52 protein-coding genes and 1 pseudogene (2 of these 53 running past the window's edge) are annotated in these 57,484 nt (G+C 69.5%); 22 read left to right on the top strand and 31 right to left on the bottom strand.

The window, feature by feature from the left end; genetic code table 11:
• Positions 1-1,129: the 5' portion of an MFS transporter gene (locus ABZ664_RS02835; RefSeq protein ID WP_362502004.1), read on the bottom strand. Its footprint begins 74 nt before the window's first position; the window shows 1,129 of its 1,203 coding nt (coding positions 1-1,129); the start codon lies at positions 1,127-1,129; its stop codon lies off the left edge, out of view.
• 329 nt (positions 1,130-1,458) lie between these two features.
• Here ABZ664_RS02835 and panB point away from each other — a divergent pair, with 329 nt between their 5' ends.
• Complete coding sequence (gene panB / locus ABZ664_RS02830) at positions 1,459-2,304, top strand: 3-methyl-2-oxobutanoate hydroxymethyltransferase (RefSeq protein WP_362502002.1); 846 nt, start codon at positions 1,459-1,461, stop codon at positions 2,302-2,304.
• Between the two features lie 244 nt (positions 2,305-2,548).
• Here the strand turns inward: panB and ABZ664_RS02825 are convergent, their stop codons facing one another.
• The 4 genes from ABZ664_RS02825 to ABZ664_RS02810 form a co-directional block, all read right to left on the bottom strand.
• A complete protein-coding gene (locus ABZ664_RS02825) occupies positions 2,549-3,460 on the bottom strand; it encodes a threonine/serine dehydratase (protein WP_362502000.1) in 912 nt (303 codons plus the stop codon).
• Between the two features lie 81 nt (positions 3,461-3,541).
• Positions 3,542-4,714 (bottom strand): aminotransferase class I/II-fold pyridoxal phosphate-dependent enzyme, encoded by a 1,173-nt coding sequence (locus ABZ664_RS02820; protein WP_362501998.1) that lies wholly within the window; start codon positions 4,712-4,714, stop codon positions 3,542-3,544.
• Between the two features lie 179 nt (positions 4,715-4,893).
• A complete protein-coding gene (npdG, locus tag ABZ664_RS02815; protein WP_362501996.1) occupies positions 4,894-5,571 on the bottom strand; it encodes an NADPH-dependent F420 reductase in 678 nt (225 codons plus the stop codon).
• Between the two features lie 159 nt (positions 5,572-5,730).
• Complete coding sequence (locus tag ABZ664_RS02810; protein WP_362501994.1) at positions 5,731-6,915, bottom strand: transposase; 1,185 nt, start codon at positions 6,913-6,915, stop codon at positions 5,731-5,733.
• A gap of 167 nt (positions 6,916-7,082) precedes the next feature.
• Here ABZ664_RS02810 and ABZ664_RS02805 point away from each other — a divergent pair, with 167 nt between their 5' ends.
• Positions 7,083-7,661, top strand: a complete 579-nt coding sequence (locus ABZ664_RS02805; protein WP_362501992.1) for a hypothetical protein — start codon at positions 7,083-7,085, stop codon at positions 7,659-7,661.
• Positions 7,662-7,722: 61 nt separating this feature from the next.
• Here the strand turns inward: ABZ664_RS02805 and ABZ664_RS02800 are convergent, their stop codons facing one another.
• A complete protein-coding gene (locus ABZ664_RS02800; protein WP_362501990.1) occupies positions 7,723-7,905 on the bottom strand; it encodes a hypothetical protein in 183 nt (60 codons plus the stop codon).
• A gap of 44 nt (positions 7,906-7,949) precedes the next feature.
• Here ABZ664_RS02800 and map point away from each other — a divergent pair, with 44 nt between their 5' ends.
• On the top strand, positions 7,950-8,798 hold the full coding sequence (map, locus tag ABZ664_RS02795) for a type I methionyl aminopeptidase (protein ID WP_362501988.1): 849 nt from the start codon (positions 7,950-7,952) through the stop codon (positions 8,796-8,798).
• A gap of 125 nt (positions 8,799-8,923) precedes the next feature.
• Here map and ABZ664_RS02790 read toward each other — a convergent pair whose 3' ends face one another.
• From ABZ664_RS02790 to ABZ664_RS02775, 4 genes are all read right to left on the bottom strand, one after another.
• The gene (locus ABZ664_RS02790; RefSeq protein WP_362501986.1) at positions 8,924-9,337 is read right to left on the bottom strand and encodes an ATP-binding protein; all 414 of its coding nucleotides are present in this window, start codon (positions 9,335-9,337) and stop codon (positions 8,924-8,926) included.
• A gap of 178 nt (positions 9,338-9,515) precedes the next feature.
• Positions 9,516-11,558 carry a cytochrome c oxidase assembly protein gene (locus ABZ664_RS02785; RefSeq protein WP_362501984.1) on the bottom strand — a complete coding sequence of 681 codons (2,043 nt, stop codon included), beginning with the start codon at positions 11,556-11,558 and terminating at the stop codon, positions 9,516-9,518.
• Positions 11,555-12,151, bottom strand: a complete 597-nt coding sequence (locus ABZ664_RS02780; protein WP_362501982.1) for a copper resistance CopC family protein — start codon at positions 12,149-12,151, stop codon at positions 11,555-11,557. The genes ABZ664_RS02785 and ABZ664_RS02780 overlap by 4 nt, the downstream gene beginning before the upstream one ends.
• Before the next feature lie 87 nt (positions 12,152-12,238).
• On the bottom strand, positions 12,239-13,531 hold the full coding sequence (locus tag ABZ664_RS02775) for a helix-turn-helix transcriptional regulator (protein ID WP_362501980.1): 1,293 nt from the start codon (positions 13,529-13,531) through the stop codon (positions 12,239-12,241).
• Positions 13,532-14,901: 1,370 nt separating this feature from the next.
• On the opposite strand from ABZ664_RS02775, the gene ABZ664_RS02770 reads away from it, so the two are divergent.
• The 3 genes from ABZ664_RS02770 (at position 14,902) to ABZ664_RS02760 (ending at position 21,771) form a co-directional block, all read left to right on the top strand.
• Positions 14,902-15,321, top strand: a complete 420-nt coding sequence (locus ABZ664_RS02770; protein WP_362501978.1) for a helix-turn-helix transcriptional regulator — start codon at positions 14,902-14,904, stop codon at positions 15,319-15,321.
• A 1,110-nt stretch (positions 15,322-16,431) separates the two neighbouring features.
• A complete protein-coding gene (locus ABZ664_RS02765) occupies positions 16,432-19,344 on the top strand; it encodes a BTAD domain-containing putative transcriptional regulator (RefSeq protein WP_362502253.1) in 2,913 nt (970 codons plus the stop codon).
• Between the two features lie 204 nt (positions 19,345-19,548).
• Positions 19,549-21,771: a molybdopterin cofactor-binding domain-containing protein gene (locus ABZ664_RS02760; protein ID WP_362501976.1), complete on the top strand. Its 2,223-nt coding sequence runs from the start codon at positions 19,549-19,551 to the stop codon at positions 21,769-21,771.
• 50 nt (positions 21,772-21,821) lie between these two features.
• Here the strand turns inward: ABZ664_RS02760 and ABZ664_RS02755 are convergent, their stop codons facing one another.
• Complete coding sequence (locus ABZ664_RS02755) at positions 21,822-22,883, bottom strand: excalibur calcium-binding domain-containing protein (RefSeq protein ID WP_362501974.1); 1,062 nt, start codon at positions 22,881-22,883, stop codon at positions 21,822-21,824.
• Between the two features lie 230 nt (positions 22,884-23,113).
• On the bottom strand, positions 23,114-23,461 hold the full coding sequence (locus tag ABZ664_RS02750; RefSeq protein WP_362501972.1) for a hypothetical protein: 348 nt from the start codon (positions 23,459-23,461) through the stop codon (positions 23,114-23,116).
• Positions 23,462-23,929: 468 nt separating this feature from the next.
• Between ABZ664_RS02750 and ald the strand changes: the two genes are divergently transcribed.
• Positions 23,930-25,048: an alanine dehydrogenase gene (gene ald, locus ABZ664_RS02745; RefSeq protein WP_362501970.1), complete on the top strand. Its 1,119-nt coding sequence runs from the start codon at positions 23,930-23,932 to the stop codon at positions 25,046-25,048.
• 65 nt (positions 25,049-25,113) lie between these two features.
• Here the strand turns inward: ald and ABZ664_RS02740 are convergent, their stop codons facing one another.
• Positions 25,114-25,869, bottom strand: a complete 756-nt coding sequence (locus ABZ664_RS02740) for a DUF3105 domain-containing protein (RefSeq protein WP_362501968.1) — start codon at positions 25,867-25,869, stop codon at positions 25,114-25,116.
• Between the two features lie 122 nt (positions 25,870-25,991).
• On the opposite strand from ABZ664_RS02740, the gene ABZ664_RS02735 reads away from it, so the two are divergent.
• Together ABZ664_RS02735 and ABZ664_RS02730 are read left to right on the top strand one after the other, a co-directional pair.
• Positions 25,992-26,648: a DUF305 domain-containing protein gene (locus ABZ664_RS02735; RefSeq protein ID WP_362501967.1), complete on the top strand. Its 657-nt coding sequence runs from the start codon at positions 25,992-25,994 to the stop codon at positions 26,646-26,648.
• A gap of 74 nt (positions 26,649-26,722) precedes the next feature.
• The gene (locus tag ABZ664_RS02730; RefSeq protein WP_329092600.1) at positions 26,723-27,022 is read left to right on the top strand and encodes a DUF3467 domain-containing protein; all 300 of its coding nucleotides are present in this window, start codon (positions 26,723-26,725) and stop codon (positions 27,020-27,022) included.
• Between the two features lie 61 nt (positions 27,023-27,083).
• On the opposite strand, the gene ABZ664_RS02725 is transcribed toward ABZ664_RS02730, so the two are convergent.
• Genes ABZ664_RS02725 through ABZ664_RS02715 form a run of 3 tightly spaced genes read right to left on the bottom strand, consistent with a single transcriptional unit; the run spans position 27,084 to position 30,957 of the window.
• The gene (locus tag ABZ664_RS02725) at positions 27,084-28,157 is read right to left on the bottom strand and encodes a low specificity L-threonine aldolase (protein WP_362501965.1); all 1,074 of its coding nucleotides are present in this window, start codon (positions 28,155-28,157) and stop codon (positions 27,084-27,086) included.
• A complete protein-coding gene (locus ABZ664_RS02720) occupies positions 28,154-28,819 on the bottom strand; it encodes an SDR family NAD(P)-dependent oxidoreductase (RefSeq protein ID WP_362501963.1) in 666 nt (221 codons plus the stop codon). Before ABZ664_RS02720 ends, ABZ664_RS02725 begins: the two co-directional genes overlap by 4 nt.
• Positions 28,816-30,957 carry a DUF6421 family protein gene (locus ABZ664_RS02715; RefSeq protein ID WP_362501961.1) on the bottom strand — a complete coding sequence of 714 codons (2,142 nt, stop codon included), beginning with the start codon at positions 30,955-30,957 and terminating at the stop codon, positions 28,816-28,818. The genes ABZ664_RS02720 and ABZ664_RS02715 overlap by 4 nt, the downstream gene beginning before the upstream one ends.
• A gap of 288 nt (positions 30,958-31,245) precedes the next feature.
• On the opposite strand from ABZ664_RS02715, the gene ABZ664_RS02710 reads away from it, so the two are divergent.
• The 8 genes and pseudogenes from ABZ664_RS02710 to ABZ664_RS02675 all read left to right on the top strand — a co-directional run bounded on the left by ABZ664_RS02710 (position 31,246) and on the right by ABZ664_RS02675 (position 38,022).
• Positions 31,246-31,434, top strand: a complete 189-nt coding sequence (locus tag ABZ664_RS02710; protein WP_362501959.1) for a TIR domain-containing protein — start codon at positions 31,246-31,248, stop codon at positions 31,432-31,434.
• A gap of 20 nt (positions 31,435-31,454) precedes the next feature.
• Positions 31,455-32,120, top strand: coding sequence for a hypothetical protein (locus ABZ664_RS02705; protein ID WP_362501957.1), 666 nt, complete (start codon positions 31,455-31,457; stop codon positions 32,118-32,120).
• Positions 32,120-32,965 (top strand): hypothetical protein, encoded by an 846-nt coding sequence (locus ABZ664_RS02700; RefSeq protein ID WP_362501955.1) that lies wholly within the window; start codon positions 32,120-32,122, stop codon positions 32,963-32,965. Before ABZ664_RS02705 ends, ABZ664_RS02700 begins: the two co-directional genes overlap by 1 nt.
• Positions 32,966-33,175: 210 nt before the next feature.
• Positions 33,176-33,805 carry a hypothetical protein gene (locus tag ABZ664_RS02695; protein WP_362501953.1) on the top strand — a complete coding sequence of 210 codons (630 nt, stop codon included), beginning with the start codon at positions 33,176-33,178 and terminating at the stop codon, positions 33,803-33,805.
• 868 nt (positions 33,806-34,673) lie between these two features.
• Entirely contained in the window at positions 34,674-36,053 is a 1,380-nt protein-coding gene (locus ABZ664_RS02690; RefSeq protein ID WP_362501951.1) for a hypothetical protein, read from the top strand.
• A 208-nt stretch (positions 36,054-36,261) separates the two neighbouring features.
• Positions 36,262-36,516: pseudogene (locus tag ABZ664_RS02685) on the top strand (MBL fold metallo-hydrolase); the annotation flags it as partial.
• 131 nt (positions 36,517-36,647) lie between these two features.
• Positions 36,648-36,974, top strand: a complete 327-nt coding sequence (locus ABZ664_RS02680; RefSeq protein ID WP_362501949.1) for an MBL fold metallo-hydrolase — start codon at positions 36,648-36,650, stop codon at positions 36,972-36,974.
• A 154-nt stretch (positions 36,975-37,128) separates the two neighbouring features.
• Positions 37,129-38,022: a phosphotransferase gene (locus ABZ664_RS02675; RefSeq protein WP_362501947.1), complete on the top strand. Its 894-nt coding sequence runs from the start codon at positions 37,129-37,131 to the stop codon at positions 38,020-38,022.
• Positions 38,023-38,196: 174 nt separating this feature from the next.
• Here ABZ664_RS02675 and gdhA read toward each other — a convergent pair whose 3' ends face one another.
• The gene (gdhA, locus tag ABZ664_RS02670; protein ID WP_362501945.1) at positions 38,197-39,537 is read right to left on the bottom strand and encodes an NADP-specific glutamate dehydrogenase; all 1,341 of its coding nucleotides are present in this window, start codon (positions 39,535-39,537) and stop codon (positions 38,197-38,199) included.
• Positions 39,538-39,748: 211 nt separating this feature from the next.
• Here gdhA and ABZ664_RS02665 point away from each other — a divergent pair, with 211 nt between their 5' ends.
• Positions 39,749-40,453 carry a hypothetical protein gene (locus ABZ664_RS02665; RefSeq protein WP_362501943.1) on the top strand — a complete coding sequence of 235 codons (705 nt, stop codon included), beginning with the start codon at positions 39,749-39,751 and terminating at the stop codon, positions 40,451-40,453.
• On the opposite strand, the gene ABZ664_RS02660 is transcribed toward ABZ664_RS02665, so the two are convergent.
• The 10 genes from ABZ664_RS02660 to ABZ664_RS02615 form a co-directional block, all read right to left on the bottom strand.
• Entirely contained in the window at positions 40,393-41,055 is a 663-nt protein-coding gene (locus ABZ664_RS02660) for a response regulator transcription factor (protein WP_362501941.1), read from the bottom strand. The two genes, ABZ664_RS02665 and ABZ664_RS02660, sit on opposite strands and share 61 nt — an antisense overlap.
• 182 nt (positions 41,056-41,237) lie before the next feature.
• On the bottom strand, positions 41,238-42,815 hold the full coding sequence (locus ABZ664_RS02655; RefSeq protein WP_362501939.1) for a serine/threonine-protein kinase: 1,578 nt from the start codon (positions 42,813-42,815) through the stop codon (positions 41,238-41,240).
• Positions 42,815-44,407, bottom strand: coding sequence for a hypothetical protein (locus tag ABZ664_RS02650; RefSeq protein WP_362501937.1), 1,593 nt, complete (start codon positions 44,405-44,407; stop codon positions 42,815-42,817). The genes ABZ664_RS02655 and ABZ664_RS02650 overlap by 1 nt, the downstream gene beginning before the upstream one ends.
• A gap of 297 nt (positions 44,408-44,704) precedes the next feature.
• A complete protein-coding gene (locus ABZ664_RS02645; RefSeq protein WP_362501935.1) occupies positions 44,705-45,346 on the bottom strand; it encodes a Uma2 family endonuclease in 642 nt (213 codons plus the stop codon).
• Between the two features lie 26 nt (positions 45,347-45,372).
• Positions 45,373-46,035 carry an adenosylcobinamide amidohydrolase gene (locus ABZ664_RS02640; protein ID WP_362501933.1) on the bottom strand — a complete coding sequence of 221 codons (663 nt, stop codon included), beginning with the start codon at positions 46,033-46,035 and terminating at the stop codon, positions 45,373-45,375.
• A gap of 116 nt (positions 46,036-46,151) precedes the next feature.
• On the bottom strand, positions 46,152-46,925 hold the full coding sequence (locus ABZ664_RS02635) for an ABC transporter ATP-binding protein (protein WP_362501931.1): 774 nt from the start codon (positions 46,923-46,925) through the stop codon (positions 46,152-46,154).
• The gene (locus ABZ664_RS02630; RefSeq protein ID WP_362501929.1) at positions 46,922-47,068 is read right to left on the bottom strand and encodes a hypothetical protein; all 147 of its coding nucleotides are present in this window, start codon (positions 47,066-47,068) and stop codon (positions 46,922-46,924) included. Before ABZ664_RS02630 ends, ABZ664_RS02635 begins: the two co-directional genes overlap by 4 nt.
• Positions 47,069-47,076: 8 nt before the next feature.
• The gene (locus tag ABZ664_RS02625; protein ID WP_362502250.1) at positions 47,077-48,063 is read right to left on the bottom strand and encodes an iron ABC transporter permease; all 987 of its coding nucleotides are present in this window, start codon (positions 48,061-48,063) and stop codon (positions 47,077-47,079) included.
• A 299-nt stretch (positions 48,064-48,362) separates the two neighbouring features.
• Positions 48,363-49,316, bottom strand: coding sequence for an ABC transporter substrate-binding protein (locus ABZ664_RS02620; protein ID WP_362501927.1), 954 nt, complete (start codon positions 49,314-49,316; stop codon positions 48,363-48,365).
• A 364-nt stretch (positions 49,317-49,680) separates the two neighbouring features.
• Complete coding sequence (locus ABZ664_RS02615; protein ID WP_350947378.1) at positions 49,681-50,535, bottom strand: Gfo/Idh/MocA family oxidoreductase; 855 nt, start codon at positions 50,533-50,535, stop codon at positions 49,681-49,683.
• A gap of 159 nt (positions 50,536-50,694) precedes the next feature.
• On the opposite strand from ABZ664_RS02615, the gene ABZ664_RS02610 reads away from it, so the two are divergent.
• Entirely contained in the window at positions 50,695-51,276 is a 582-nt protein-coding gene (locus tag ABZ664_RS02610) for a histidine phosphatase family protein (RefSeq protein ID WP_362501924.1), read from the top strand.
• A 55-nt stretch (positions 51,277-51,331) separates the two neighbouring features.
• On the opposite strand, the gene ABZ664_RS02605 is transcribed toward ABZ664_RS02610, so the two are convergent.
• The 3 genes from ABZ664_RS02605 to ABZ664_RS02595 all read right to left on the bottom strand — a co-directional run bounded on the left by ABZ664_RS02605 (position 51,332) and on the right by ABZ664_RS02595 (position 52,771).
• Positions 51,332-51,574 (bottom strand): hypothetical protein, encoded by a 243-nt coding sequence (locus tag ABZ664_RS02605; protein WP_362501922.1) that lies wholly within the window; start codon positions 51,572-51,574, stop codon positions 51,332-51,334.
• Positions 51,575-51,712: 138 nt separating this feature from the next.
• Positions 51,713-51,949 (bottom strand): DUF397 domain-containing protein, encoded by a 237-nt coding sequence (locus tag ABZ664_RS02600; protein WP_350947375.1) that lies wholly within the window; start codon positions 51,947-51,949, stop codon positions 51,713-51,715.
• Entirely contained in the window at positions 51,950-52,771 is an 822-nt protein-coding gene (locus ABZ664_RS02595) for a helix-turn-helix transcriptional regulator (RefSeq protein ID WP_362502247.1), read from the bottom strand.
• A 355-nt stretch (positions 52,772-53,126) separates the two neighbouring features.
• On the opposite strand from ABZ664_RS02595, the gene ABZ664_RS02590 reads away from it, so the two are divergent.
• Positions 53,127-53,558: an ATP-binding protein gene (locus ABZ664_RS02590; RefSeq protein ID WP_362501920.1), complete on the top strand. Its 432-nt coding sequence runs from the start codon at positions 53,127-53,129 to the stop codon at positions 53,556-53,558.
• Between the two features lie 344 nt (positions 53,559-53,902).
• The gene (locus ABZ664_RS02585; protein WP_362501918.1) at positions 53,903-56,299 is read left to right on the top strand and encodes a helicase-associated domain-containing protein; all 2,397 of its coding nucleotides are present in this window, start codon (positions 53,903-53,905) and stop codon (positions 56,297-56,299) included.
• Between the two features lie 32 nt (positions 56,300-56,331).
• Here the strand turns inward: ABZ664_RS02585 and ABZ664_RS02580 are convergent, their stop codons facing one another.
• Entirely contained in the window at positions 56,332-57,354 is a 1,023-nt protein-coding gene (locus tag ABZ664_RS02580) for an ABC transporter substrate-binding protein (RefSeq protein WP_362501916.1), read from the bottom strand.
• An 87-nt stretch (positions 57,355-57,441) separates the two neighbouring features.
• On the opposite strand from ABZ664_RS02580, the gene ABZ664_RS02575 reads away from it, so the two are divergent.
• Positions 57,442-57,484, top strand: the 5' portion of a protein-coding gene (locus ABZ664_RS02575; RefSeq protein WP_362501914.1) for an iron chelate uptake ABC transporter family permease subunit. Its footprint extends 1,043 nt past the window's final position; only the first 43 of its 1,086 coding nucleotides appear in the window; the start codon lies at positions 57,442-57,444; its stop codon lies beyond the right edge, outside the window.

Genomic DNA, 57,484 nt, shown 5'->3' with positions numbered 1-57,484 from the left:
TCACCACACCGACCAGCCCGGCGGCGGCGAAGGCCCAGCCGGGACCGGAACCGTCGATGATCACGCCCGCGATGGGCGCCGCGGCGCCCCCGCCGAGCAGCAGCGCCGTGCCGTGCAGGCCCATCGCCTCACCCCGGGCCCCGACGGGCACCCAGCGGCTCACGGCCTCGATCGTGGAGGAGAGCGCGGGGGCGCACAGCACCCCGGCGGGCAGCAGGGCGAGGACCAGCCAGTGCCAGTCGCCGCCGACCAGCCCGACGGGGATGGTGAGGGCGCCCATGGCACCGATCAGGACCAGTGGCGACACCCCTCGGGGCAGCATGCCGTACACGAAGCCGCCTATCAGCGAGTAGGCGCACCACAGGCCGATCGCCAGCCCGATCCACGCGGTGTCGCCGCCCCGCTGCATCGTCGCGACCAGGGAGAGCTCGGTGGCGGCGAGCACGAAGGTCGCCGCGGCGACCGTGCCGAGCAGCCCGAGCATGCCCGGGGTGAGCCACCGGCGCCGAGGGATCCTCCCCTGCGGCTTCCGGAGCTCCTCGTCCGAGCGGACGGGCGGGTTCAGCACGATCAGCGTCGCCCCCGAGACGACCAGACCCGCCGCGACGATGCCCATGGTGGGCATGCTGCCGAGGAGGGTCACCCCCGCGACCGCCAGAGCCGGACCTGTCATGTAGGAGACTTCAACGATCATGGAGTCGAGAGAGAAACCCATCCTGCGCTGGTCGACCGGGACCAGCGCCGCGAGACACTGCCTGATCACGCTGAACACCGGGAGGCTGAGCAGGCCCGCGGGCACCGAGGCCGCGAGCAGCAGGGGGAACGGCATCGCCCACGCGGTGGACCAGAAGGCGAGCTGGGCGAGTGTGGTCACCACCAGCACCGGGCGCAGACCATGACTGTCGACGAACCTTCCGGCCAGCGGAGAGCCGACCGCCATCCCCACCGTGCTCGCCATCGTCACCAGACCCGCCGCGGCGAACCCGAGGCCGAGCCCACTGGGATCGACGACGTGCATCGTCAGCGTGATGGCGATCGCGGTCGAGGGGATGCGGGCGACCATCCCGACCAGCAGCAACGACCGCACGCCCGGAATCGCCAGCAGGCGACGGTAAGGTTCGAAAGCCATTGTGATTACTTACCTCCGCGAGCATTGTGCCGCACACCCCCGACACTTCCGCCACCGGATTACCGCGCCCACACCCTCGAAGGGCGCGGCGTATCACCCCGGTCTCCCTCACGTACGCCGCACATCACCCCGACAACCCCAAAAAAACACAATCCGTCACGGCAAATAACAATATGTCACAGGATCAACCGTACGAACGTGTTGTACTCCACCCATATCTCTCCGGATTACCAGGCCGATCGGGGCTGTTGCACCTGTCGTACGCGTGCAATCATCGGAACCGTCCGGGGACGCCACAGGGGCGCCTCGAGACTTCATTGGAGGGTCCCATGTCCTCTTCCGTCCCCAACCGGCCGACCTCCCTCTACGGCGGCCAGGCTGGACGAAGGATCACCGTGCGCGACGTCGCCGCCGCCAAGGAGCGCGGCGAGCGATGGCCGATGGTCACCGCGTACGACGCCATGACCGCCAGGGTCTTCGACGAGGCCGGCATCCCCGTCCTGCTCGTCGGCGACTCGGCCGCCATGGTCGTGTACGGGTACGACTCGACGCTGCCCGTCTCGGTGGACGACCTCATGCCCCTGACGGCGGCCGTGGTCCGCGGCTCCTCCCGGGCGATGGTCGTGGCCGACCTGCCGTTCGGCTCCTACCAGTCCTCCCCCCAGCAGGCCCTGGAGACGGCCGCCCGCTTCATGAAGGAGGCGGGAGCCCACGCCGTCAAGCTTGAGGGCGGGCGGCGGGTGCTCCCTCAGGTCGAGGCCCTGGTCTCGGCCGGCATCCCGGTGATGGCCCACCTGGGTCTGACCCCCCAGTCGGTGAACGCCCTCGGCGGTTACCGCGTACAGGGCCGCGGCCAGTCGGGCGACGAGCTGATGGCCGACGCCAAGGACCTGGAGTACGCCGGCGCGTTCTCCGTGGTCCTGGAATGCGTGCCCACGGACCTGGCCGAGCGGGTCACCGCGTCCCTGTCGATCCCCACGATCGGCATCGGTGCCGGGCCCGGCACCGACGCGCAGGTCCTCGTCTGGCAGGACCTGATGGGCCTGACCCCGAGCCCCGCCAAGTTCGTCAAGAAGTACTTCGACCTCGCCCACGAGATGGACAGGGCGGTGCGCAGCTTCGCCGACGAGGTGTCGACCGGCGCCTTCCCCACCGCCGAGCACAGCTACCGCTGACGGTCCCCGGACACCGCGCGGCCCGGTGACCGTGTCACCGGGGTCACCGGGGTTACCGAGCCGCCTCGGCCATCCCGAGGCGGCTCCCCCGCGTGGTCCACGCGCCGCGTCCGGTGAGTGCGGACGAACGCCTCCCGGCCGAGGTCGGCAGATCCCGCCGAAAACACCGAAGACACCGAGGACACCACGGTCGGTCAGACGACGAGCCAGACCTCACCGGGAGGCGTCCACCTCATCCTCACTGTCAGACGAGCGTGGCGGGATCGGTGTTGGCGCCGCACACGATGACGGCCACCCGCTCGCCGGGGGCCGGGGTGTGGACGCCGGACAGCAGGGCCGCGTACGCCGCGGCTCCCGCGTGCTCGGCGGCGATCCGGTGGCTCCGCCACAGCTCGCGCCGCGCCTCGACGATGGCCTCGTCGGAGACGAGGAGGCTCCGCACTCCCGCCGCGCTCGTGACCTCGTAGGCGATCTCGCCCGCCCGGCTCGCGCCCAGGGCGTCGGCCCCCACCCCGGAGACCTCGACGCCGACCGGCCCGCCCGCCTCCAGCGCCCGGTGCAGGGTCGGGATGAGCTCGGGCTCGACGGTGATCACGCGGGCGCGGCCACCGAGTGCGACGGTGACACCGGCGACGAGCCCGCCGCCTCCGACCGCGACGATCACCGTGTCGACTCCCCCGGTCTGTTCCAGGACCTCCAGGCCCACCGTGCCCTGCCCCGCGACCACCTCGGCCTGGTCGTAGGCGTGGATGTCCAGGGCACCTGTCTCGGCCGCGCGCTTGACCGACGCCTCGTACGCCTCGGCGTAGACATCGCCGATCTGGGTCACCCGCGCGCCGAGCGCGCGCAGCCCGGCGACCTTCACCGGACTGGAGACCGTCGGCACGAACACCTCCGCCCGGACGCCGAGGCTGCGTGCCACGTACGCCACCGCCAGGCCGTGGTTGCCCCCGCTCGCCGCGATCAGCCCGGCCTCGGGGATCCCTCCGCAGGCCAGAGCGCGGTTGAAGCCTCCCCGCGTCTTGAACGACCCCGAATGCTGCAACCCCTCCAGCTTCAGGAACAACCCCGGTGACACCTCGACCACCGGCGTGCGCAGGACATGTCCCGCGATGCGCTCGGCGGCCCGTTCCACATCCTCGATCGACACCCTCATGCGTGCTCCCTCCCGGAAACGATCAGGAAGCGGCCCCGTGCCGCAGTGCGGGAGTCACCGATGATCGGGTTTCCCGCGGTTTCAGGCAAGAGCCTGCTCGAAGTCGGCCCACAGGTCCTCGACGTGCTCGATGCCGACCGCCACCCGCACGGTACCCTCTCCGATCCCGTGTCTGGCGAGTTCCTCTGCCGTGAGGGAGAGGTGGGAGGTCGTCGCGGGATGCAGGATGAGCGTCTCGACGCCGCCGAGGGACGGGGCGAGCAGGGCCAGCTTCACCGAACTCATGAACCGCTCCCCCGCCTCCCGCCCGCCGGCCAGGTCGAAGGAGAAGACTCCCCCGAAGTCCGGCAGGAGCTTGGCCGCCAGCTCGTAGGAGGGGTGGGAGGGCAGTCCCGGCCAGTGCACGACGGAGACGGCGGGGTGGGCGTTCAGGCGGGTGGCCAGCTCGCGGGCGTTGGAGCAGTGGCGCTCCATCCGCAGCGGCAGTGTCTGGATGCCGCGCAGGGTGAGCCAGGCGGCGAACGGGTCCGCGCTGGCGCCCAGCTTGACGTTGAAGGCCCACACCTTGCGGTACAGCTCGTCGGAGGCGAAGACGGCGATCCCGCCGAGCACGTCGGTATGGCCGCTCAGGTACTTCGTCGTGGAGTGCACCACGATGTCGGCGCCGTGCTCTATCGGCCTGCACAGGATCGGGGAGGCGAAGGTGTTGTCGACCACGGAGATCAGTCCGGCCTCGCGGGCCGCGGCGCACATGCCCGGCAGGTCGGCGACCTGGGTCACCGGGTTGGCGATGGTCTCCAGATAGACGAGCCTCGTCTCGGGCCTCACGGCCGCGCGCAGCGCCGCCGGGTCGTCCTCGGGCACGTAGGAGACCTCGATCTGGAACCGCCCCACCAGGTCGTTGATCATCCCGGCGGTGCCGCCGTAGAGCGGCTTCTGCGCGATCAGGTGGTCGCCGGGCTTCAGCAACCCGAGCAGTACGGAGTTGATCGCGCCCATCCCGGAGCCGGTGGCCACGGCGCCGACGCCGCCCTCCAGTCCGGCGACGGCCTCCTCAAGGGAGCGGACCGTCGGGTTCGACAGTCGCCCGTAGACGAAGGCTCCGTCCGGGCGGCCCATCCCGTCGGCGAAAACGGCCGGATCGTCGAAGACGAACCCGGAGGTCTGGTAGAGCGGCACCGCGATGGGACGGCTGCCGTTCAGAGGCGGCTGGGGCAGGTGGACGGTACGGGTCTCCGGACGAAAATCAGTCATGCGCCCCTCCGGACGAGAATCAGTCATGCGTCAAGAATGTCCGGCCAACGAGCTACTTGTCAGATCCAATCAGGCAAGATTGGCCCGGTTTGAGGGTCGGATCCCCCCAAGCGACCGCCGGACGAAGCCATGAATCCCGTACCGCCCCCAGCCCCGCGATCATGGGCGGGGCCGCTCCGTCAGACGTCGGTGATGCGCAGACCCGCGTGAGCCTTGTAGCGGCGGTTGATCGAGATGAGGTTCGCGGTCAGCGCCTCGACCTGGTGGGCGTTGCGCAGACGGCCCGCGTACACGCCGCGCACTCCGGGGATCCGGCCCGCCAGCGCCTGGACGGTCTCGGTGGCCTCGCGGTCGTCACCCACCACGAGCACGTCCAGGGTGATCTCCTCGACCTCGGGATCCAGCAGCAGGACCGCCGAGACGTGGTGGAAGGCGGCGACCACACGGCTGTCGGGCAGGACCGCCGCGGCCTGCTGGGCGGCGCTGCCCTCCTCGACCGGGAGCATGTACGCCCCCTGCTTGTCGAAGCCGAGCGGGTTGACGCAGTCGATGACGATCTTCCCTGCCAGCTCGGAGCGGAGGGACTCCAGCGTGGAGCGGTGCCCGTCCCAGGGAGTGGCCACGATCACCACGTCGGCCTCCGCCGCCACGGCCGGGTTGTCCGCGCCACGCACCGAGCCACGCACCGATCCGCCGATGCTCTCCGCCGCCGCCTGAGCCCGTTCCGCGCTCCGCGAGCCGATCAGCACGGTGTGCCCGGCGAGGGCGAACCGCCGGGCCAGGCCCTTGCCCTGGTCACCGGTCCCGCCCAGGATCCCGATCGAGATCCCGCTCACGTCCGGAATATCAGTGCTCACTCAGCGCTCCTCATCGTCTCCCGGCCACTCAGGACCGGACTCCAGCGACCATATCGCCTGCCCCGATCCTCTCAGGGGCGCGTTTCCAGGATCGGTGCGGGGTCTGTGAGGCACGATGGTGCGGTGACTCCTCCGCTCCCTGAAGGGAGCGGCTTCTCGTTAAGCCGCTTGCGCGACATCGCGAAGGGCAAGCCCTGCCCTGAGGATGTTGGTCGCCGCGTTCACGTCGGCGTGCGCGACGTGTGCGCACCGCTGACAGTGAAACTCGGCCTGGGTGGGGCGGTTCTCCTTCGCGCAGTGCCCGCATCGGGCACAGGTGCGGGAGGTGTTGGCGGGGTTCACCGCGATCAGCTCTCGACCGGCGCTTTCAGCCTTGTGCGACAGGATCGTCAGGAACACCCCCCAGCCCGCGTCCAGAATGCTGCGATTGAGACCGGACTTGGCCGCCACGTTGACGCCGGGCGCCGCCAGCGTGCCGGAGGCCGAGCGGGTCAGGTTCGCGATCCGCAGGTCCTCGTGCACGATCACGTCGTAGCCGCCGACCAGCGCGAGGGCCGCCTTGTGCGCGCCGTCCAAGCGCTGACGGCGGACCTTGGCATGCAGGGCCGCGACCCGCGCCACCGCTTTGCGGCGCCGCGTGGAGCCGCGTTTTTTACGGGCGAGGTCGCGCTGGGCTGCGGCGAGACGGTCGGCGCAGGCGGCCAGGTGGCGCGGGTTGGCCAGGTGCTCACCCTCGCTGGTGGTGACCAGCGACGCCACCCCCAGATCGATCCCGACAGCAGTGCCGGTGGCGGGCAGCGGCTCGGCGGGCACGTCGTCACACGACAAGATCACGTACCAGCGGGAGCCCTCTCGCTTGACGCTGATCGTCTTGACGGTGCCGCGCACGGCCCGGTGCCGGTGGACGCGGACGTGGCCGACGCCCTGCAGGCGCAGATATGTCGCGGTGGGGTGTTCGGGCTGGGAGTCCCACCGGCAACCGTCGCCGTCTTTCGGCCATTCGACGGTGTTGAGGCGTCCGTTGCCCTTGAAGCGGGGAAAGCCCGGCGTGCGGCCTGCTTTGACGCGGGCGAAGAACGCCGCAAATGCCTTGTCCAGGCGGCGCAGGGTGGCCTGCTGAGAGGAGAACGACCACCGGCCCTGACCGCCCGCGTCGTCGGCGCGGATGTGCTTCAGGTCGGCGGATTGGTCACCGTAGCGGACGCTCACCTTCGCCCTGGCGTAGGCGGTGCGGCGGTGCTCCAGCGCGGCGTTGTACAAGGCACGGTGATCATCCAGGCAGGCGGTCAACGCGGCGCCCTGGCGGGCGGTGGGGCGCAACAGGAACTTCAACGATCTACGCACCACACCACCCCCCTCGCTCGAACCTTTGTTCCCACCGTATCGAATGCCGGAAAGAGGCGACGCGGAATGCGTGAACCCGTCAGGCCACTCCACGCTCGGGTCTTAGCGGTCCTCCCGCTCCCGATTCCCCCGTCGCCTGAAGACGACGGTCCCCTCAGGAGGAACTGATGGACGCCGGGTCGGTGACACTGCTGCGCGAAATCCTCGCCTCGACCGGCTGGGTCGAGCGGACCCGCGAGCTGGGCCTCGCCCTTCGCGCGACGCGCTCCCCCGGCGGGCTGCTGGTGGTCGGCACACCCCAGGAGGAACCCTGGCACCTGACCGCGCACCTGAGTGACGAGGCGAGGTTCTCCGGGCTGCCCCAGCTCGCTCCGACGCTGGTCCGCTGGGCGCCCGCCCCCGAAGCGCCCGCGCACCTGCGGGTCGGGCTGGAGCGGATCGAGCAGGCGGGGCGGGGCGAGACGCTGTTCGTGGTGACCGAGGAACGCGCCCCCGAGGCGCTGCTGGAACGGGTGAGCGACGCCCGCAGGACCGGCACGACGATCCTCGCCCTGGACGGCGGTGACCCGGACCTGGCGGGTCTGGCCCACGACGCGCTGACGGTTCCCGAGCGGGCGCCGTTCTCCTTCGACGGAGCCCAGCACCTGGTGAGCATGGCGGCGGGCGAGGTCGGGCGCCGTCCCGGCCTGCGCGACCGCCTGGCGAGGCTGCTGGAGCGGATCAGCGGTCCTCAGGTCGCCGACTAGTCCGCGGCTCGGCGCACCGCGACGGCCACGGGACGACCACGGCCCGCACCGGCCGGTGGCCTCAGTCGTCCCCGTCCCAGGCGCGGTCGCCCTCCTTCCAGTCCTCGTTCCTGTCGGCCGCGGTCTTCAGCGCGGCGCCGGCGGCCTCGCGTGTCGGGTACGGCCCCATCCTGTCCTTGTTCGGGCATCCCTCGTCGGGTTCGACGGCCATGTGCCTCAAGCAGAACCACCATTGATCACTCATGCGGCAATACTGCCCAGTGAGAAGCACAACTAGACTGGGGGACCATGACGACACTGCTCCAGCCCGGGCGGATCTCCCCTATCCGCAAGGTGCCCTCTCACATCCAGCGGCCGGAGTACGTCGGGAAGAAAACCCCGAAGACCGGCGAGTCCGACGTCAAGACCCCCGAGATCATCGAGCGGATGCGGGTCGCGGGCAAGCTGGCGGCCCAGGCGCTCGAAGAGGTCGGCAGGCACGTGGCGCCCGGCGTCACCACCGACGAGCTCGACCGGATCGGCCACGAGTTCCTCTGCGACCACGGCGCCTATCCCAGCACCCTCGGCTACCGGGGATATCCCAAATCGCTGTGCACCTCGATCAACGAGGTGATCTGCCACGGCATCCCCGACGACACCGTGCTGCGCGACGGCGACATCGTCAACATCGACATCACCGCCTTCATCGGCGGCGTGCACGGCGACACCGACGCCACCTTCGGAGTCGGCGACGTGGACGAAGAGTCGCGCCTGCTCGTCGAGCGCACCCGCGAGGCCACCAACCGGGCCATCAAGGCCATCGCCCCCGGCCGTCAGCTCAACGTGGCCGGTCGCGTGATCGAGGCCTACGCCAAGCGGTTCGGCTACGGCGTGGTCCGCGACTTCACCGGGCACGGCATCGGCACCACGTTCCACTCGGGCCTGATCGTCCCCCACTACGACGACCCGTCACTCGCGGTCACGCTGGAGCCGGGCATGACGTTCACGATCGAGCCCATGCTCACGCTCGGCACCATCGACTACGAGATCTGGCCCGACGGCTGGACCGCCGTCACCAAGGACCGCATGCGGACCGCCCAGTTCGAGCACACCATCCTGGTGACCGAGACCGGCCATGAGATCCTGACACTCCCCTGAGTCTCGGCCCGCTCCATGGCCGCGTCTCCGGCTTGAGGGTCCCTGAAGTCCGAGGGGCCTCAGGTCTGGAGCGACGCCCCTGGGGCCGGCGCCTCCGTCGGGGATCCGTCCGCTCGGTGTCCCGGTCAGTCCTGGCGGGGCACCACTCCGGTGACGGTGGTCCCCTCGCCGGGAACGCCGTTGACACCGAGCGTGCCGCCGAACTGCTCGAAACGGGTGCGCATCGCGGTGATGCCCCGGCCTGCGGCCTCTCCGAAGAAGCCAACACCGTTGTCACTCACCGTCATGCGCAGGCCGCCGCGCCCGAAGGTGACGGCGACGGAGACGACACGGGCCCGGCTGTGTCGCTCGGCATTGGCCAGCGCCTCCTCAAGCACGGCCAGCGCGGCTCTCGCGACCCCAAGCGGAACGCCCTGGGCGGGCAGTGCCCAGATCTCGACGGCGATCCCGGTGCGCTCGGCCCACTCGGTGAGTTGCTCTTCGAGCGCTTGGGCGAGGCTTCGGCTTCGGCCCTCGCGTACGCGCACTTCCTCGGACACTGCTCAACCTTCCTGATGCACATTGCAGCCCCCGGGCCCCCGACCGGATACGTGGATGGGCGTGGCGCGCGATGACGAAGCGCCGCACCCGCTGCGGTGAGCACGAGCCCCCTGAAAACACAGGCTACCGGGAGGTGTCCTTAAGGGGGCTCGAAGATAGAAGGCCGTAGCTGTCCGGCTACTCCGCGCCGTCTCGCCTGTTGAGTTTGGCCAGGTAGTCATTGTACGCGTCGAGCTGGGCATCGCCACTGCCACCGTCTCGGGCCGCGACGGCGTCGGCACGGCGGTCGGCGCGACGGGCCCCGCGATCGTCGTGGCGCCACCACTGGTAGGCGAGCGCGATGAGCACGATGAGGGTCGGGATCTCACCGAACGCCCAGGCGATGGCGCCGCCGGTCTGCTGGTCCTCGATCGAGGACGCGCCCCAGGTCCGGCCGAGCTGGTCGTACCAGTCGGAGGCGAGCACGGTGCTCATGCTCATCAGCGCGATGCCGAAGAACGCGTGGAACGGCATGGTCACGAAAAGCAGGATGAGCCGGGCCACGTGCGGCAGCCGGTAGGGGGCCGGATCGACACCGATGATCACCCAGAAGAACAGGGTCCCGCTGAGCAGGAAGTGCACCGTCATCACGATGTGACCGAGGTGCTCCTCCATCGCGGCGGCGAACAGCGGTGTGAAGTACAGCGCGTAGGTGGAGACGATGAAGATCGCGGTGGCGATCGCCGGATGGGCGATGAAGCGGACGAACCTGCTGTGCAGAATCGTCGTCAGCCACTCCCTCGGCCCCCGGTCGCCCCTGCGGGCGGCGGGCTTGAGCGCGCGCAGGGCGAGGGTGACGGGCGCACCGAGCACGAGGAAGATCGGCACCAGCATCGAGAGCGTCATGTGCTCGGCCATGTGCGCGCTGAACAGCACCTTGGCGTAGCGGGCGACACCGCTCTGGGTGGCGATCAGCAGAATCAGCACACCGGTGAACCAGGCGGCCGTACGCCCCTTGGACCAGGCGTCACCGCGCCGGGTGAGCCGTACGACACCGGCGAGGTAGAGACCGGCGAGCAGAGCGACGATCGTGCCGGAGAACAGGTCGAACCACCACAGCGAGGCCAGGTTGGCGAGCGAGATCTCCGGCGGCATGGTGTAGCCGAGCACCTCGAAGGCCCTGTCGACGGGCAGGATCGCCGGGGGCGGCGCGGTGCGGGACAGCGCGACGGCGAGGCCGACGGCCGCGAACATGACGACGATCTCGCCTCCGGCGAAGCGGAGGAACGTGCCGGATCCGCCCGCCGCGAGCAACGGAAGGGTCCGGGTGCGGTGCCACCAGCCGACGGCGCCGAGCAGCGCGAACGCGGCCGTCTTGGCGAGCAGCAGCAGGCCGTAGGCGGAGGTGAACAGCTCGGAGATCGCGCTGAGCCTGGCCACGACGCTGAACAGGCCGGACAGTCCCACCCCGACGAAGCACCACAGCGCGAGGGACGAGAAGCGGGCGGCGGCGATCTCCAGATGCGGCTGACGGCGCAGCGCGTGCGCGCAGAGCACGCCGAGGCCGCCCACCCAGAGGGCGAGGACGACCAGGTGGACGGCGACGCCGGTGGTGGCCAGATCGTGGTTGGGCGAGGAGGCGGAGTGGCCGGTCAGGGCGGGCGGGAGCATGGTGGCCAGGGCGAGGACCAGCAGGCCGCCGGCCGCGCCGGCGGTGATCGCCCCACGGGCGAAGAGCGCGATCGCGACCGAGAACAGCACGACCAGGGTGAGCGCGATGCCCTGGGAGACCTGGCTGGCGAAGCTGGTGAGCTCGTCACCGCCGAGCACGTCGACCACCGGCAGCCCGAGCGCCTCCGAGAGGCTGAACACCATCGTGGCCGCGGCGGCTCCGGCCCAGACGAGGGCGATCCAGGAGGCGGCCTTGACATAGCCGAGGGCGGGTTTGCCCAGCAGGCCCTTGTCGTTGGGAAGCAGGAACGCGGCGGCCAGGAGCGTGCCGACGGTGAGCACGCCCGCCGCGTCCATCGCCAGCTTCGCCAGCGGCAGGCCCCAGCGGGTGAAGGAACCCTGGTCGGGCAGGCCGGGAATGATGCGCGGGCTCGCGGCACCTCCCGCGATCATGGCGATCACCAGGGCGGCGACGGCCGCCGCCGCGCCCGCCAGGGCGAGCTTCACGACCCGGCCGTTCGCCGGTGCCTCGACCTGTGCCGCCTGCGCGGCCCGCGCGGTTTTGCTCATGTCTTCTTCCTGCCGCGCATGCTGAGGAACAGGCCGATGCCGATGCCGGCCAGGCCTCCGACGACGATCCACATCCAGCCGGGGACGCCTCCCGAGGAGCCGGACTCCTCCGACCGCCCTGCGGCGGCCGGGCTGAGCGTGGCGACCGGTGTGCTCTCGGCGACCGTGCTCTCCGCGGGTTCAGGGCTGGCCGAGGACGGCGACGGCGACAGGGACGGCGACGGCTCTGCGGAGCCGAGCAGGGTGAAGGGGATCTCCCCCTCGATCGGGTGGCCGTCGGAGGACACGACGCGGTAGGCGATGACGTACGCGCCGGGAGGTAGATCTCCCTTGACCTTCTGGGTCACCACGGGGCCGTCGGCGACGGGCTTGCCGTCCTGGTACGTCGCGTCGCCGGAGCGCACGACGACGTTCGGGAAGCGCACCGAGGCACTGAACGTCAGCTTCACCTCCTCCAGGCTCTCGACCTTCGCACCCTTGGCCGGATTACTGCTCTTGAGCCGGTCATGGGCGAGGGCGGGCGAGGCGAAGGCCGTGCCGAGAACGAGGGCGGCGAGAAGCGCGAGGGCGACCGCGACAGGGGAATTCTTCATGGCAACCACAAGGCTACCGACGAGACCGTGCGGTCTCGACCCCCCTGTCCGATCCGCGACCGCGCGGGTCGCCCTCACCGTCTCGATCTACAGGCCGACGCAGGCCATCGCCCGCTTGTAGGCGTCGACGCTCCGGTCGGGCTCGTCGATCCGCTCCAGGACGCGGGCCGCGGTCAGCCAGGCATGGGCGGTGAAGCGGGTCTCCGGCGCCTGCTCCAGGAACTCGGCCCCGGCGGACAGCTCCCGCGACGCCTCGGCCTGCATGCCCAGCGCCGCCAGGGTCTCGCCGTGCAGCAGGCGCGCCTCCGCCTGCAGGGCCTTGGGCATGCCGTCGAGCAGGTCACAGACGAAGCGCATGTGCTTCTCGGCCCGGTCGGGGCGGGCGAGCAGCAACTCCACCCGGACGAGGTTCATCGCGCAGCGCATCTTGGTGATCGAGCTGGCGGAGCTCTCCGCGAGCTCCTTCTCCACCTTGAGTAACACGTCACGCCAGCTCTCGGCCTCCATGGGCCGGGCGATCAGCATGACCTGGGCGTAGTCGTTGCGCAGCCGCGACAGCCTCCACGGATCGCCGTACTCGGACTGGATGGCCAGGGCGCGCTCGGCGTGCGTGACCGCCTCGTCGGTGTGACCGGTCTCGACGGCGGCGATCGCAGCGCCCCAGTGCGCCAGGGTGAGCGACATCGGGGTGCCGAGGATCTCGGCGGCGGCGACCAGCTCGGCGGCGAACTGGCGGGCCCGCAGCAGGTCACCCCGCTCCACGTACGCGGCGAAGAGCTGGCTGCCCAGCCTCATGAGACCGTCGGTCCAGACGGGCCTGACCGCACCGGTGAGGATCCGCTCGGGAACCTCCATCGCGCGGGTGAGGTCTCCGATCTCGCGATAGCAGCGCGAAAGGGCGACGGCGATCGCGATGTGACGCTCGGGGCTCATGACCGTCGTGTCGCTCTCGTGCAGCCCCCCGAAGAGGACGATCGCCTGCTCCAGGTCGCCGCAGGCCTCGGTCGCGAGGGCGAGGCCGTATTCGACGTCCTGCCGTAGCTGGGGCAGGCCGGCCAGGCCACTGTCGGCGAGAAGCTCGGCGTAGCGACTACGGGCTTCGACGACCTCGCCGTTGTCCAGGGCCATCTGCGCGTAGCTCAGCGCGAGCTCGATCTCCTGCATCTGCTCGGCGGTGACGCCGTTGATCAGATAGGTCAGGGAGCAGTCGAGTTTTTCCGCGAGAAGCTCCAGTACAGCAGGGGTCGGAGTACGCTTGCCACTCTCGATGAGAGAGACGTAACTGTCCGACAGCTCTGGATGAGCGAGCTGCGCCTGAGAAAGACCCCGTTGCCGACGGGCGGTTTTGATGCGCTGCCCCACCAAGTCTTGACCGGTCACGTTACCCCTTGAAAGATATTGTCTGAGCAGCAGAACCTACGACAGGAGTCTCCCCGTGCGCCGACGTCTTGCCTTGTCTGCCCTCGCCATGCTGTTTACGGCTACTTTTGCCGTCACTGGCAATGTTACGACCGCGAGTGCTGATTCGTCTGCCCCCCCGAAGGACACCGGCAAGTATTCTTTGCAGACGGTCAACGCCCAGGCCTACCTGGGCTGGGACTACCCGGGCTGAGCGACGACTCAACCCGGCCGAAGGAGACGAGAAGCGAAACGAGCTCCGCCCTCCGTGGAGAGCTTTCAGCCAGCGAGCCGCTCCACCCGGCGGAACCGGCGCGCTCGTGCCGATGTGAGCGCGCAGGTTTCCCTTATGCGCGCTTCAGCAAGACGGAAATCATTGAACACCGGGGCGTCCGCGCCCCCGGATGGTTGGCGCCACCGATCGCGGCCGAGTCGGGATCCGAACCCCTTCCGTGAAGATCGTTGTTCTTCGCGGAGGATCCCGGCCGGAAGAGCACACGTGTGTGATCTGCTTTGCCCACGTGCCGCTTCGTCGCAGGTCACGGCTCGTGACCGTATGACCCGGGTCGAGGGTGCCGACGACGGCCACTCGACCTCTCGTAGGCGTCATCCGTTCCGCTCGCTCTTCGTCGCCGACCGGTCCGCAGGCCGGTCGGCTCACGAACCCCTGTCGCCGGGCGCCCCCTCGGCACCTTCACGTTTGGAATCAGTCGTCACCCTGAAAATATATTGAAACAATCCACCATCAAGTCAATGTCCTAAAGCGGTCAGCCGAAGCCCGGGAAGACGGACGGCCATTTCGCGGCGGATGCAAAGAAAGCCCCGAGCCGTTTCGGCTCACGGAAAACCAGGAATACGCACGACCCGTAGGAAAGTAAACGAGCATGATCCGCCCACGGGAAAGCCTCGGGGAAAGCAGCGAGCGCGGGCGGCTCGCCCCCACCTCGACCTCTCTTGAGTCCGGCCTCTCGCCCCGGCGCACACGGCACGTGCCCGCGAGCGTCTCTAGGTGATCTCTAGAATCACCTGCGACAGTGAAACGGCGAGAATCCCAGGAGAATCCGGCGAAGTCCGGTGGCGGGAGTTCGCCTCTTCGGGCCCGGCCCGAGAAGGCCTTGCCGAGCACCCCTGCCACCGCCGGCCCGGACGACAAACGCGAGGGGCACATGACCCACTCCTTACCGGTCCCGCCCTCCGGGGGAGAGCGATCCCGGGTCCGACAGGACGCCGAAACCCTATGCTCATCCGCGAAACGGTCAATAGATGCGTTTCTTCCTGAACCAGGAAAAAACACTACGTTTCTCCAGATTTTCGATTCACCTAGCATCCCGCCGGGAGTGCGGACAAGGATCGTGGTCGATTCGCCATACGAAACAGCCGGTTTCCCCGCGTCCGTGGAGCTGAGGGTCGACCCGCTGATCTCTGAGAGATTCATGGTGATCGACGATCATATCGCCTTGACGGGCCACGCGTCCCAGATGGCCGTGGTGCGCGCCCCCGTGCTGCTCTCGTTGCTGGGAGACCTGTTCGAGCATGTCTGGTCACGCGCCGAACAGCGTCCGCAGGGGTGGAAGGCGCCGTTCTCACTCACGGAGCAGGAGAAGACCGTCTTGCGAATGGCCGCGGAGGGCATGACGGACGAGGTGATCGGCCGCCGGCTCGGGCTGACCTCCCGCACCGTGCGCCGCCATATGGCCAACGTGATGGGGCGGATCGGGGCGCACAGCAGACTCCAGGCGGGGATCCGCATCGCCAAAGCGGGAATCGTCTAGGTTCTGCTTCCTGGTCTTCCGGTAACGGGCATGTGTCCGGAAGGCGCCCGTCATGGCTTCCGGAGCGCGGCCTCTCATCGTCGGTGAAGACGAGCGCGGCGGTCAGGTTCGCGTCGAATCCGGTCCGGCATGTCTCGCCGACTACCGCGGGGGTCCTGGAGAATCCCTCCGGCCTCGGTGATCACGCGTTCTCAGGACTCTCCCAGAGTGGCCTGAACGGTTTCGGCCGGCGTTCTGGCCACGACCACGTCGACTCGACGGGCCTGTGGTGGCGATCGGGTTCCGTCCGGGAAACAGCCATGGCAGCACGCCGCGTATCGACGGCCGGGATCCCGTTCCTTTCCGCCAGGCGCCGGGGTCAAGCCCCTGGACATCCGCTCGCGCACGTCGTGCGCGGCTCCCACAGAGATACCCGCCTCTTTCGCGATCTTCCTCACCGACGCGCCGAGGTGGGTGGTGATCATCTGAACGGCCGGACCCGCCCGGCCGTGACGTCGAGCGGACGAGCTCGCCCACCCCGCCTGATACGTATGTTCAACCGGGGAAAGTCCTCGCCCGAAAGCCTGTACACGTCGGCCACGATCTTCGCGGGACGCCTGTGGTGCCCAGCCGGGCACAACCCAGCGGGATGACCTTTGAAAATTTCGCACAACGCCGAAGCGGGTTGACCACTTCTGGCTCTTCAACTTCTTCCGTTCGAATTATCCGTATTTCATCACCTGTTCCCCGGTGGTCGGGCCAACCTCCCGGCAGGCCCGTTCGGGAAATTTCGACAAACCTGAGAGTGTGGCGAAAAGCATCCGGTCCCCAGTCTTTTCGGAATGCCCGGCATCGCTCTCGCGGACACTCCCGGGGACATGCAGAGACCATCGCCCGACTTAATTCATGACTGGTCCCCAAACGTCCCATCTCGAATACAAAATGTGATCGGACGTGCGCGGGAAGTGATCGAAGTCATGCCGTCCGCGTTCTTACGGCATCCGAGCGGAGGATGACGCGACCTCCGCTTCGACGCGAACCCATCGGCCGGACTTGGCTTCCGCGAATTCGCTACGCCATGCTTGACCGCATGTGGGGATCTGAATGGGCAGGACCGACGAAATCGTGAGGATGGATGACGGCCCCCGGCCGGGGGATTTTTACATCGGCATGCTGGGCTCGGTGGTCGTCCGTAGACTCTCCGACGAACTTGAGTTGGGAGAGCCCCGGCAGCAGGCGATTCTCTGCGTTTTGGCCGCCAATACCGGACGGGCGGTTACGAAAGACGAGTTGATCGACGGCGTGTGGGGGGCGGATCCGCCGAAGACCGCGGAGCAGAGCGTTTACACATACGTGTCCAAACTGCGGCGAACACTGGAGCCGGACCGCGATTCACGAAGACCTTCGAGGCTGCTCGCCTCCACCTCGGGCGGATACGCTCTGCGGCTCGAACCCGGGCAGGTGGACGCCGAAGTGTTCAAAGAACACCTCGATCAGGCCCAGAGATCATACGCCGAAGGCTCCCCCGAGACGGCCCTGCGGTTCCTGAGGGACGCGCTGAAACTGTGGCGGGGGCCGTGTCTGAGCGGAATCCCCGGCCCGTTCGCCGAGTTCGAGCGGCACAGACTGGGAGAACTGCACCTGGTCGCGCTGGAACTGCACGCGGAGCTGCTGCTCCTGCTCGGACACCCGCAGGACGCCGCCACCCGGCTTGTCACCCTGACCGCGGAGCACCCGTTGCGAGAGCGGCTCCGAGAGCTGCACATGACCGCGCTCTACCACTGCGGCCGGCAGGCGGAGGCGTTGAAGATCTACCGGGAGACCCGGCGCCTGCTCTCGGAGGAGCTGGGCATCGAGCCGCACGAGAGTCTCCGCAGGTGCCACGAGCTGATCCTGCGCGCCGCCCCTCTGTCCGACCTGCCCTTGCCGGTGGCCTCCCTCACCCCGAAGCCGACGCACACCCGGCCCTCCGGGAACCGTGCGACGGCGGAGAGGACGACGGTCCGGCAGTTGCCACGTGATCCCATGGATTTCGTCGGGCGTGCGGAGGAGCTCGTGCGGTTGAGAGCACTGCTCTCCCCCTGGGACGGCTCCCCGCCGCACCATGTCGTCGCGATCACCGGAGCGCCGGGATCCGGTAAGTCGACCCTGGCCATCCGGGCCGCGCACCTGGTCCGCGACCGCTTTCCCGACGGGCAGCTGTACGTGAACCTGCGCGGGGCCACCCCGGGCATGAAACGACTCGAACCGATCGAGGTGATCACCAGGTTCCTGCGTGACCTCGGCATGCCCCCGCACACCGTCCCCGCCGACGTCGAGGAGGCCGCGGCACGCTGGCGCGGCGAACTCGACGGCCGCCAGATGCTCATCGTGCTCGACGATGCCGCCGGCCTGGCCCAGATCCGCCCGCTGCTGTCGGTCTCGAGGGGCAACGCGATCCTGACGACCAGTCGGGAAAGCTTCACCCTGCTCGACGACTGCGCCCGCGTGCCGATCTCCGGGATGCGACGGACCGAGTCCTCGGCGATGCTCGCGAAACTGATCGGAGCCGAACGGGTCGCCCAGGAGGTCCAGGCCACAAGACACCTGATCGATCTGTGCGCGGACCTGCCGCTGGCCGTCGGCATCGCCGGAGCCCGGCTGGCGAACCGGCCACGCTGGAAGGTGGCCGACCTGGTGGACCGGCTGAACGACGAGCACAGCCGGCTAAGGGAACTGGCGGCGGGCGATATCGCGGTACGGACCAGCCTGGCCGTCAGCTACGACACGCTCGCCGGCAGCGACCAGATCCTCGACCGGACGGCCGCCCGCGCGCTGCGCGCCCTCGGCGTGCTGCAGACGGCCGACGTGACGGCGCACATCGTCGGCGCCCTGCTGGATGTCTCGGTGGAGATGGCGGAGCACGCCATGGAACGGCTCGTCGACGCGCACCTCGCGGAGATGGACGAGCCGGGAAGATACCGGCTGCACGACCTGGTGCGGCTGTTCGCCAAGGAGCAGGCCGCGAGCGAGGAGCCGGAAGCCGACCGCGACGCCATGCTGGACCGGGCGTTGAGCTCGTACGTCGGAACCACCCGCCTGGCCATAAAGGTGGGCCGCTACCCGCGCCCGGCGCAGACGGACGTCGACCTCAGCGCCGCACCCCTCCCACTGACCTCGTGCGAGGAGGCCCGCGACTGGCTGCACCAGGAGCAGGCCAACCTTCTGTCCGCCGCCTCCCAGGCGATGTCCGCCTCCCGGGAGCGAACCGCCCGGCTCGGGGTGGCCCTGGTCTTCGCACTGTTCTGGCACCTCCACCACACCGGTCTGCACGGCCAGCTCCTCGCGATCAGCTCGCAGCCTCTCGCGATCGGCCGGCGGCTGGACGATCACAGCATCGAGTCGTACGCGCACGGCTTCGCGGGTCTCGCGCTGAACATGGCCAACCGCCCGGCGGAGGCCGTGCACCACCTCCGGCATCAGCTGATCCTGTATCGCCGGCTCTCCGACGCGCACGGGGAGCAAAGAGCACTGGGCAATCTCGCCATGAACTACCTCGAACTGGAGCGCTACGAGGAGACCATCGACTGTGCCCGGAAACAACGGGAGATCGCGAACGCGATCGAGCACAGGTCGGGCGAGCACTACGCGCTCACCATGCTCGGAGCGGGATACCACGGCCTGCGCCGGTTCGAGCAGGCGCTGGAGGTGCTGGGCGAAGCCCTGACCATGTGCCGCAAGGACGGCAACCGGTACCAGGAGGCGTCCGTGCACAACAGGATCGGCGAGACCCATCTCAGCAGGGGGGACGCCGTGTCGGCCAAGGCCTCCTTCGAGGCCGCTCTCGGCTGCGCGCGCGCCGAGCGGCTGAGCGTCGCCGAACCGTACCTGCTGCTCGGTCTGGCCCGCTCCCACCGGCTCCTCGGCGACACGGAACAGGCCTCGGCCTACCTCGCGCGCTCCCTCGCGACGGCCAGGGAGAGGGGGAACGCGGAGGTGGAGGAGCAGGCATTGACGGAGGAGGCTGTCCTGGCCCGGGAAGAGCCGATCACGCCCCTGGGCTAGGCGTCTGTCCCGGCCAGGGCGGTGACACGGCAACGGGTGCGCCCGTGGGTGGTTCCGGGAGCTTCGCGGGCCGCTCGACGGCAGGAGCCGTGGCCGGTCGGCGCCCGGGTGCCGGGCGCAACCGCAAGAGTCGCCAACGGTCACCCTCGGCGTTCCGTCGTGCCTGCCATGTCCTCTCCCGTACCCGGCTGATGTACTGCTGAGATGAGTGGCATCGAAACGCGGCGGCATCGCGGCGTCGGCGAGAGTGTCCTGCGTCCCGACGGGACGCTGAAGGTGACGGGCGAGTTCGCCTACTCCTCCGACCTGTACCTGGCGGACATGATCTGGGGGGTCACCCTGCGCAGCCCGCATCCGTCGGCGTGGATCCGCTCGATCGACATCGGCCCCGCGCTCGCCATGCCCGGTGTGTACGCGGTGCTCACCCACGAGGACGTCCCCGGCGCGAAGTTCTACGGCCTGGAGCACAGGGACCAGCCGGTGCTCGCCGTCGACCAGGCCCGCTACCAGGGCGAGCCGGTCGCGCTGGTCGCCGCCGACCACCCCGAGCGCGCCAGGCGGGCGGCCGAGGCCATCGTGGTGGAGTACGAGGTCCGCGAGGCCGTCACCGACCCGCGCCGGGCCGCCTTCGACGCCTCCTGCCCCTCGGTCCACGAGAGCGGCAACGTGCTGCGCCACCAGCCGGTCCGGGTCGGCTCCACCTTCGAGGCCCCGGTGGTCGTCACCGGCGAGTACGAGGTCGGCATGCAGGACCAGGCGTTTCTCGGCCCCGAGTCCGGCCTGGCCGTACCCGCCGAGGACGGCGGGGTGGACCTGTACATCGCCACGCAGTGGCTGCACTCCGACCGGGAGCAGATCGCGCCGTGCCTGGGGCTGCCCGAGGAGAAGGTGCGGCTCTCCCTGGCCGGGGTGGGCGGGGCGTTCGGCGCGCGCGAGGACCTGTCCATGCAGGTCCACGCGTGCATGCTGGCCCTGCGCACCGGCCGCCCCGTGAAGATCGTCTACAACCGCGAGGAGTCCTTCTACGGCCACGTCCACCGCCACCCCGCCCGGATGCGCTACGAGCACGGCGCCACCCGCGACGGCAGGCTGCTGTATGTGCGGGCGGAGATCCTGCTGGACGGCGGCGCCTACTGTTCCACCTCTCCCGCGGTGGTCGGCAACGCGGCCTCCCTGGGGGTGGGGCCGTACGAGGTGGACAACGTCTGGATCGACGCCTACGGCGTCTACACCAACAACCCGCCCTGCGGCGCGATGCGCGGCTTCGGCGCGGTACAGGCGTGCTACGCGTACGAGTCGCAGATGGACCGGCTCGCCGAGGCGTGCGGGATCTCCCCGGTCGAGGTGAGGGTGCGCAACGCGGTCTCCCAGGGGTCGGTGCTGGCCACCGGACAGGTGATCGACTCCCCCGCGCCGCTCGCCGAGATGCTCAGGGAGCTCGACGCGATGCCGCTGCCCGCCGCGCCGGAGGTCACGGACTCACCGGATCTGCGGAGCCTGCCGGGCGGCGTCTCGCAGACCACGCGTGGCGAGGGGGTGCGGCGCGGTGTCGGGTACGGCGTGGGCATCAAGAACATCTGCTTCTCCGAGGGCTTCGACGACTACTCGACCGCGAGGGTGCGGGTGGAGTCGATCGGTGGCGAGCCGCACGTCCTGGTGCACACGGCGGCGGCCGAGGTGGGTCAGGGCCTGCTGATGGTCCAGGAGCAGATCGCGAGGACCGAGCTGGGGATCGACGCGGTGACGGTCGCGGGGGCGGACACCTCGGTCGGTTCCGCCGGGTCCTCGTCCGCCTCGCGCCAGTCCTACGTCACCGGAGGCGCGGTCAGGGCGGCCTGCGAGGCGGTGAGGGAACGGCTCGCGAAGCTGACGAGCGACGGGACGTCCCTGGTGGAGGCGCTGGAGCGGGCCGGCGCGGTGGAGGAGACGAGGGAGTACCGGCACCGGCCCACCTTCCCCCTGGACCCGCTCACCGGCCAGGGCGACTCGCACACCCAGCTCGCCCTGTGCGTCCACCGGGCCGTGGTGGACGTGGACGTGGAGCTCGGCCTGGTCAAGGTGGTCGAGCTGGCCGCCGTGCAGGACGTGGGCAAGATCATGAACCCGCTCGCGCTGGAGGGGCAGATCCACGGCGGCTCGGCCCAGGGGCTGGGACTGGCGCTCATGGAGGAGATCCAGGTCCGCGACGGGCTGGTGCTCAACCCCTCGTTCACCGACTACCTGATCCCCACCATCCTCGACATGCCGCCCATGCGGCTGTCGATCATGGAGAATCCCGACCCGAACGCTCCCTACGGGCTGCGCGGCGCGGGCGAGCCGCCCACGCTCTCGTCCACTCCCGCGGTGGCCGCCGCCGTACGGGCCGCCACCGGCCTGCGGCTGCCCCGGGTGCCCATCCGCCCCCACGACATCGCCCTGGAGGGATGACCGCCGAGGAGGGGGCCGCGTCGGCCGACGTCAGCCGACGCCGGCCGATCTCAGCCGGCGTCGCCCAACTCGCAGGCGACGCCGTCCTTGTCCCCGTCGATGTACCACTGGTACTCCTCGTGGACACCCCGGGTGTAGGGGCCGTACCCGTTCTCCCTCGCCGCCTTGCAGGTGGCGAACTTACGGTCGGTGCCCTCTCCGGACGTGTTCCCCGAGGTGCCCCCCGTGGTGTTCGCCGGGCGGTTCTGGTCGGTCCCGGTCCCCGAGGTCCCCGTTCCCGAGGTCCCCGAGGGGTTCGTGGCGGCCGGGTCTCCGTTGGTGTTCGCCGGCGGGGTCACGGGCTGGTTGCCGGTGGGGGTCACGGGCTGGTTCTGGTTTCCCTGAGGGGTCAGGGGCTGGTTCGCCGGAGGGGTCGCGCCCGGGTCGGCGGGCGGGGTGAAGACCGATCCGCTCGGCTGCGGGCCGTCCGACGGCTGCGGGACGACGTCGCCCGAGCCGAGCAGCTTGAGGACCATCGCGTCCGCCTGCTCCTTGGTGAAGGAGCCCGCGATGCTCAGGCTGTCGTCGGTGATCGTCTGGGCGACCCTGGGGGCCGCCACCACCTTCTGTCCCACGACGATCGCGATCTGCTGCCTGACCGGGTCGTCCGCGTTCACCGCCTCCGCGGTCAGGTCGTTGATCTGCTCGCGGAAGGTGGGCGCGAACGCGATCCTGACCGAGTAGGCGCCGCTCTTCTCCTGGATGGTCTCGATCTTCCGCACGGCGTTCACGGTGATCCCGGCGCCGAGCGAGTAGCAGTTCTGCCCGAGGTCGTCGGGATAGGTCTCGGCGACCGTGCAGGCTCCGGGCCTCAGCTCGGTCACCGGGGCGAAGTGAATGGGGTTCGCCAGCCGCCTGGGTGGTGTGCCACCGAGCGGCATGTCGGGGTTGCGGGTCATGAGCACCGCGACGGTGCCGAGCACGCCGGTGATCAGCACGACGACGACGAGGGTGGTCACCAGGATCGCGGTCGTGGCGCGGCTCGCCCTGGGCGCTCCCTCCGGCGGCTCTCCGGCCCGCTTCTCGCCGGTCCCCGGCGCGCCCGGGATCGGCCCGCCGGGTCCGGGCCTCACGGGGCCCCGAGTGGGGGGTTCCTTTCCTCCGGCGGGAGGCGGAAGGTCGGAACCGGGGCCGCCCGGCCCCCCGGGAACCGGGCCGCCCGGCTCTTTCACGGTCGGGTCCCCCGGATCGCCGGAGCCCTGCCCCATGGGAATCGTCTTCTCGAAGCCCGGGCCGCTCGGCCCTTGATCGCCGAACCTCGCACCGCCGGGACCCGGGTCGCCGAAGCCGGGGTCACCGGGCCTCACACCGTCGGCGCCAAAAGCAGCAAAACTTGAACGTTTAGCACTAAAAGCATCGAAATCAGAGCCGCCAGAACCACCGAAAGCATCGACGTCGGAGCCACCCCTGCCAGGCCCACCGAAAGCATCGAAGCCAGAGCCGCCAGAACCACCGAAGACGTCGCCATCGGGACCACTTCGGCGGGGATCACCGAGAGCGTCGACGTCGGAGCCACCCCGGCCGGGACCGCCAAAGGCATCGCCGTCAGGACCGACGCGGCCGTAACCACCGAAGGCGTCGAAGCCGGAACCGCCGGGGCCGTGATCAGAACCGGGAACAGGGCCCGGACCGCCGAGACCCCGATCGCCACGCCCTGGGACGCCGAAGGCGGTGTGGCCGTCGGAGCCGTCCGAGGCGTCGGCGGCGTCGGCGGGGCCGTTGACCGGTTTGCCGGGGCCGCGGGCGTGACGTCCGGACGAGGCACCAGAACGCCCCGGCGGGGTGAAGGCGTCATAGGAGCCGGGCGAGGACCACGGTGCGTCAGGGGGGTCGTCAGACCCTCCTGGAGGCCCTTGCGGTACGGGCGGCTCACCCTGCCCCGCGTGCATCCCCATCGTCATATCCCCGTATTCCTCGCATCTGCTCGCGGCGAGCCTACCGACCGGTGCGGGGAGCCGGTAACCCCGCACGTCACGACACCCTCCGGGAGACCGAACGTCGGCGATTGCTGACGGAATGTCATCAACCCCGACCCCATTCCTGCCGCCTTGTGCGTGATGACGCTCTTTCGGGGAACGCACAGTGAATGTAGAGGACACGCGCCCACCCTGGAGGAGCCGTGAAGATCTCCGTTCCCCGCGAGGTCAAGAACCACGAATATCGCGTGGCGCTCACCCCCGCCGGGGCCCACGAGTTCATCCGGAACGGTCACGAGGTCTTCGTCGAGAAGGACGCCGGGGCAGGGTCCTCCATTCCCGACGCCGACTTCCAGAGCGTCGGCGCGACCATCCTGGACTCGGCCGACGAGGTGTGGGCCGCGGGCGAGCTGGTACTGAAGGTCAAGGAGCCGATCTCCGAGGAGTACCACCGGATGCGCAAGGGCCAGGTGCTCTTCACCTACCTGCATCTGGCCGCCTCGCAGGCGTGCACCCGGGCCATGCTGGAGACCGGGGTCACCGGCATCGCCTACGAGACCGTGCAGAACGCGAACGGCTCCCTGCCGCTGCTCGCCCCCATGTCGGAGGTGGCCGGGCGGCTCGCCCCTCAGGTGGGGGCGTACCACCTGATGCGCCCCGAGGGCGGGCGCGGCGTGCTGATGGGCGGGGTGTCGGGAGTGCACCCGGCCAGCGTGGTCGTGATCGGCGCCGGAGTCTCCGGCATGAACGCCGCGGTCATCGCGCTCGGCATGCAGGCGGAGGTGCTGCTGCTCGACCGCGACATCAACAGGCTCCGCCAGGCGGACATGATCTACAGGGGCCACTGCAGGACCATCGCCTCCTCCACGTACGAGATCGAACGGGCGGTGCTGAACGCGGACCTGGTCATCGGCGCGGTGCTGATCCCCGGGGCCAGGGCTCCCAAGCTGGTCGACAACGCGCTGGTCTCGCGGATGAGGCCGGGGTCGGTCCTGGTGGACATCTCCATCGACCAGGGCGGCTGCTTCGAGGACTCCCGGCCCACCACCCACACCGACCCGACCTACCGGGTGCACGGGTCGGTGTTCTACTGCGTGGCCAACATGCCGGGCGCGGTGCCGCACACCTCGACGTACGCGCTGACCAACGTGACCGTCCCCTACGCCCTCGCGATCGCCCAGCTGGGCTGGCGGGAGGCCCTTCGGAGAGATCCGGCGCTGGCCGCGGGCCTGAACACGCACGAGGGGCACCTGACCAACCGGCCCGTGGCCGAGGCTCACGGGCTGGAGGCGGTGCCCCTGGAACAGGTGCTGCGGACCTAGTCGCGGGCCCGGTGGGGCCGGTGCGCCTCGTCAGGACGGCGTCACCGGCGTCGAGACCGGCCGGATCAGGGCGCCGGGGTGGGGCTGGGAACCGGGGCGTCGGTGGCGGGGGCATCGGTCGCGGGAGCGTCCGTGGCCGGGGCGTCACTGGGAGCCGCGGACCCGTCGGGGGCGCCCGGCGGCTGGCTGGGCGCGGTCTCCGGGATGGGCGCCTCGGCGGTGGTGGTGCCCACGCCTCCGCTGCAGGACGCTCCGAGCTCGGGGGTGTCCGGGCCGTTCTTGTACTTGGTGATGAACCTGGGCAGACGCCCGTCGGTCGCGCTGTCCAGCTTGAGCTGGTTGTTCCAGGAGCTGGCCACGACCTTGGAGGGCAGGCCGGGGTACGGGCTCAGGAGCATGTAGTCCTTGGAGGCCAGTTCCCTCAGCTTGTCCACCTCGGCCTTGGGGAGGTCCGGCTGGTAGGTGATCCACACGGCGCCGTGCTCCATGGAGTGGACGGCGTTCTCGTTGTTGATCGGCTGCTCGTAGATGCCACAGTTCTGCCAGGCCGGGTTGTGCTCACCGCCCATCGGCGGGTTCTCCTTGTACGTCACCTTGGTCTGGGTGTGCTGGCTACCGGCGTACTTCGCGGTGGCGACGTTGTCCAGTGAGGTCGCGGCCCGCTCGTTGACCAGGTAGTAGGCGACGACCGCGACCAGCAGGACGACGACGGCACCTCCGGCACCCCACATGAGAAGCGCGGCCCTGCGCTCCTTGCGCCTCTGCTCATCGCGCATGCGGTTGAGGTGCTCGCGCCTCGCCTGCGCCTTTTCCTTGGTCATCAACCCTCCAGCCGGCAAACAACTTCGGGTCACCCTATGCCCTACCGGCGTATGTGGAGAATAAGGGGATGACAACGCGTGATACAGCGACGATTCCCGACAGTGGGTACGCTGGGCAGGTAATGGAAACCCCAGGTAAAGAGGGCGCGACGTCCAGGCGTGGTGGCGTGGTGGTCGGCGTGCTGCTCGGCTGCCTGGTCACGGCGGTCGTGTTGCTGCTCGCGATGGGCAGGACGGCCACTCCGACGGACGCCTCGGCGGAGGCGGGTTTCGCCCGCGACATGGCCGTTCACCACGCCCAGGCCGTCGAGATGTCCTTCATCGCCAGGGACGGCAGCCAGGACGACGCGTTGCGGCGCCTGGCCTACGACATCATCGTCACGCAGACGGCCCAGCGCGGCATCTTCACGGGCTGGCTGCAGCAGTGGGGCCTCACCCAGTCGGGTGATCGTCCCTCCATGGCGTGGATGGCCGGGCACGGTGGCGGCCACGCTGTAACACCGGACGCGCCCGCCGCGATGCCCGGTATGGCAAGTGAGGACGAGCTCAAAAAGCTCCGCGAGGCCACAGGCAAGGAGCAGGAGGTCCTCTTCCTCCAACTCATGATCCGTCATCACGAGGGCGGCGTGCAGATGGGCGAGGGTCTGCTGAAACTGTCCGACCGTGAAGAGGTGGCCACCATGGCACAGCACATCGTCGACGGTCAGACGGGCGAGATCGAGTTGATGACCGACATGTTGCGGCAGCGCGGCGCTCAGCGGCTGCCTTCCATCCTTTAGTGGCGTCGGCGCGTCCCTGTGCGGCCGGTTTCGGGCCAGGGCAGCATGGAGCCAACCTGGCCGGAGGAAAGAGAATGGTGAACGACGAGCCGGAGAACCGCCTGGAGGTGAGCATCTCCGCCGAGGTGGAAATGGGGCAGTACGCCAACTTCGCCTCTGTGTGGCACACCCAGGATGGCTTCGTCCTGGACTTCGCGGTGATCACCAGACCGCCCCAGCTGGCCAACGACCCCTCCTCCGGGCAGCACTTCGTGAGCGTGCCGACCCGGATCGTGAGCCGGATCCGCATCCCCCCGAGCCAGGTCTTCGAGCTGATGAAGGCCCTCGAACAGCAGCTGACCGCGTACGAGCACGAGACGGGTCACAAGAACTGAGGCCCGGCGGGGGTTTCGGCCCTTTGGAAGGGGTCCCCGCGCCGGGCCTTCACGACGCTCCTCACGACCGATCTTGGCTCGGACGTAGCTCCTGCGCCACGGCGGCGGCGAACGCGTCCACGTCGGCCTCGGTGGTGTCGAACGCGGTCATCCAGCGGACCTCGCCGGTGGCCTCGTTCCAGGTGTAGAACCGGAAACGCTTCTGCAGGCGCTCGGTCACGTCCGCCGGCAGGATCGCGAAGACCGCGTTGGCCTGCACCGGGCGCGGGATCTCCACCCCCGGCACGTCCCGCACGGCGTCGGCGAGCCGCCGGGCCATCGCGTTGGCGTTGCGGGCGTTGCGCAGCCAAAGGTCGCCCGCGAGCAGCGCCTCGAACTGCACCGCGACGAACCGCATCTTGGAGGCGAGCTGCATCGCGCTCTTGCGCAGGTAGCGCAGGCCGCGCACGGCGTCGGGGTTGAGCACCACGACGGCCTCGCCGAACATCAGACCGGCCTTGGTGCCGCCGAAGGACAGCACGTCCACGCCCACGTCGGTGGTGAACGCGCGCAGCGGCACGTCCAGCGCGGCGGCGGCGTTGGTCGCACGGGCGCCGTCGAGGTGGACGAGCATGCCGAGGTCGTGGGCGTGGTCGCAGATCGCGCCGATCTCCTGGGGCGTGTAGAGCGTGCCCAGCTCGGTGGTCTGCGTGATCGACACCACCTTGGGCTGTGCCCGGTGCTCGTCGCCGAAGCCCCACGCCTGCCTGTCGATCAGCTCGGGGGTGAGCTTGCCGTCCGGGGTGGCGACCGGCAGCAGCTTGAGCCCCGCCGACCGCTCGGGGGCGCCGCCCTCGTCGGTGTGGATGTGCGCCGACTCCGCGCAGACCACCGCCTCCCAGTGGGCGGTCATCGAGCGGAGCGCGACCACGTTGGCGCCGGTGCCGTTGAACATCGGCCACGCCTGAGCGGCGGGGCCGAAGTGCTTCTTGAAGACCTCCTGGAGCGCGGCGGTGTAGACGTCGTCGCCGTACGCGGTCTGGTGGCCCCCGTTGGCGAGCGCGATCGCCTGGAGGATCTCCGGGTGGACCCCGGCGTAGTTGTCGCTGGCGAAGCCCTTCACCAGCGGGTCGTGCCTGCGGATGGCGTCCGTCACGCGGTCCTCCCCTCCTGCCTCGCGTCGGCGGTGAGGTCGATCCTGGTGCCGTTGGCGTCGGTCTTCCACAGGTCGTCGATCGCCTCGGCGAGGTCGTCGACGTCGGTGAAGCCGGGGAACGTCCGCTCGGGGCTCGCCGCGCGCATGCCCTCGTGCACGAGCGCCTTGACGACCAGGATGTTCGCGGTGGAGGCGGTGCCCTCCAGGGCGTCGGCGAAGGCGAGGGTCCAGGCCTCGGAGGCGGCCTTCGCCGTGCCGTACGCCGCGTTGCCCTGGGTGGGGCGCTCGGCCGCCTTCGCGGAGACGATGGCGAACCGGCCGCGCTCACTCGCCCTGAGCAGCGGCTCGAAGGCGAGCGTGACGTGCTGGAGGGTACGGATCAGCAGGTCGTGCAGGAGCTCCCAGTCGTCCAGCGACGTCTCGGCGAAGGTCTTGGACCCGCGCCAGCCGCCGACCAGGTGCACGATCCCGTCCACCCTGCCGTGTTCCGCCCGCACGTCCGCCGCGAGCCTCTGCACGGCGGCGGCGTCGAGCAGGTCGACCGCGAGGCACCCGTCGGCGCCGCTCTTGTCGACGCCGATCACCGTGTGACCCTCGCCGGTGAACCTGCGGACGACGGCCCGGCCGGCGGGGCCGCCCGCACCGGTGACAAGGATGATCATGCTCGGATCCCCTTCGTGGAGTCGACGACATCGCCGAGCTTACGGCGCAGGGCCTCGTAGAACATGCTCAGCGGGAACTCGTCGGGCAGCACCGCGTCCACCACGGCCTTGGGAAATCCCTCGACGGGCAGGGCGTCGGCCCCGCCGGCCCAGACCGAGGCGGGGTTCGGCGCGACGTAGGTGGCGACCAGCTGGTGGGCGGCGAGCCAGTGGGCGAGCTTGGAGCGGTCGATGCCGTCCCTGTAGAGCTTCTCGACCTCGCCCCGCAGGTCCGCGACCCCCTCGGCGAGCCGGTCCCAGTCGACGCTGAGCCGGTTGTCGGTCCAGCGGACGACGTCGTTGCGGTGCAGGTAGGAGAAGAGCAGCTGCCCGCCCAGGCCGTCGTAGTTGCGGACCCGGTTACCGGTGATCGGGAAGCGGAACAGCCGGTCGAACAGGATCGCGAGCTGGACGTAGCGGGCGTGCGGCACGCCTTCGCGCTCCAGCTTCACGGCCTCGCCGAACGCGGTGAGGTCGCAGCGCAGCTCCTCCAGGGAGTAGAGCCAGTACGGCATGCGCTGCTTGATCATGAAGGGGTCGAACGGCAGGTCGCCGTGGCTGTGGGTACGGTCGTGGATGAGGTCCCAGAGCACGAAGGTGTCCTGGGCCAGCTCCTGCGACGCGATCAGCCTGGCCGCGTCCGGCGGCAGCGCGAGCTTCAGCGTGGCCGCGGCGGCACCGCTCACCACGCGGAACCTCGCGGCCTCCCGGTCGGCGAAGATCCCGCCCCAGGTGAAGCGGGCCGGGGTCTCGCGGACCGCGACGGTCTCGGGGAAGAGCACCGCGGAGTTGGTGTCGTACCCGGAGGTGAAGTCCTCGAAGGCGATCGGCACGAACATCGGGTTGTCGTAGCGAGTCCGCTCCAGCTCGGCCAGCCATTCGGGCCAGATCGTACGGATCCACACGGCCTCGATGTGGCGGAAGGTGGTGCCGTTCTGGGTGTACATCGGGAAGACGACCAGGTGCTCCAGCCCGTCCACCCGCTGGGTGTCGGGGTGGAAGGCGTCGAGCGCGTCGAGGAAGTCGGGGACGCCCAGCCCCTGGTCGACCCACTTGCCGAAGTCGGCGACGACGGCGGCCAGGTAGGCGGCGTCGTGCGGGAAGCGCGGCGCGAGCCGCTCGACGTGTCCGACGATCTTCGAGACCAGCTCGGTGGCCCGCTCCCGGTCGCTCTCCTCCTGGATCGAGCCGTCCTTGGCCTGCAGCGGCCTGATCGCCTCGACGGCTTCCTTGAGTCCCTGGAACTCGGCGCGGGCCTCGGAGTCCTCCACGGCCTCGGACCTCCCGGCGGCCGAGCCCTTGGCGGCGGGGTTCTTGACGGCGGAGCTCTTGACGGCGGGGACGCGGGCGGCCCAGGTGACGAGGTTGCCCCAGAGCACGGCGTGGTCGTAGTCGCCGATCGAGTCGTCACCGAACAGGTCGGAGTCGGCGACCACCACGACGCGGCCCTCCCCGTGCCGTACGGCCACCGCCAGCGGGCGGTTCGCGGGGGTCGCGGTGGGCGAGGTGGCGAACAGGACGGTCGCGTGGTCGGAGACGGTGAGCGTCCCCGCCCGGTAGAAGCAGGCGCGGCGCGCCCCGGCGAGCAGGTCCTGCCCGCTTCGAGAGTCGTGCGAGGCGTTCCGGGGGGTGCCCAGGACCCAGGAGGCCACGCCGTTGTGTGCGCTCCCGGGGTCCCGGACGAGGGTGTGCTCGACGCCCACGCCGAAGCGCGCGAGCAGCTCGGTGAGGTTGCTGCCGTACTTCTCCTGCTCGTACTCGGCCAGCACGACGAGCCCGCCGCCGTCGCGGACGTACTCCTCGATCGCGTCGAGCTCCTCGACGGGGAGGACCGGGCTGCCCAGCCCGGTGGTGTGCTCCCACCGGTCGGCGGAGGGATGCGCGATCACCAGTACGTCCCGCGCGCTCAGCAGGCCAGGGGTGAGCGGCCCCTCGACGTGCGCGTCCACGGAGTGGCCCAGCCCGCGCAGCAGCCCGGCCGCACGGGCGTAGCTGCTGTCGTCGGGGTGGCCGGGATTCATCGTCTCGGCCACATCCCGCCGGATGGTCCACGACTCGCTGTGTGCCTCGTCGAACAGTACGCGCGGGAAAGCTGACACGATAAATCCTCCTTCAGGTGAGAGTGGATAACGGAAAATATACACAACATATGCCCATTTTCGTGCATCCCTTACGGGACAGGAGGTTGGAAGATCGAATCCCTACGGGAAGGGCGAGAGGGAGGCCGGCCGGTGAGTCGGTCGATACGAACAGTGACCATCTGTGGCGGCTCCCGGCCATGGAAACGCCTCGCGCAATAGCCTGATCGCATGGACATCGCGGACCTGGCGGTCGCCGTGATCGGTGCCGTGGTGAGCATCGCGGGCGCCTAATTCGCCTGGATCTCCGTGAGAAGAGAGGTCTCCAGAAGGCGTGCCTCCCGCACCCCGATCTCCCCGGCACCCTCCCCCCGAAGCGGTGGCACGACGACCTACGACGTGTTCGTCTCCTACTCGCACGACGACGCCGACATCGTCGCCGACCTGGCCGGGCGGCTGGAACGACGCGGCATCCGGGTGGCCTGGCTCGGGGGCTGACGGCGGCCGGGGTGCCCGGCGTGCTGGCGATGACCGCCTCGGTCACCGACCCGTACGCCATCGCCCTGGCCGGGCAGCTCTACTACGAGCTGGCGGTTCGGGACGTCCCCGAGGTGCTGCCCGCGTTCTGCGACGCGCGTCGGCGGCTGGAGGAGGAGCGGCGGCGACTGCCCCCGGACAGCCTGGGCGCCTCGCTCGTGGAGTGGGCCACTCCCGCGCTGTTCCAGCGTGGCCCGTCGATCTCGCTGTACGACGCCGCCGACGGGTTCGAGGCGGGCCTGGTGGTCTCGGCGGTCAGTCAGACCAGCCCTGACCAGCTCCTCGAGGAGATCGGCCGCACCCTGCTGACGGCCTTCACCGACGAGCGGATCCGTCACCTGGCACTCACCGTACGAGAGCCTCGGTACGAGTGGGCCGACCGGCTCCAGTCACTCGGGTGGCTCCTCGTCCAGGTGCCGGTGACCCTGCTGCTGGACAACTTCGAGGACAATCTGTCGCACGACGGCACCGGATGGACGGTCCTCAACGAGGAACTGGCCGGGTTCCTGACCGCCTGGATCCGTCTGCGAGGCAGGCACAAGCTGCTGATCACCAGCCGCCACCCCTTCCCCTCCCCAAACGCGCCGAACGTCGTCTGCACGTCCACCACCTCGGTCCGCTCTCCCTCTCCGAGGCCCGCAAGCTGATGTGGCGACTGCCCGGACTGGACGCGCTGCCGGTCGCCGAGCGACAGCGGGCCTGGTTCGACGTAGGCGGTCATCCCCGCACGCTGGAATACCTGGACGCCCTGCTCCGGGGTGGCCGGGCCCGCTTCGACGATGTCCGCGAACGTCTGGAGGACCTCCTCGACCGGCGTGGCATTCCCGATCCCGGGGAGTGGTTGCGTGCCGCCGGTTCGGGGTTGGACGCGGCGTTGGCGGAGGCGGTGACGTTGGCGGTGGACGACACGTTGCTGGGTGAGCTGGTGGGTTCGCTGGACGATCTGTCGCGTGCGCTGCTGGTTGGAGCGTCGGCGTTTCGGGTGGCGGTGGATCGGGTGGGGGTGACCTGGCCGGTCTCGACTCCGGTGCCGGAGGATCCGGAGCGGCTGGATGAGCTGCTGCGGCGGGCGTGGGAGAGGAATCCGCGGGCCGGGGTGGAGGATCTGGGGCTGGCGGAGGAGGAGCTGGAGCAGGCGCGAGAGGACATGGCGCAGGAGCGCGGGGAGTTCGAGCGGGCACTGGAGCACTACCACCGGGCCCTCATCATCAACCAGGAACTCGGCAACCGCGCGGGCATGGCCGGCGGCTACGGCCAGATCAGTATCTTGTACACCAAGACGGGCAGGGCCGCCGAGGCCGTGGCCTTCACCGTGCGCGGCCTGCTCATCTGTGCCGAACTCCGGTCACCCGAGATCAGGATCGATCTGTACTGGCTCGGACGGCAGCGCGAGGCCCTCGGCGAGGCCGAGTTCCGGCGCCTTCTCGCCGAACACCTGGACGCCCAGGCCGTCGACACCGTCATCGGCTGGCTCGACCAGTCCAACGAGTGATCCTTCACCGGACGGCGAAGCCGGGCCGGTCCAGGCGGTGCTCCGCAGGCCGCCTCCTCTCGCGTACGCGTCCCGCCGGCACATGAACCGAGCATGGTCGGCGTGGGCTGAGCGGCCGACCTCACCTCACGTAGCGTGTTTAATCAACCACAAAGGGTACAAAAGGGATGAAGGTCACAAAGATGCCGTGAGCGTTCTCCAGGGGGGAAGATGCCTGTACGGAGTGCCCGATCCGTTGCCGTTCCGGCAGCGGCACTGCTGGCCGTGACACTGCTCGTCGGCGGCTGCGGCGGCGGTCAGTCGACCGCCGTGAAACCGGAAGCCGCCGCGGCCACGACGCCCGCGGCCGTTCCGCCCGCCGCGGGCGCCCCGCCCGCCGCCGACCTCTCCGGGGAGGACACCGCCCAGGAGTACACCGCGGAGGAGTGCCCCGTCGGCGTCAACGCCAAGAGGTTCGCCAAGACCCGCTTCGCGCTGCACGCGGGCCTCGCACTGGGCGCCTTCTACCGCTACATCTACAAACCGCTGCAGAGCGGCGGTTTCAAGGCCGGAGCGGAGAAACGGAAGCGGACCTTCGCCAAGGCCGCCGTCGCCGGTCTCTTCACCCTTCACGAACTGAAGGTGGCCCGGCGCTTCGCCCTGGCCAACCCGACGCTGTGCAAGGGCGTCAAGGCGGTCACCGACAGCTTCGGCACCCTGACCGCCAAGCTGAAGAACGGCACCGCCACCGAGGCCGACCTCCAGGCCGGCAAGGACTCCTTCAACAACCTCCGGCAGAACGCCACGCAGCACGGCTACGACTTCAAGGAGAAGACCGCCGTCGTCCCCGGCGCGGGCTGAGGGCACATCCGGTCGGCAGGTCCTGGGACACAGGGCCTGCCCCGGCCGGCACACCGCCGATCCTCCGGCGAACGGCGCCACCCTCGCGCGGACGGCTTTCCCGCACCCCGGCATCCGGTCGCCACCGACGGTGAACGCGACGGACCCATCCCCACGGCAGCCGGTGAGCGCCCGACCAGGGCCGGTCGGCGAGCGCGGCGATCGGCGGCACGATTTCTCGCCCCGGCGCCCCGTATCGTCACCGCCCCCGGCTCGACGAGATCGCGCGTTCGACGGGGTGAGCAACGGCGAACGCGCCGTCGGTAACCGCACCCCTCACGGTCCCCGCCTTTTCAACTTCGGGCACTTACGTCCTGACGCCCAGCAGTAACAAAACAGGGAGTCATTGCGAAATCGAGCCGAAACAGGCGCTGTTTACCTTTGCCTGGCCCGATGATTCCAAGGTAAAGAGGTGAGGCGGTCATCGACCGCATACATTCAGGACACATTTCTTCGGAATGGGATTCGAGGCTCGTGAAGGCCGACGGCACCCGGCCACCGGTCGCATGAGCGGCTTTTGATCCGACCCACCCGACCCCCGCCACCAAGGCCGGGGGCTCGACGGTTGGACCAGCGCCCCTCAGCCCTTCCCCTGCCATCACCGCTGCTCATAGAGCTGCTCTCAACATCGGGCGGAACCCGGGCTCGCGTGAGATCCGTTCCTGGCCGCGTTTCACGGCCCAGTTGGAAGGATCACGTTCAGGGCCGGTGCCGCCGACCGAATCATGCTTACCGATATACCGCCGAGAACACATCCGGAATTCTCGGGAACCCACCATGAGCATTTACGGGTTCACGGCACGGTAAACTCCTGGAGGAAAATCCTTTGTTGGCACGGTTCAAGCGATTCATGTCCGCGCTGGTCGTAGTCGTGCTTGTCGTCCTGATGGCGGATACGGCACACGCCGACTTCAATCCCATCGGCTCCGAACCTTATGTCCCCTACGCCCAACCGGCGGACGCGGACATTCCCCGGCGAGGCTGCGCCACCACGCTGTCCAACCCCGGGAACGCCGCGGGGAGTATCCCCGCGGTCCAGGTGATCTACGCCTGGCACGAGGAGTCCGGGAACCGCTACGACGACTTCGTCGAGAGGATCGCCAAGATCGTCGACCGGGTGGACTGGTCACTGGACGAGTCCACGAACTACGACCAGCATGTCAATCTGAGCTGCCGGACCGGCTACGGCACCGGCAGCTACGCGGACTACGCGCGCGCCCTCGTGGTGCCGGAGAAGATCGAGAACGGGGTGATCGGCGGCGAGACCGCCGCGGACGTCATCGAGGACGACCTGGTGGCGGCGGGTTACGACCACACCAACCGTACCTACATGGTGTTCGAGGACTTCGACGGGACGGCGCAGGCCTTCTGCGAAGTCCTGTGCGTCGCGGCGACCGACGAGTGGGACAGCGCGACCATGCTGCACGAGTTCATCCACCTGTTCGACGTCGACCACGCCAAGGTCACCGAGACGGTCCTCCATGAGGACACCGACGTCATGTCCACCCAGTGGCACACCTGGCAGGTGGACCAGGAGTTCAACAACTACTACGACCCGAGCGAGACCACGGCAACGTTCTACACGAGCTCCCATCCGCACCCGCGCAAGGCCAACCTCGCCACCTGGTCGATGCTCACCCCGCCGCTCTGCTGCGACATCGGGTACAGCAACGACCTGCTGACCGCGCAGGAACGCACGATCGAGGCGGACGCGCCCTATGGGTTCCCCACGGGCTTCACCATCTCCGGCGGCGGATGGATTCAGGTCACCCCACCTGCGACGGACCAGCAGGTGTCGGCCCGCTACTACGACGGCCGACGGTCCTTGACCGTGAACGTCCAGTCGTGGGCCGAGGGGATCCTGTCGGTCACCCGCAGGCCCCAGGTGACGCCGGGGCAGCGGTACAGGTTCTTCGTCCGGCTGACGACCGCCACCTCCGGCGGCGTCAAGCTGAGGCTCTCCTGGTACAACGCGTCGAACGCGCTGATCTCGAACAGTGACAGCTCGCTCCACGCCCTGACGTCTGATTGGGCGGAGCGCAACGTCTCGGCGGTCGCACCGGCCGGCGCGGCCACCGTGCAGCTCTCGGTGGTGAGCCCGAACGGCCAGTCCTTCGCCTACGTGGTGGACAGCCTCCAACTCAACCGTTGTGACAACACGCGGACCAGCGACGGATGCCGGCTGGACAGCGGCCTGCCCACCCCCTGACAGGTGTCCCGTTCGTCGTGTCGACCGGCTGATCCGCGCTCCCCACGAGCGCGGGATCGGCCGGTCCTCCCGGGCCGCGGCAAAAGGCCCCGTGATCGCGCCCCTTCGCATACGCCGCATTCGGCGGGCCGGGTAAATCTCGTCCCCCCGGCTCCGCCCTCGGTGAAAGGCATGGTCTCGTTCTCTCGCGCCCCCTTACGCTCACGGCATGGAGATCATTCAGCTGCTGCCGGAGCTTCACCTGCTTCGTTTCGAGGTCGGGCAGGCCTACCTCTGGAACGCCCCCGAGGCGCTGACGCTGATCGACACCGGCACGGTCGGCTCCGGAGCCGGGGTCGCGGAGGCGATCCGCGCTCTTGGCCGCGAGCCCGGTGACCTGCGAAACGTCGTCCTGACCCATTTCCACGAGGACCACACCGGTTCAGCGGCCGAGGTCGCCACCTGGGGTGAGGTGACGGTGATGGCGCACCGCCTGGAGGCGCCGATCATCCGGGGGGGGCTCCCGGGCCACCGCCCGTCTTCACCGACGCGCCCGACTGGGAGCGCGACTTCTACGAGAACAAGCCGGCGCTGCCGGCCGCACCACCCTCGCGGGTGGATCGCGAGTTGGAGGACGGCGACGTGCTGGACTTCGGCGGCGGTGCGCGGGTGGTCGGCGTTCCCGGCCACACCGACGGGAGCGTCGCCGTCTACCTGCCCGGCCGTCGCGTCCTGTTCACCGGCGACGCCGTCGCGAGCGTGGACGGCTCCCCCATCCTCGGTGTGTTCAACACCGACCGTCCTCGCGCCGTCGAGTCTTTCCGCAGGCTCGCCGAGCTCGACGTCGAGACGGCCTGCTTCGGGCACGGCGACCCACTGACCGGACGGGCAGGAGAGGCGTCGAAGGCCCTGCGTACGGTGGCGGCCCAACTCCCGGCCTGAACACGGGTCACACCGGGAAACGGCTGTCTCGGGTTCGATACCGCTTCGGCCGACTCCCCGTTCCGGGCGCCTGCTCATGTGAGCCATCCCGGCGCGAGCCGAAAACTCGATCGGCGGGTGCCCGGTCTTTCGATGTGATCGGTAGGGTCGCGATATGTGGAGCCAGAACCACGACCGCGCTGACGACGCCCGTGACGCGGTGGCCGAGCACCTGCCCGGCTACCAGATCGAGGCCGTCACACCCTTCGGCGAGGGCGAGGACAACATCGCGTACCAGGTCAACGGCGAGTTGATCGTACGCTTCAGCAAGGAGCCGGATCCGGCGCGGCGCGCCACACTCGTGGCGCGCGAGGCCCGTCTGCTCGCCGCCGTCGCCGGCTTCTCACCAGTGCCCGTCCCCGAGCCGGAATTCACGGTCGCGGAACGGGGCTGTCTCGCCTACCGCAGGCTCCCTGGCCGGCCGCTGCTCGACCTGCCCCTGCCGAAGCGGCTGGCCCACGGCCCGTCGGTCGCCGCCACGCTCGGCGGTCTGCTCGCCGCCGCGCACACCGTTCCGGTGGATCAGCTGGCCGAGCTGGTGGAGGTGGACAACCCGCCGCCGTCCGAATGGCTGGACGAGGCGGCGGAGATCCATACCGCGATCGCCGAGGAGATCCCCGAGGCCCACCACCGGGCTGTGAAGGACTTCCTGGACACCCCTCCTCCGGCCGACGGTTGTGACCCGGTCTTCTCGCACAACGACCTGGGGATCGAGCACGTTCTCGTCGCCCCCGTCACGGGCGCGGTGACCGGCGTCATCGACTGGAGCGACGCCGCGATCGTCGACCCGGCCTACGACTTCGGCCTGCTGTACCGCGACCTCGGCCCCGCCGCCCTGGACGCCGCCCTCGGCACCTACCGAACGGGCGACCTCACCACCCTGCGCGAGCGCGCCGTCTTCTACGCCAGATGCAGCGTCTTCGAGGACCTGGCGTACGGCCTCGAAACCGGCCAGGACGCGTACATCGACAAATCCCTCACCGCTCTGGAGTGGCTCTTCACCTCGTAGGCGCCCCACTTCACGGTTTCGCTGGAGGACTTCCGTTCAGAACGCCACCGGCATCCCCGGGCAGGGAAAGCGGGCTCGGCGCCCAGGATCGCGAGGGGAGGCGGGCGGCAGTGTGCCGGTGACCGACGCCTTTGGCGGTCATCGGCAGACGTCTCAGACGTCTCGGCTCAGACCTCAGATCAGGCCGAGGGCGAGCATCGCGTCGGCGACGCGCTTGAAGCCGTCGATGTTGGCACCGGCCACGTAGTTGCCCGGCATGCCGTACTCCTCGGCGGTGTTCAGGCAGCGGCCGTGGATGTCCTGCATGATCTCCTGGAGGCGGCGCTCGGAGAACTCGAAGGTCCACGAGTCGCGGCTGGCGTTCTGCTGCATCTCCAGCGCGCTGGTGGCCACGCCGCCGGCGTTGGCGGCCTTGCCGGGGCCGAAGGAGACACCGGCCTCCTGGAAGATCCGGATGCCCTCCGGCGTGGTGGGCATGTTGGCGCCCTCACCGATCGCGATACAGCCGCCGCGCACCAGCGCCTCGGCGTCCTTGCCGGTGATCTCGTTCTGGGTGGCCGACGGCATCGCCACCTCGCACGGCACCTCCCAGATGCTCCGCCCCGCCACGAAGGACACCTCGCCGCGCCGCCTGGCGTAGGCGTCCATCCGCAGGTGCTCGATCTGCTTGATCTGCTTGAGCAGGTCGAGATCGATGCCCTTCTCGTCGATGACGTACCCCGAGGAGTCGGAACAGGCGACCACCGTACCGCCGAGCTGCTGCACCTTCTCGATCGCGTAGACGGCGACGTTGCCGGAGCCGGAGACGACGACGCGCTTGCCGTCGAAGGACGTGCCGCGGGCCTTGAGCATCTCCTCGACGAAGAAGGCGCAACCGTACCCGGTCGCCTCGGTGCGGACCTGCGCGCCGCCGTAGCTGAGCCCCTTGCCGGTGATCACCGCGGACTCGTACCGGTTGGTGATGCGCTTGTACTGGCCGAACAGGTAGCCGACCTCACGCTGGCCGACACCGATGTCCCCTGCCGGGACATCGGTGTACTCGCCGATGTGCCGGTAGAGCTCGGTCATGAAGCTCTGACAGAAGCGCATGATCTCGCGCTGGGAGCGGCCCTTGGGGTCGAAGTCGGAGCCGCCCTTGCCTCCGCCGATCGGCAGGCCGGTCAGTCCGTTCTTGAAGATCTGCTCGAAGCCGAGGAACTTGACGATGCCCAGGTAGACCGAGGGGTGGAAGCGCAGGCCGCCCTTGTAGGGGCCGAGCGCGCTGTTGAACTCGACCCGGAAACCGCGGTTGATGTGCACCTCGCCCTGGTCGTCCTCCCAGGGCACCCGGAAGATGATCTGCCGCTCCGGCTCGCAGATCCGCTCAATGATCTTGGATTCGGCGTATTCGGGGTGCTTGCCGAGAACCGGGCCGATGCTCTCCAGCACCTCACGAGCGGCCTGGTGGAACTCGATCTCCCCCGGGTTACGACGCAGGACGCTGTCGTAAATCGATTCAAGCTTCTCATGCAACATCGCTCATCTTTCTGGTCGCAAGTCCGCGCACTGTGGGCCAGACCTTGAGAGAGGCGGTTCTCACAACTCCCACCGCCCTACTGTGAGACCTTATTACCCCCTCACTACCCCACGAGAGGGACCCCGGATCAGCCTGGTGAGGGACGCCCCCGAGCGTACCCGCCACCTACCTTCCTGAGTGAGAGAAGCCCCGCACAGGCAGGAAAAGCCCATGTTTCACGACTCAGCCGACTTCCGGCGTGTCTCCTCAGGTGTGCTACTGATCGTCGCCCCGCTGCTCCAGGCGATCGCCGTCATCGTCGACCCCGGCACCTGGGGCGACGATCGCGAGGCGGTCAGCTTCGGGGACAACCCCGCCCTCGCCCAGGTCCAGTCGGTGATGTATCACTGGTCCTACCTGCTCATGGCCGTCGCGGCCCTCGGCCTGCTGCACGTGATGCGCCGCCGCGCGGTGGTCTTCGGCCACATCGTCGGCCCACTCACCATCATCGGCTACATCAGCCTGTCGGGCCTGCTCCTGACCGATCCGGTGGAGTGGTGGCTCGGGCAGCGCAACACCCCCGAGCAGACGCAGCGGATCCTCGACGAGATGCTGAACCTGCCCGGCGTCGTCTTCGGCTTCCAGATGCCCTGGCTGTTCTTCGCCGTCTTCGGCACGCCCGTCCTGCTGATCGGTGTCTGGCGGGCGGGATTCGCGCACTGGTGGGTGCCGCTCGTCGTCCTGATCGGCTACGGCGCCTCGCTGGTCGTCCCGTACGGTCCGGTGACCATCCCGATGTGGATCGCCCCCGCGGTCGCGCTGGGCTGGCTCGGCGTCAAGATGCTCCGGATGAGCCGCGAGGAGTGGATCTCCTACTACCCGACCGCCGCCCCCGGCCGGACCACACCCGACTCGTACGCGAACACCACCGCCTGAGCCCGGTCGCGCAGGTGAAGCTTCATCAGCACCCGCGCCACGTGGGTCTTGACCGTGGCCTCGCCGACGAAGAGCTCCCCCGCGATCTCGGCGTTGGTCAGGCCGCGCGCCAGGAAGCGCAGCACCTCCAGCTCGCGCGGGGTGAGGTCGGCCAGCTGCGGCGGGGGCGCGGGGTCGTGGCGTCCGGCGAAGGAGGCGATGACGCGGGTGGTGACGGCCGGGTCGAGCAGGGCGTCCCCGGCGACGACGACGCGGATCGCGTCCACGAGCTGCTCGGGCGGCGAGACCTTGAGCAGGAACCCGCTCGTCCCGGCCCGAAGCGCGGCGTAGAGGTTCTCGTCGGTGTCGAAGGTCGTCAGTATGACGACCTTCGGCGGGTCCTGCTGGCCCAGCAGTTGCCTCGCGGCGGTGATGCCGTCCATGCGCGGCATCGAGATGTCCATCAGCACGATGTCGGGCTTGGTACGGCGAGCCACGGCGAGGGCCTCGATCCCGTCGGCGGCCTCACCGACCACCTCAAGCCCGACCTCGCTCTCCACGACGAGCTTCAGCCCGGCGCGAACCATCGCCTGGTCGTCGGCGATCACGACGCGGATGTTCACTTCTCCTCCTTGAGGGCGGCTGGACACCTCGTTCCGGGGCCGAGCGATCGAACGGCCCGTACGCACCGGTACCGAAGGGGAAGGAGAGCCGCCCTGCGGGGAGACTAAAGCCTGGCGACCGTCTTGCCCATAGGACAAAACGCCCGGTCAAGCCGCTTACAAGTCGGGCACAAGTCAACGGGTCAGAACGCCGGGAACGAGACACTCCGCACGAACCTGTTGGCGACCGCGTCATCGCACCTGCCGGACGCGCAGAAGTAGATCAGGATGGCGGGCTCGTCATGCCGTTCGACGATCCAGCCGGTGAATTCGAGCTGACCGCCGCGCTGCGGGTCGGCGATCGTCCCCTGCAGGCGCGCGGCGTTCTGCCCGCCCACGCTCACCTGCACGACCTGGGAGAAGACGCTGACCGTTCCGGGGAGCGAGGACTGCAGGGTCTCCTGCAGCTGCTTGGCGCCGCCGAGCGGGTCGAGGGTGTCGAGGGTCTGCGCGTAGAGGCCGGTGGCGTCCTGCGGGGCGTCCTTGATGATCTCGTTCGCCGCGGCCCAGTCGGCGGTGACGGGTGTGGCGAACAGCGCGCGAAACTGCTCCACCTTCGGGGAGGCCACCACGAACACGTCGGCGTGCGGCTCAAGGGTCCAGGTCCCGGGGTGCTGGAAGGCGACCGGCACCGCGGAGGAGCCCGTGTACGCCACCCAGGTGTCGCCGCCGCGCAGGAACGCGGCGAGCACCGCCACCAGCGCGACGATCGCCGTGATCGCCACGGCCGCACCGATGAGAATGCCCTTTCCACCGGACGGGGGCCTCTTGGGCCCCGTCCGCTTCCCGGACACCTCGGTCGTCTCGGACGCCGTCGGCGACACCGTCGGCGACGTCGAGGCAGCCTGCGCGAGCTGGTACGGCTGCCCGGCGCCGCTGATCGCGTCACGCAACTCGGCGACGAACTGACCGCAGGTGTCGTAGCGCTGCTCGGGCGACTTGGCCAGGGCCCGCATCATCACACCGTCGACTTCGAGCGGCAGCTCGGGGCGGAGCGTGGTGAGCGGTGTGGGCGTCTCGGCGAGATGCGCCCACAGCAGGGCGATCTCGTTGTCGCGCTGGAAGGGCAGCCGCCCCGACAGGGCCTCGTAGACCACGCAGGCCAGGCCGTACTGGTCGCAGCGGCCGTCGATGTGCTCCTTGTTGATCTGCTCGGGCGACATGTAGCGGGGGGTGCCGATGAACTGGTTGGTCTGGGTCAGCCCGGAGATCGAGGTGCGGTGCTTGGTGATGCCGAAGTCGGTGAGGTAGGCGTGGTCGCCGTCGGTGTGACCGGCGATCAGGATGTTGGCGGGCTTGACGTCGCGGTGGACCAGGTCGTGGGCGTGCGCGGTGTCGAGTGCGGCGGCCACCTGGGTGAAGATCCGGCTGACCTGGCTGACCGGCATCGGCCCTCGGTCGTAGAAGAGTTTGCGCAGGTCGGGGCCGTCGACGTAACGCATCGCGATGTAGAGGGTGCCGTCGTCGGCGCTGTCGGCCTCGTAGATCGGGATGATGTTGGGGTGGTCGATGCTCGCGACCGTGCGCGACTCCAGCACGAAGCGCTGGCGGAACCTGTCGTCCTCGCCGAGAAGCGGATTGAGGATCTTCAGTGCCACCCTGCGGTTGAGCCTGGGGTCGATCGCGAGATAGACCACGGCCATGCCGCCCTTGCCGATGATGTCCTCTACCTGGTAGCCGGCCACTTCCCGGCCGATCAGCGCCCTGTCGTTCATGGACATCACGTCTTGGTCGGCTGGCCGCAGTAGCCGCAGAAGCTGTGGGCGGGGCCCAGCCGCATCCCGCAACCCGTGCAGTATTTCTGCACCACCGTCTCTCCGGGTTTCGTGCCCGGCGCCGTGCTGGACCCCGGGGCCGTGTTGTGACCGGGGTCGCGTGCCACCAGCACCGGCTGACCGGGGGTGGTGGAGGAGATCTTGGGCAGCGCCGGGAAGGATCGGCCGACGACGACCGTGGAGTCGGCCTGCTCGTCGAAGGCCGGTCGCGGCGGTATCGGTATCGGTGGCGAGGCCGGGACCGGGGGCCGGGTCTCCGCGGCCGGGCTCGGCTCAGGCTCGGGGTCGGGGTCCTGCGACCCACGGCGCCAGAGCAGGATCGCGATGACCAGCACGACGAGCACCAGCAGGCCGCCGCCGACGAGGAACGGCCACAGGGGCGTGCTCTTGGGCAGGTCGGTGGAGGCGGCCGCCCTCTTGGTGGCCTCGTCCTCCGCGGTGCCCCGCTTGGCCTGCGACGTCTTCAGGTGCGCCGCCGCCACGATGTGGCCGGGGTAGAGCTCAAGCACGCGCTGGAAGGCGGGGACGGCGTCGCCGTAGTAATGGGTGTGGAAGCGGGTCAGCGCCTGCTCGAAGGCGGCGTCGATCGAACCCCGGGCGGGCGCGACGTCCGCCTCGGCGAGGGCCTTGGTGATCTCACGGATGCCGATCATCCGGGCGTCCTTGCCGCCGCCGATCAGCAGGCCGACGACCTCGCCCTTCTTGTCCTCGATCACCGGGCCACCGAGCAGGCCCTTGTCGATCAGGGCTCCCAGCTTCTCCGGCTCGTTGACCTTGTTCTCCGGGTCCTTGAACTGCCGGCCGCTCTCCCCCGCGCCACCCGCCCGCAGGTGGGCGATGTCGACGGTCTCCGGCAGGTTCGCGGCGGGCCGCCCGGTGAATCCCGCGACCGCCACCGGCGAGCCTTCCTTGGCGGGCACCACGGCGGCGAGCGGGGCGGTGGGCAGGCCCGCGCTCCCGTCCGCGCGGCCGACGGGGCTCAGCACCGCGGGACTGTCGGGCTTGCCACCGACACGGACGATCTCCGCCTTGAATCCCTCCTTGTCGGGGGGAGAGATGTTGGGGAAGACCGTGATCTCGGTGGTGACGTCGATGATGCAGGTGGCGGTGGGCTGCTTGGGCGGGTAGCACTCCTGCAGGTGGTGGTCGAGCCGGTCGTCCTTCAGCCGGTGCCGCTCGAAGTCCTCGGGGATCTTGACCTTGTGGTGCGCGGCGAAAATCTTGTTGGCCGCGTAGATCCGGACGTCGCGGTCGGTCTTGACCACCCGGGTGAGGGTGACCATGCCCCCGTCGGGGTTGATCACGGTGCCGGTGCCGCTGCCGATCGGCACCTCGTAGGAACGCTCCACGTGGACCAGTTCACCGATGTGGTCGAGCAGCGTGATGTCGACCCGCGCCGTCGCCTCGATCCTGACCACCGCCGGGGTCACCAGGTCGGTGATCCCACTGGGATGCTCGTGAGCCAGGGCGGGAGCCACCCCGGCGATCGCCAAACAGAGCCCTCCGAGCACCGCCAGCGCCGAACCGAACCGCCGCATCGCCACTCCCTACAGGGGATAGGACCAGGGTCGCAAACAGGGGTGAATAAGTGAACCGTCCAGGCCCGTAGGACTTGACTTTCTTTCCGCCATCACCAACAAAAGGCCATGAGCAGGGCATCGCCACCCCGCTTCGCCCATCCCGTCTTACGGCCTATCGTCACGTCCACGCCCCGTCGCGGACAGTTACGCAAAGTCTAATCCCGGCGGCCCCTCCGGCGCGACAATGTATACCGATCGAAGATCACCCAAAGCGGCCCGGCCCTTTCGGCTCCGGTCCTTTCGATCCCGGATCCCTCAGCTCCGGTCCCTTCGGTCGCGGGGACGCAGCAGCACCGCGGGATCGAAGGAGACCTCGAACGGGGCGAGCAGGCTCGTCACCTCTCCGGCCTCGTGCTTCTCCGCTGCCTTGTACTCGTCACCGGCGAGCTCGTGAACGTGGACGGACGGCCCGTCGGACAGCTCGATCCGCCAGTAGACGGGAATTCCCACCGCCGCGTAGGCGGCCCTCTTGAGGTGGCGGTCCCGCGCCCGGGTGCTCGGACTCACCATCTCGACGGCGAGGAGGATGTCGCGCGGCGCGAACATCAGCTCCGTCTCGTCGACGGCCTCGGCGGGCACCACGACCAGGTCGGCGATGAAGAAGTCACGTCTGCTCCCCCGGAGATTGACCTCCGGCGGCGGCTCGAACTCCGGCGGCGCGGCGTCTTCGAGAATTCGCGCGAGACGCAAGATTGCACGCTGGTGCAGGGGGACAGGAGAGGGACTCACCAGCAGGCTCCCATTGAAGAGCTCGTAGCGGTTCCCGTCGTCGGGGAACGTGAGCAGGTCGTCGACGGTGAACGGCGGCTCTCCGTGGAGAACCGTCCGTCTGGTCGTCGGCTCCGTCGTCGCCATCGCGGTCACCTGCTCAGTATCGGGAGTCTCGCCCTCGCCCACGTGCTACTTCCCTCGATTTCCTTACTTTAAGTAGCTGAAGTATCACGGTTCGACCATCGGTGGGCGCCCTGGCGGACGGCGGTGTGGACGGCGCGGGCGACGCGGGCGCCCCAGGTGGAGCGGGGACCGCCGAAGAGCTCCTCCGGACCCCCGGGAATCCGCTCGGGGGCGACCACGCAGACGGCGTCGGAGGCGGTGCCGGTGCAGGGGAAACCGGCCTCCAGTAGTGCCTGGGTCTTCGCCTCGGTCACCGTCATGACCGTGTTGACCAGGGCGGCGTCGCTCATCGCGACCGGGACGGCGACGACGATGTTGATCGTTCCCGGCAGCAGCATGGGGGCCAGTTCGGGGTCGGCGGCGCCTTCGGGGGCGGCGGCCCAGGTGGGGACACGCAGGCCGACGGTCGCCACCACCTCCACTCCCCCGTCGTGAGCCCGGGTGAAGTGCTCGACCGAGGCCGCGGTGAGCATGCCGACCCCGGGGCCAGGCGGAGCGAGCTCCAGGAGGTGGTCCACCGGGTCCATCCGCGAGTACCCGGCGACCACCTGCGCGTTGAGCACCCAGGCGGCCGGACCGATGCCGCCGCCGACCATCGCCGAGGAGATCGCCCGCCGGCCTGGCCCGAACTCCCACAGCAACGAGGCGAGCCGCGCTCCGTCCTCGTCGCGATGGCTCAGTCTCGGAGACACCCCATGTGTCGGCGACGGTCTCGGTGATGCGCCGTGTGAACCTCGGATCCGCTCCGGGACGTCCAGCCCAACCTCGTATCCGCTCACGAACGCCTCCGGACGATTTCCCGTCTCGCTCAAGGACGCTCCAGATGGACCTCGGGCCTGCCGCCGGGACCGGCCGCGACACGCACACGGGCGTCGAAGTGCTCACCGATCAGCTCGCCCGTGAGCACCTCGGCCGGGGCGCCCGAGGCGGCCACCCGTCCGCCGGAGAGCAGCATCATCGAGTCGGCGTACTGACCCGCCAGGCTCAGGTCGTGGAGCGTCGTGACGACGGTGAGCCCGTCGGCCAGCCTGAGCCGGTCCACGAGTTCCAGCACCTGCTGCTGGTGTCCCAGGTCGAGGGCCGTGGTGGGCTCGTCGAGCAGGAGCACCCGGGCCTGCTGGACCAACGCCCTGGCGAGCACGACACGCTGGCGCTCGCCACCGGACAGGTGGGCGAGCGGGCGGGCGGCGAGAGGCGACAGATCCAGGCGCTCCAGCACCGACACGGTCACCTCGCGGTCGTGACGGCTCTCACGGCCCAGGTAGGGGATGTACGGGGTGCGGCCGAGCAGGGCGTAGTCGAACACGGTCATGTCGGCCGGCAGCGCCGGGGACTGCGGGGCGTAGGCGAGCAGCCCGGCCCGCTCCCTGGCCTTGAGCCGCCGCAGCGGCACGTCGTCGACGAGCGCCTCCCCCTCGAAGGGCAGCACCCCCGCCAGCGCCCTCAGCAAAGTGGACTTGCCCGCGCCGTTGGCCCCGATGACGGCCAGCCAGCCGCCGGTCCGTACGTCGAGCCCGACACCGGACAGCACCGGGCGCCGGTCCAGCACCACCGACAGGTCCCTCACCACCAGGTGGCTCACCGCATCTCCCCTTCGCGCGGCGCGCGGGTCACGGCCGCGCGCCCACCGTACGGGCGGAACCGCGCCTTCTTCTCCCGGATCACGTACGGCCTCATGGTCTCGACTCCGAGCACGTGCGTCACGGTCTCGACTCCGCGGGTCACGGGCCGCCTCATGTCTCGACCCTGCGGGTCACGCGCAGCACGGCCACGAAGAACGGCGCGCCGACGAACGCGGTCACCACCCCGATGGGCAGCTCGGCGGGGGCGAGCACGGTCCTGGCGATCAGGTCGGCGAGGACGAGGAAGGCGGCTCCGCCGATGAGCGAGATCGGCAGCACGATCCGGTACGACGACCCGGCGAGGCGACGGACCACGTGCGGCACGACGATGCCGACGAAGCCGATCAGCCCGCTCACCGCGACGGCCGCCGCGGTGGCGAGGGAGGCGGCGAGCAGCACGACGAGGCGGACGCGGGTCGCGTTCAGGCCGAGGGTGACCGCCTCGTCGTCGCCGACCGAGAGCACGTCGAGAAGCCTGCCGTGAAGCAGCATGACCACCACGGAGACGGCGGCGTACGGGACGACGAGCGTGACCTGGCCCCAGCCGCCGCCGACGTCGCCGAGGATCCAGGCGTAGATGCGCTGGAGCTCCTCCACCTTGAGCTGTTGCAGGAACGTCTGGACGGCGGTGAGGAAGGAGGTGACCGCGACGCCCGCGAGTACCAGCGTCGCGGTGCCGCCGCCCCGGCCCGCCGCGCTGCCCAGCGCGTAGGCGAGCAGCACACCGCCGACGGCCCCGGTGAAGGCCGCGGCGGGGATGCCGATCGCCTCGACGTCGCCACCGGTGAAGACGATCGCCGCCGTGGTCGTGAGACCGGCGCCCGCCGCGGCTCCCAGCAGGTAGGGATCGGCGAGCGGGTTGCGGAAGACACCCTGGTATCCGGCTCCCGCGACGGCCAGCAGGCCACCGACGATCGCGGCGAGCAGGACCCGGGGCAGCCGCAGTTCGGTCAGCAGGCCCAGCTCGACCGGGGCGAGTCCCGAGTCCGCCGAGACGAACGGCAGCCAGTCGAGCAGCTGGAGCATCACGCTGGTCGGCGCGATGTCCGCCGCGCCGACCAGCAGCCCGGCGAGCATGCTCGCCAGGAGCACCGCCATGGCCGCGAGCGCCACCAGCGGGCTCAGCCTGGCCGCCTGCCTCCCCCGGGCATCGGCCTTCCGAGCCGCGCCGACGTCCGTGCCCGTGCCCGTGCCGGTGTCGGTGCCGGCGTTCGTGTTCGTCTCGGTGTCTGTACCGGTACCGGGGTCCGTGCCCGCGTTCGTCTCGATGCCGGGGTCCGTGTCGGCTGAAGGCGACGATCCGGAGGCCGCGTCGCCGGGACTCACCGACGGTCCGGAGTGCGGCCCTCGTCCTTCGAGGCGGCGAGGAGACATCTGCCGTTTTTTCCTGACACCGATCAGCCCGCCGACACCTTCTGAACGGCGTCGCCGATCTGCTCGGCGAGGTCGACGACGCGCGGCCCCCAGCGGGAGGCGATGTCGTCGTCGAGGAGGATGACCCGGTCGTTCTTGATGGCGGAGAGCTTGGACCAGCCGGGACGCTTGGCGAGGGTGTCCTTGGACTGGGCGCAGCACTTGGTGTCGGCCAGGAAGACGAGGTCGGGGTCGGCCTGGGCGACGAACTCGGCAGAGAGCTTGGGATAGCCGCCGGCCGGGTCGGGAGCCTCGTCGGCGATGTTCGTCATGCCGAACAGCCCGTAGATCTGGCCGAGGAAGGTGGTGGAGGTGACCGAATAGGGGGTGGTGTCCAGCTCGTGGTAGTAGGTGAGCTTCGCGTCCTTGGGTGCGGCCGCGGTGATCTCGTCGAGCCGCTTTCTCATCCCGGCGACGAGTTCGGCGGCCCTGTCGCCGTTGCCGGTGGCGTCGCCGAGGTCGGCGATCTGGTCGTAGGCATCGTCGAACTTGGTCGCGGCGGGCTCCAGCAGCACGGGGACGCCGACCTTGCCCAGCGCGGCCACGACGCCACCGATGTCGTTGGCGACCACGACCAGGTCGGGTTTCCTGGCGATGATCGCCTCCACGTTCGGCTTGAAACCGGACAGGTCGCTCTTCGGCGCCTCGGCGGGATAGGTGGACTGGTCGTCCACCGCCACGACCTGCGGTCCTGCGCCGATCGCGAAGAGGCTCTCGGTCGCGCTTGGCGACAGCGAGACGATCCGCTCGGGTCTCTTTGCGACGACGACGGGGCCGTTGCCCGCTTCGACGGTGACGGGGAAGCCCGCCGAGGGAGTGGCCGCCGCAGGGGCGGTCGGGGACAGGGCTGGGGACGGGGCTGGGGAGCTCTGGCCGCATCCGGCCAGGGTCAGCGCGGCGAACAGGGCACCGGCGAGGGCGCTGCGTACGGGCCTCACACGAGGTCCTTTCAGTTGCCGGAACCGAGAGACCCAGGAGAGACGGGTCACCCTTTTCCACGAGGGTCTGCGTCGACGCGGCGGAGGCGACCTGGCTCGACCCCTCGGGGTCATGACAGTTGCGGGACAGCGCCGGACTCACACCGGACTTCGCTCACGCTGCGCGTCAGACGAACGGTATCAATTCCCCAGAACGTCCTTCGAGGGTCCCCGGGTGTCGAGACCTTCGACACACGCCCTCCGGCGAACCGCTCTCCGGTGAACCTCTCCGTCGCGCGCCCTGCGGTGAACCGTTCCTCGCCTCTTCGACGAACCGCCCTCAGCCGAGTCGCACCTCGGCCGAACCACTCATCGCCGCCGTCCCTCAGCCGAACTGCTCCTCGGCGGCGGCGATGATCTCCTGCAGGCGCAGGCCGTGCGCGGCGTCCAGGGGGTGGCCACCGCCGCGCCGTACGGTACGCGTGAACTCGGTGAGCATCAGGGAGAAGATGTCGGAGCCCAGCCGGGTGCCGTCGAGGGACTCCCTGCCGAGGCGCCCGTAGATCTCGACCTCGGAGGGCGGGTTCTCACCCGGCACGCTCATGCACAGCGATGCCTCGCTCACCGCGCCGGTCTCGTGCTCGAGCAGCAGTCCGACCCAGCCCAGCGGGTTGCCGTGCGCCCGGACCCCGACGACCCTGCCGAGCGCCGCGTCCAGCATGTCGATCATGTGCGGCCCGACGTCGAGGATCGCGCCGCGCTCCAGACGCCAGGAGGTGGCGAAGGCCCCACCGAGCATCGCCCCCGAGACGTTGGCCGCCCGCCCGCCGAACGGCTCGATCGCCGACACCCTGGCCAGGAAGGCGCGGGTGGCGGGTGAGTAACGCCAGGTGAGGACCATCTGCGAGGCCACTCCCGCCTCGGCGACCGCCTCGGCCAGCCGCCGTGCCCCGTCCAGGTCGGCGGCGAGCGGTTTCTCCAGCAGCAGCGCCTTGCCCGCCTTGGCGGCGCGAACCCCCAGCTCCGCCTGTACGGCGGGCGGCACCGAGAACGCGACCGCCTCGCAGTTGTCGAAGAGTTCCTCGATCCGTTCGAAGACCGGGGCGCCGAACCTCGCCGCGGCCTCGGGGCGACGTGCCCACACGCCCGCCAGACGCGTGTTCGGACCAGCCGCCAGCATCGGCGCGTGCACCATCTCGGCCCATGGTCCGGCGCCGACCAGACCTACAGATAACGTCACTAATCCAGTTTCGCATGCTCCCTCCCCCCCAAACGCGTGCTCCGGGTGTATGCCGTGCTCAGTCCGTGCTCAGTCCATCAGCCGTCCATGGGCCGTCCGTGAGCCGTTCATGAGCCGCCGACGACCGGCACAGGCCATACCGGCATGATGGTGGGCACCATGAATCAGATGACTCTGTTGCGACACGGCGAGACCGAATGGAGCCGGGACGGCCGGCACACCGGACTCACCGACATGCCGTTGACCCCCAAGGGCGAGGACCAGGCGCGGGCGCTCGCCCCGCTGATCGCGGGCCTGACATTCGACCTGGCCCTGGTGAGCCCGGCCGGTCGTGCGAGGAACACCGCCGAGCTGGCCGGGATCAAGGAGTACGAGATCGAGCCCGATCTGTGGGAATGGGACTACGGCGGCTACGAGGGCATCACCACCCCGAAGATCCGTGAGGGCCGCCCCGGCTGGTATCTGTGGCGTGACGGCGTCGTTCCCGGCGACGCCGACCATCCCGGCGAGAGCGCGGAGCAGGTGGGCGCCCGCGCCGACCGGGTGATCGCCCGCGCCGGGGCCGTGGAGGGCGACGTGGTCCTCGTCGCCCACGGTCACTTCCTGCGGGTCCTGTGCGCCCGCTGGCTCAGACTGTCCCCGCAGGACGGGCGGCTCTTCCGGCTGGACACCGGAACCTACTCCCGGCTCGGCTTCGAGCACGGCGAGCCGGTGATCCTCGCCTGGAACGCCCCCGTCTGACCTCTGAAAACCGCCGGGCCGAGCGCCGTCACGTCGTACGGGGTGGAGGTCTCGGTCAGGCTGCGGCGGCGACGGGCTGGGGACCGCGGCCGGTCAGCCATTCGAGGACCTTGCGATGACCGTGGCAGGCGTCCTCGAAGTGACCCCAGCGCCAGTAACGTGGCTGGTCGCGCACTCCGGTGACCCATGTGCGGTAGGACACCGGAGTGGACGCACCTTCCCCTGTGGCCGCCGAGGCGACGCCGTAAGTGCGGATCACGACGCGCCCGCCTGGCGCGAACAGCACGTCGTCTGCCACCGGATACAAGGTCATCTGGTCGAGCACGGTTTGAGCCCCCAATCACTGTGATCTCAAACTCTTCCGCGCCGATCCACTCCCCCGGTTACATCATCGGCGCGTCGCGGTTAACCCGGCCGCCCCGATGTAAAAACGGTGTTACACCGTTAAACCGTCGAACTCCCCATCCTTCACCCCGAGCACCAGGGCGCGAATCTCGTCCCGCGTGTAGATCAGGGCAGGCCCCTCGGGAAAACGCGAGTTGCGGACCGCGATGCTGCCATCCGTCAGTTCGGCCAGCTCGACGCAGTTACCCGTCGAGTTGCTGTAGCGGCTCTTGCGCCAGCTGGCCCCGGCAAGGTCAGTGGCGGGCATGCCGTTGTAGGTCTGCTTCATTTACATCTCTCTGAGAAGGTCGCCGAGGATCTCGGCGGTGCCCCCGGGCGTGGTGCTTTCCACGCACAACTGCTCCATGGCCGTGAGGTATGGATCGATGTCCTCACGTTTGTCCAGGTAGAGGGCACCCCAGAGCTGCTCGACATAGACGACGTCCGACAGGTCGGACTCGGGAAACCGCAAGATGCTGAACGCACCACCCTCGGCCGCGTGCATGCCGAATCGGAAGGGCATCACCTGAAGGGTGATGTTGGGAAGCGAGGACACTTCCAGCAGGTGCTGGAGTTGTTCACGCATGATCTCCTTACCTCCGATGGGACGCCTCAGGGCCGCCTCGTCGATGACCGCCCACAACCGAGGGCCGTCTTTCCTCGTCAGGCGATCCTGCCGCTGCATGCGCATATGCACACGACGCTCGATCTCCGCCTCCGGCACGTCCGGGTAGCCCAACCGGATCACGGTGCGCGCGTAGGCGGACGTCTGCAGCAGGCCGGGAACGAACTGCACCTCGTAGGTGCGGATCATGTTCGTCGCCTCCTCCAGCCCCACGTAGGTGGTGAACCAGTTCGGCAACAGGTCGCCGTACTTGTGCCACCAGCCCGGGGTGTTCGCCTCGCGGACCATCTCCAGCAGGCCGCGCCGTTCTGCGTCGTCGAGCACGCCGTACAGGGTGAGCAGGTCTTCCACGTCACGTGTCTTGAAACCGACGCGGCCGAGTTCCATACGGCTGATCTTGGACTCCGAGGCACGGATGTGAAATCCCGCGACCTCTCGGGCAAGTCCCTTCTCCTCACGCAACCGGCGCAGGCTGGCGCCGAGCATGATTCGCCGAACGGTGGAACCGGTACCGGGCGGATCCATGGACACGTAGTGCTCCTCGCTCGCTTTCCTGATCGACAGTCTGTCACTTCATGGCCAAAGAATCCTTGGCCATGACCAAGATCCCCTTTCGTCCGTAATCACCCAATCAGGGGTAACGGTAGCGGTTGCACAGGTCTTATGCACGTGCATTCGCTCTTGCACCTGCACGGGAGTTTGCACCATGATGACGGCTGTGCAGTCCGCCCAAACCGCGCCCCCCCGAGCGTCAACGTCATGGACGGCTCTCGACTGGTGGCCCCCCGCCGGCTGGTGGCCCGATTCCGCGCGTGATCTTCTTCCCAGGTCCCCGGTAGCCATGGCCAGCGCCACATTCGTCCTCCCGCCACAGGCCGAGTCCGTCCACTCCGCCCGCAGCTTCGCGACAGGCACCCTCACCGGCTGGAACCTCGCCGAACTGGGCGAGAACATGGAGCTGGTGGTCTCGGAGCTGGCGACCAACGCCTTCAGGCACGGCCTGAGGCTGGCCGAGTCACGCGCCAGGGAGCCGATCCGGCTCTCCCTGCTCCGGCGGGACGGGCTGGTCGCCTGCACGCTCAACGACCCGGGGGCCGGCTTTCCCGCCCTCCGTGACCCCTGCCCCCTCGACATCGGCGGCCTCGGACTGCACATCGTCGAGTCGCTGAGTCTCCGATGGGGCTGGGCACCGCTCGCCCCGTACGGCAAGATCGTGTGGGCCGTCCTTCGGACGGGCCCGTGCGAAGAGCCGGATCCCTTCGACCGTCCGTAGTCCCCTTTCTTCCCCTCTCCCCGGAGGGCCCCTCGAACGCCCTCGGGTCCGCCCATCACCCCGGGCCCGAGGTTCTCCCAGGGCTCCGACGACCTTCTCCGCTCCCCCGAGCCTCTACCGACCCTCCCGGACGGCGCCGCCCCTTCCCTTTCCAAAGGCGCCGATCGGTCCCGGGGCCGCCCCCCTCCCGTCTCGCGGCCCCGGGACCGGTCAGATCCGGGTGGAGAGTTTTATAACGCATCGCATTCTGCGCGGTAGATGCCGTCAGAGATGTCCTCTGCATTACCGTGGATGTTTATGGCTCACGGAGAGTCCCCGCGCGAGATTCCTGAGAGAGCTGCGAGATGGACGATCACCTGCTCGGCTGGTTGAAAACCCTCGACGAAGAACGGCTCGCCCGAGTTCTGGCCAACCGGCTGGACGCCATCGCCCCACCGTGGCCACGCCGCCTGGACACCCTGGCGCAGCGGCTGGGCAACGGGTTCGCGGTGATGGAGGTCATGCGCGGCCTGCCGCTGCCCTCGCTGGAGGTGGCGCAGGCCTCGCTCGCCCTCGGCGAGCAGGCCGGATCTGACACGGTGGCCCGGTTCATGGGCGTGCCCGAGGCCGAGGTCGCCCCCTGGCTCGACCTGCTGTTCGACCACGCGTTGGCGTGGCCGGACGCCGAGGGCCGCATCCGCGTGGCCGAGGGGGTCGCCCGGTGGTGGACGGCGCCCTGCGGGCTCGGCGACCCGATTCCCCACTACCTGAACTCCTGGACGGTCAGCGCCGACGCGTTGCGCGGGCTGGCCAGGGCCCTCGGCCTTCCGCAGGGCCCCAAGCGGCGCACGGTCATCAGGGTGACCGAGATCCTCTCCGATCCGGAGCGGGTGATCGCACTTCTGGAGAAGGCTCCGGACGGCACGAGAGGGCTGCTGGAGGAGTTCGCCTGGGACGGCCCGGTCCGCGACGTGGACGGTGGCAGGTTCGTGGTGCCCGGATCTCCGGAGAAGTGGGCGGCCGACCACGGCCTGCTCTTCCGGCCCAGCTGGAACATGGCCGAGATGCCTCGTGAGGTGGCGCTCGCGCTGCGCGGCCCCGACTACCACCCTCCCTTCACCCCCCTCCCACCCGACCTCGCCACCATCCCCGTCGACCCCGAGGCCGTCGACCACCTGATGACGCTCGCCGCACCGCACGTGGTGGAGCGCTGCGCCGCCATGTTGGAGAACACCGCGAAGTTCCCGCTGCCGCTGCTCAAGGCGGGCGGGGTCGGGGTGCGCGAGGTCCGGCGGGTGGCCAAGGACACCGGCTGCGACGAGGACGAGACCCGGTTGCTGCTCGAGGTGTGCGCGGTGGCCCGGCTGCTCGCCTGGGACGAGCCCGCCGGAGGGCTGGTGCCCACGGAGAAGTTCGACCGCTGGCGGCTGGACGACGCCGCCGCCAGGCTCAGGGTGCTGCTGTCGGCGTGGTGGCGGATGGAGCGTTCGTCGCTACGGAAGATCGACGGCAAGTACGGCACGGTGCTCGGCGACGACCCGGCGGGGGCCATGGTCGCCCGCGCCAGGCGGGCGCTGCTCGGCGTGCTGGCCCGGCTGCCCGCCAACACCGCCTGCACCGACCTGGCGGGGCTGGTCAGGTCCGCGCACTGGCACGCGCCGCTGCTGGACCGGGCGCTGCTGGCCGAGTGCGCCCCCGCCGTGCTGGAGGAGGCCCGCGTGCTCGGGCTGGTCGCCCTCGACACGATCACCGATCTCGGCCGGGCGATGGCCGGTCTCGACGCCTTTCCCTGCGACGAGATCGACGACTCGTCGCCCATCGTGGAGAACGACCCCGTACTGGTCGAGTGCTCCACCAGAGCGCTCGCCAGCGTGCGGCGGAGCGCTCTCTTCGGCGCCGATCTCACCGCCGTGGTGACCGGCCCGCCCGCCGGTGAGCTCGCCGAGCTGCTCGACCGGGCCGCCGAACGCGAGTCGCGAGGCGCGGCCTCGGTGTGGCGGTTCACCCCGGCCAGCGTGCGCCGTGCCATGGACTCCGGTTACACCGCCGAGGGCCTGCTGGCGGACCTGGCGGAGGTGGGCGCGGTGCCGCAGCCCCTCGACTACCTCGTCCACGACGTGGCCAGGCGGCACGGCGAGGTCACCGTGACCACGGTCGCCTGCATCGTGCAGGCCTCCGATCCGGTGCTGCTCGCCGAGATCGCCGGGCATCGGCGGCTGGGCCGGTTGGGCCTGCGGCTGCTCGCCCCGACCGTGCTGGCCAGTTCGCAGCCCGCCGACAAGACCCTCGCGGCGCTGAGGGAGAACGGTTACGCGCCGGTGCCGATCGAGGACACCGGTGAGATCACCATCCGCAGGGCCCGCGTCGAGGAGCCACGGAACGGACGGCTCATCCTGCTTCCCGGGGGCAGGGTGGCCGAGTTGGAGCAGCCTTCGTACCCGCTGGTGGAACCGCCTCCCGATCCGCGCGAGCACGCCCAGCGCCTGCTCGTCGCCGAGGGCGAGGCGTCCAAGTCCGCCGGCAGGACGTGGGCGGTCATCGGCCGTATGGCCTCTCGTCTGCCGACCGCCCAGCAGTCGCTGCTCGGCTTCGTCGTCGACCGTGGCGTACGGGCGGCGATCACGCTGACCGACGGCCTGACCGCCACCATCAGCCACGGCGAGCTGCGCAGCGGCGTGCTCGACGCGTGGTGTGAGGAGGCGGGCGACTACCTGGAGTTCCCGCTGGCCGACATCGTGGAGGTCCGCGGCACCTACGCCTGATCCGAACGAGTCGGCCCGCGACGGCGTGACGACTACAGCTTTTTCGCCTTGGCGAGGTCGGCGTTGAGCTGCTCCAGCACGTCGGCGTAGCCCTGGTAGCTGTAGCGCTCCTCGGCGTGCCACTGGTAGACCTGTCCCGCCTTGACCGCGGGCAGCCCGGCGAAAGTCGGCTTCTTCTTCATCTCCTCGGGCCGCATCGACTGGGAGCGGGCGTCCACCAGGATCACGTCCGCCTGGTAGGTGTCGGCGTTCTCCCAGCTCAGGGTCTGCCAGTAGCCGCCTTCGTCGACCTTCTCCGGCACCACGACGTCCAGGCCGAGCTCCTTGAAGTAGCGCACGTCCGCGTGCGCCTCGGGGTTGGCCACCCACATCGCCTCCGGCCCGCCCGCCATGACCATGACTTTCAGGCTCTTGCTGTGCGGGGTGACGAGCGCGGCGGAGGCGGCGTCGAACCTGGCCTTGGCGGTGGCCACCTCGGGGGCGTCGAGATCCGCGCCGAGAGCGGCGGCGACCTGCCCGTACCTCTCAATGATCTTGGGCACCGACATTTCCATCTGGCTGACGCCGAGGGTGGGGGCGACCTGCTCGATGGTGGCGGCGGACTTCTCCGGCACGTACCAGAGGGCGTCCTTGGCGTACATGCCGCTGACCAGCAGGTCCGGCTGCAGGGAGATGTACTTCTCGACGTTGAACTCGTCCCACACGTTGCCGAGGGACTCGACCTTGGTGATGTCGACATCACCGACCTGGGGATCCTTCGTACCGTCCTTGAGCCGGTGCGGCCCGAAGACGGCGATCGGCCGGACGCCGAAGTCCCACAGCGCCGCGGCGGCGCCGACCTGGGCGACGACCCGGGCCGGGCGGCTGGGCACATCGATCTTCTTCCCACGGTCGTCGGTGAAGGTCCAGGGGCCCGCCGAGGGGGAGGTCGCGGCCGACGGGCCGCCCGTCGCCGCGGTCGTCGTCTCCGTTCCGCTCCCGCAGGCGGTCAGGACGAACACGAGACCGAGGCCCGCGGCCATGAACCCCCGCCGGGGAAGGACAGGTCGGGACATTTCTCACTCCAATGGATAGGCTTACCTAAATTGACTTCTACGTTAGATTAGCCTTGCCTAAGCATTACCGAAGAAGAGGGGTACCTGGTGAGCAGGGCCGGTGTGACCACGGCCGCGTCCGAGACGCCCG

The sequence above is a fragment of the Streptosporangium sp. NPDC006930 genome, from assembly GCF_040635605.1.
Classification (GTDB): domain Bacteria; phylum Actinomycetota; class Actinomycetes; order Streptosporangiales; family Streptosporangiaceae; genus Streptosporangium.
This window is presented reverse-complemented; position numbering and strand designations above follow the sequence as displayed.

Coding starts and splice junctions, on each gene's coding strand:
- panB (WP_362502002.1), top strand. CDS start 1,459: ATGTCCTCTTCCGTCCCCAACCGGCCGACCTCCCTCTACGGCGGCCAG.
- ABZ664_RS02825 (WP_362502000.1), bottom strand. CDS start 3,460: ATGAGGGTGTCGATCGAGGATGTGGAACGGGCCGCCGAGCGCATCGCG.
- ABZ664_RS02820 (WP_362501998.1), bottom strand. CDS start 4,714: ATGACTGATTTTCGTCCGGAGACCCGTACCGTCCACCTGCCCCAGCCG.
- ABZ664_RS02805 (WP_362501992.1), top strand. CDS start 7,083: ATGGACGCCGGGTCGGTGACACTGCTGCGCGAAATCCTCGCCTCGACC.
- ABZ664_RS02800 (WP_362501990.1), bottom strand. CDS start 7,905: ATGAGTGATCAATGGTGGTTCTGCTTGAGGCACATGGCCGTCGAACCC.
- map (WP_362501988.1), top strand. CDS start 7,950: ATGACGACACTGCTCCAGCCCGGGCGGATCTCCCCTATCCGCAAGGTG.
- ABZ664_RS02785 (WP_362501984.1), bottom strand. CDS start 11,558: ATGAGCAAAACCGCGCGGGCCGCGCAGGCGGCACAGGTCGAGGCACCG.
- ABZ664_RS02780 (WP_362501982.1), bottom strand. CDS start 12,151: ATGAAGAATTCCCCTGTCGCGGTCGCCCTCGCGCTTCTCGCCGCCCTC.
- ABZ664_RS02765 (WP_362502253.1), top strand. CDS start 16,432: ATGGATGACGGCCCCCGGCCGGGGGATTTTTACATCGGCATGCTGGGC.
- ABZ664_RS02760 (WP_362501976.1), top strand. CDS start 19,549: ATGAGTGGCATCGAAACGCGGCGGCATCGCGGCGTCGGCGAGAGTGTC.
- ABZ664_RS02740 (WP_362501968.1), bottom strand. CDS start 25,869: ATGACCAAGGAAAAGGCGCAGGCGAGGCGCGAGCACCTCAACCGCATG.
- ABZ664_RS02735 (WP_362501967.1), top strand. CDS start 25,992: ATGGAAACCCCAGGTAAAGAGGGCGCGACGTCCAGGCGTGGTGGCGTG.
- ABZ664_RS02730 (WP_329092600.1), top strand. CDS start 26,723: ATGGTGAACGACGAGCCGGAGAACCGCCTGGAGGTGAGCATCTCCGCC.
- ABZ664_RS02720 (WP_362501963.1), bottom strand. CDS start 28,819: ATGATCATCCTTGTCACCGGTGCGGGCGGCCCCGCCGGCCGGGCCGTC.
- ABZ664_RS02700 (WP_362501955.1), top strand. CDS start 32,120: ATGTGGCGACTGCCCGGACTGGACGCGCTGCCGGTCGCCGAGCGACAG.
- ABZ664_RS02695 (WP_362501953.1), top strand. CDS start 33,176: ATGCCTGTACGGAGTGCCCGATCCGTTGCCGTTCCGGCAGCGGCACTG.
- ABZ664_RS02675 (WP_362501947.1), top strand. CDS start 37,129: ATGTGGAGCCAGAACCACGACCGCGCTGACGACGCCCGTGACGCGGTG.
- gdhA (WP_362501945.1), bottom strand. CDS start 39,537: ATGTTGCATGAGAAGCTTGAATCGATTTACGACAGCGTCCTGCGTCGT.
- ABZ664_RS02665 (WP_362501943.1), top strand. CDS start 39,749: ATGTTTCACGACTCAGCCGACTTCCGGCGTGTCTCCTCAGGTGTGCTA.
- ABZ664_RS02655 (WP_362501939.1), bottom strand. CDS start 42,815: ATGTCCATGAACGACAGGGCGCTGATCGGCCGGGAAGTGGCCGGCTAC.
- ABZ664_RS02650 (WP_362501937.1), bottom strand. CDS start 44,407: ATGCGGCGGTTCGGTTCGGCGCTGGCGGTGCTCGGAGGGCTCTGTTTG.
- ABZ664_RS02625 (WP_362502250.1), bottom strand. CDS start 48,063: ATGGCGGTGCTCCTGGCGAGCATGCTCGCCGGGCTGCTGGTCGGCGCG.
- ABZ664_RS02610 (WP_362501924.1), top strand. CDS start 50,695: ATGAATCAGATGACTCTGTTGCGACACGGCGAGACCGAATGGAGCCGG.
- ABZ664_RS02600 (WP_350947375.1), bottom strand. CDS start 51,949: ATGAAGCAGACCTACAACGGCATGCCCGCCACTGACCTTGCCGGGGCC.
- ABZ664_RS02595 (WP_362502247.1), bottom strand. CDS start 52,771: ATGCTCGGCGCCAGCCTGCGCCGGTTGCGTGAGGAGAAGGGACTTGCC.
- ABZ664_RS02590 (WP_362501920.1), top strand. CDS start 53,127: ATGGCCAGCGCCACATTCGTCCTCCCGCCACAGGCCGAGTCCGTCCAC.
- ABZ664_RS02585 (WP_362501918.1), top strand. CDS start 53,903: ATGGACGATCACCTGCTCGGCTGGTTGAAAACCCTCGACGAAGAACGG.
- ABZ664_RS02580 (WP_362501916.1), bottom strand. CDS start 57,354: ATGTCCCGACCTGTCCTTCCCCGGCGGGGGTTCATGGCCGCGGGCCTC.